This window comes from Desulfotomaculum defluvii, from assembly GCF_054657375.1.
Genome location: NZ_BAAHYV010000004.1, coordinates 57672 through 115342, shown reverse-complemented (window position 1 = coordinate 115342; position 57671 = coordinate 57672). Strand labels below are relative to the sequence as shown.

The window sequence follows — 57671 nt, the reverse complement described above, 5'->3', positions numbered from 1 at the left end:
CAAGGCCTTTCCCAAGCTATTTTAAAACTGATGGCTGAAGGCTGCTAGCTAACGGCCAACAGCTAATGTTTTACTTCTATACTAAGATATCATGCCCTAGTGATCTTAGGGTACCACGCAAATAATCCGTGTGAATGGCTCCAGGATCAAAATCGACGGTTACAGAACTTTCCTCAAGATTCACAATAACCTTATCGACCCCGTCAATTTGAGATAGGTAAGTCTCTATCTCTTGTTTATCGTGCTGGCCTCCCTGTAAGCCACCAATTTTAAAGGTTTTACTTATATTCTGATGGTCCTGTATATTTGCCTCAGTCAATGCTGTCACCTCCTGACTTATTCTTTATTTTCTGCCAAAAATCAGGTCATTATACAAATAATCAACCCCCGCAGTATTTAACCTGGCCGGGGGCGATAATATATTCTTTGCAATTTTTATGCCCCCGGGTAAGATTTTAATGAAAGATCAACCCTCACAATACCAGCACCAGTAGATTTACTACCCTTTCCTTGAAGTCCTTTAGCCCCAGTCAACAACCTTCGTATCACCATTTGATTATCTTCCTCAGGGTATTTTGCTTTTAACAACGCAGCAGCCCCGGTTATATGTGCTGTTGCCATGGAACTACCACTTAATCTCACATATGTGCCCCAACGATAAGTTGATAAAATATTGCTACCTGGGGCCAATAAATCCACCTCCGGTCCACTGCTACTGAAGTCAGCTATTTTCCCCTTTGCATCCATTGCAGCAACACTTATTGTTTCCTTAAACACCGCTGGGTAATCAACAGTACCGGGGCCTCCATCATTCCCCGCCGCAGCCACAATTAATAGACCTCGTCGGCGGGCTTCCCTAACTGCTTCCTCCAATGCTCGACTGTACTTATCAGTACCAAAACTCAGATTGGCAATTTTAATGTGGTTTTCGAGACACCAGTGTAGGGCATTAATAACATTCAGTATTGTGCCGTCACCCCACTGGTCCAATACTTTCACGGCATATATTTCAGCCTCCGGAGCCACACCTAAAATTCCTTTGCCAATGTTTGCTGCAGCTATAGTCCCCGCAACATGGGTACCGTGACCATTATCATCATAGACAGGTGAACCTGGAGAAATAAGATTGATACCTCCCCGAAAATTTTTTCTCAAGTTAGGGTGGTTTATATCAATTCCACTGTCAATAACCGCAATCTTAACCCCCTGCCCCCTGGTCTCCTGCCAACATACATCAGACCCAATATAATGAACGCCCCAGGGAATTACTTGCTCCGAATAAGTCTTAAAATTAATGGGTGCCCAAGGTACCAAACTTACTTTAAAATTTTCTTCAACCGCCACAACTCCACCGGTGGAAAGAATTTCCTGGTCAGTAATATCCGACGGTAAAGTACATATCAACCCGTTAACATTTGGCAGAGTGCGCACATCCTGTGCACCCATCCAATTTATCAAACCCATATGGGGTGGGGTCAATTTTCCCCGGTGGAGACGATCTCTGAACAAGATTATTCTTACTCGGTTTTTTTACCACCCATAACCTCATCCCCTCTTACCACCTACACCCCTTATTCGTCCTTCTTTTCTTCGGGTTTATTTTGTATATTGGATGGATTACTCTCTACCTGTTCGGTGCCTAGCAAACCTTGCAGCAGACCCCCCAATGGTGCTAAAACACTGACTAAATCCACCTGCTCTTTGGAAGACCTAGTACCACCTTGACGCTCAGGTGTCTTTACAGTGGTTACAATGGTGTCAAACATCACCCCAAGACTACCAGCAACAATATCCATAACCTTGCCTGTAACCTTAACACCTTTGATAATCTTTCTTACTGTATCCTCTACGGGAACTTCTTCTTTTTTGGAAACCGCTGGTTGATCTGATAAACGTTCCAAAACTTGGCTTAACTTAGCTAGCTGATCATTCAACTGTTGTTCAGCTTGTCGTTGTAGTTCCACCCTAGAGAGAATACTGACCAGTTTATCCATGTTTCCCAGCACACCGGAAACCTGGTCCAGTTCACTGCTCTTCTGGAAATGAATATTTTCCATTCTAGAGACCAGCTGCTCTAGGTTGCTAGCGAGCCGGTTGCTGGATCTTTCTCCCACCTTGATCAACTCCTTTTTTTACTCTCCTTACTGTACCTTTGTGTCGGGTGGAAAAGGGCTACACGAGGATGTAGCCCCTTCCCTCATAAAGGATACAAAACTTTTGTTTTGGTAGTTTAGCACCAGCAAAAGCAGCAGCAGAAGATAGCCAGAGCTAGGAATAGATACAGACCGAGCAGGTGGTAAGGTAAAATGCCGCAGAATACGAGTGCTATGCCAATAATGAATAGAGCTAGGAGCAGGCAGCAGCAAAGACCTAAATTTCCACCATAACCTCCACTTACCTTTTCCTTAATGCCTTCTAATACGTTGGACATCCAATATTCCTCCTTATGTTAAAATCTTTGAACGATATCCCGGGACCGTCCTTACATTAAATTATGAGAAAGAGAGACTTTGTGTTACAGAGTTTAGAGACAAATTTTGCATTGCAAAGTAAAAAAGGGTAGCCCTAGGGCCCCCTTTTTTGATAAAATAGTATTTTATTACTCGCCCATGACCCTCAGTCACAAACCACTGATAAAAATACAGTTGGCCATGGGTCTTTTCTAGGTTTTAAAGCTGAAGGCTGAAGTCTAATGGCTGACGGCTAAAATATTCCGGGCAAACTTGACAAATTTAAACCTGTTGACTTTGTTACTTCTTCCTTGGCCTTCTCCTTACTCTCAATTTGCGCTTGGTTATAGGCTTCTGTAATCATCTGTCCCAGAGCTTCAGATTCTAGGGAGAATATGCGATCGGGATCAAACCTTACAGCAAGAATACTTTGTTGCCCATTCATAATAACCTTAACTAAACCATCCCCAGCTGTTCCTTCCACTGTCATATCTTTAAGAAGCTGTTGTAAATTTTGAAGTTGGCCAACAATTTTGGTCATATTACCAAACACAGACTCACCTCCGTTACCCTTTAAACATATTAATAAAGTTTCCTACATTAATGCCGGTTAATTTGGCCACTTCTTCTTGTACCTTATTTCTACTCTCTTGTTGCGCCAACTTAATCCCTTCTACTACCAAATCTTCTAACTGGGCCACATCTCCTGTGAGGATATCAGGGGAAATTTTAACATTAATTAATTGTTGATTTCCATTCATAGTAACAGTAATATTGCCCTCTCCAGCAATAGCCTCAACTTGTATTTGTTTTAAACTTTCTTGCATATTCTGTACCTGGGAAAGCATACCACCTAGGTTTCCGAACAATTAAACACACCTCCCTAAAATGAAGATGATGGAGAACCAAACCGGGGATCCCATTTTAACATCCCCCTGGGGGTAGGCCCTGTCTCTTTCCTCTGCCCTTCATTAGTCTGTCTCGGTTTCTCCTCGGACCTTTCTGTTTTTTCCCCCTTAGCTGCTTGCTCAGCGGTTTTTTCGGCAGGTCTTCTGGGTCCTAACATATTAGCTAACATCGCCATTAAGGCTGCAGGGTTATTTCCCCCGCCGCCAGGTCCACCTAACATGCCCGCAAGGGTTGCCAACATTGCTGGGTCTAGCCCCTGCTTATTGTTAGACTCTCCACTTCCTTCTGTTTTGCCAGGCCCCCCTAACATGCTGGCCAAAGCAGCAATTAAACCCGGATCAATACCCCCAGAATTACCCTGGGGATTTACTGAATTACTCGCAGAACCGCCCAATACTCCGGCCATTTGGCTTGCTAGATCCCCAGTACCCCGAACTTTTTGTCCTTCGGGTAAAATCTTGTTCATACAATTAACAATACCTAGTAGATTCATCAATGCTAACATAATCATGGTACTGTTCTCATCTGCTCCCTGCTGTGCTTGAAAGTGAAGCAACTTAAACATGGAATCTTCTAACCCCAGGTGCAATGCATCCGTGGCTGATTTAAGAGGCTGATTACCCTGTTCTGGTACATTTGTTTCAATATTGCTATTCAACTCTTCCCCCCCTTTATAAAAATAATTGGCTAGTAAACAAACAAACTACCGTTATAATATATGTGCAAAAAATATATTAGTGACTTCTGGAATCACTCTTAGTTCCTGGTATAAACAGTAAAGCCACCCGATTTCTGGGCGGCTTTACTCATACTGTACTTAGGCACCTCGAACAATTAAAGTAGCATCATCAATTCTAACAAAGGATCCGGTGTCTCCACCTTCTCTAGTAAATACAATAGAAACATTACCCGACACTGCACCTTCTGGAGCAGCATTGGAGGTAACACACTTTCTAGTCCAGGTTCCGTTAATTTCTGTTTCTTGGAAAGTAGTTACTTGTGAAGAATTAATCTCCTGACCAGTCTCATTGTAGAAGGCAATTCTGGCATCAACTCTGTAGTTTTCGACTATACCAGTGGGCACCACATCCTGAATATAGAAGCAGAATTCATATCGCAACCCAGGACGAATAACTTCATTGGGAATGCTCTGTACCAAGGAAGCTGTTTCAGCAGTAGGATTGATGCAGTCGGACGTAGCTGGACCCCCTAAGCCAACAGAAAATGAACCGTTACCATTTCTGCCTGGTTCACCGGGTGCTACGTTGGAAGTTTGCCACACATCCAGTACACAACCAGAGAAGGCTTCAAAGCCAGTGTTTGACAGTACTTGTTGACCCACAATATCCTGATCAGGCAAACAGGTTTGAATAAATATTTGCTGATCTTCAGTAATTTTAAGCACAAAGCTTACTGTGGCAGTTTGATTAATACGGACTGGACGTGGCATATCAAAGGCAATGTCAACGTCTACGTCCTTAAATTCTATATCAGTATTGCCAGGATTCATAACCGGCAGCGGTGGATCCAATTTCACTGTTTTGGTAAAGGGGATATCTTCGCCTAGGTGACGTACGTCGTCATCCCTATTGACATAATAAATTTGCTTGTGGATAGTTCCGTGCACAGTGATGCTTCTAAGTTCCCTCGGACCGCATTCCTTTTCATAGGGATGCACACTGGTCTTGGGGCTACTGCAGAAATTATTAATAAAATTAGGAACTCTACCAGGGGCTATAACATTCTGACGAAAACCATTCAGGTTATTAGGACTAATGAACCCGCCGTAAACAGCATCTGCCTCCAAGTCTCTGACAACTACATCAATATGATCAATCTTTTTGGCTAATTCATCGAGACAAGTGGTATTGTCTACAATAATAGAATCTGTAACATCGGCTATAACAATCGGCAGCTTAACTAAAACACATCCGGTGAAACCGTTAGGCATTTTTTGACTACCTCCTTAAATTTAATAAGAGTTATATTTAACCCTTTGCTTCGCAAGGAATCCTAATAACATCCCCCACATTCAAAACGTTGGGGTTCGTGATTTGTGGGTTGGCGGCTAGAATTGCCTGTACGGTAGTTCCATAACGTTGCGCAAGTTTTGCTAAAGTATCTCCTCTGGCAATGGTATAGTTAAAGGTTGTTCCAGGAACACAGGGTGTACTCGGGGGCTCTGTGGTTGGGGGTTCTGTTGTGGGCGGCACAGTAGGTCTAGGGGTAAAACCAATAACTACGTCTTGCTCCACAGTTTCGGTTACCCTAGCACATACATTTAATACCGCTTCAATCAAGAGTTCACAATCTCTTTCTAGTTTTACATTAGCCCATTCAACCTCTACATCAATATCTGCCTCATTGCCTGGACGTGCCCCAGGTACGTCGATAAAGGTTTTAAAATCAACTTCCCTGTGAATTGTATGCAAAGATTTTCTTTCATTCATAGCAATGTATAGAATCTCAAATTCAATGGTGCCCTTAATGAGTACCTTATCCTGAATGATATCGACATCCCGGATCTCAACATCCCCTACGGTAATTTCCCTTACCTTATCAACATCGGGTTTTCCCGCAGGAATTTCCCTAGCATCCCTAATGATAACCTGTTTACACTCTTCAGCCACTAGACTTTCCATATCCAGTGTTACAGTATCAGTGTCTGCCCCCTCAATGGCAGTAACAACATCCACTTCTCTATCTTCTACTACACGCACTCTGACTTTGAGTACAATTAGAGGAGATAACTTGCAGTCAGTTACATCAGTAACATCTAGGCTGCAAGATTCTACCAGTGCGTCCACATAGGCTTCCATCCCCTGTTCCGCACCTTCTACTTCTACAAAATTACTAAATTTAAAGGTTTTTTCGAAGGAATGAACACCAAATTTATCATCCTTTGATTTATCGAATCCATGCCCATGCTTATCCTTTTGCCATTCCCCGTGGCCTGGTTTTCCCTTATGGTCATTTTTCTCAACTGCATAAAGGCATTCCATATCGACTTCGCCATCAAAAAGTATCTTATTCCTGATAACTCTAACCTTAGTTATTTCTACATCGCACATACACTTAAGAACGTCAGTAATAAGGAAATCTCTTTCATCAGGTATGTCAAATTCATCATCTATCAAAATTTGTTTGATATTGCTGCCCACTACCTGCTCCAAACTCATTCTTTCTGTTTCACAGGTAAAACCATTGGGACATTCGATAACTGCATCAACTTCACGATCCTCGGTAACCTTGGCAGTAATCTGAAGCACAGCCACAAGTTCATATTCGCATTCACGAGTTAGTTTTAGGCTAAAGTCCTCAACCACAAATTCAATTTCCGCATCCATACCCGGCCGAGCACCTTCCACCTCAACAAAATCAGTGAACTCAATCTCTTCATCGAATGAGTGAACAGACTGATCCTTTTCAAAGGCGGTGTATAAAACTCTGAAACGCAGTTTTCCTTCTACGATGACCTTATTGGGGATAACTTCAGCTTTTTTTAATCTTACTCTTGTGTCGATGGAAAGAGTCTCTTCAATATCCGGGTAACCATAGGGTAGTTTAACGGTAGCTCGGATAATATTTTGTTCAGTGTTTTCTCCAATGAGCTGCTTGACCCTGATCCTTTCTGTCTCAAACTGTTGATTTTGGTTTTCATCATTATTCTGTCGGAACTTTAGCTTGGGTCTTTTTCTCATGATCATCAATCTTAGCCTCCTTTCAAGGTATCTCCTTAATATATATATTGGATTGTCTGGAGAAATGTGCTGAAATTGTGGTCAATCCTTAAGAAAATGCAAAAAAACGGGAGGAAATTTTTCCTCCCGTTTCCCTTTTATGGAACAAGGCATTGTACAGGCTATTTTGTTGTCCAATTATCTAATTAGTTTTTATATAGACAATTACCGTCGAGCAAATTCCTGAACCCAGATATAACCATAGCCACTATAGCTTTGATATACGCCTACACCGATTTCATTGTATTTAGCATTTAATATATTGGCACGGTGACCTGAGCTATTCATCCAGTCCTGCATAACTTGCTCCGGGGTTTTTTGACCCATAGCAATATTCTCCCCAGCTGCTAGGTAGCTGATACCAAATTTGCGCATCATATCAAAGGGAGAGCCATAATTAGGAGAAGTGTGGGAAAAATACCTGCTCTGGTACATATCCTGTGCTTTTGCCTGAGCAACTTTAGTCAAGTCTTCTTTAGCTACCAGAGGCTGCAATCCATACTTAGCCCGTTCAGCATTTACTAGGTTCACTACTTGCTTTTGGAAATCATTCATAAAGGAAGTAGGTTCCTGGGGTACTGGCTGTGGCTCTGGTTGTGGCTCTGGCTCTGGCTGTGGAGCCGCCGGCTCAGGCTGAGGAGTTGGCTCCGGTTGGGGAACTGGTTGCTCTGGTTTCTCAATAGGTTCAGTTATGGGTTTATAACCTAACAATTGAACACAGATCTTACCACTGCTAGTATCCATAAAAGCTAACCCAATTCTGTTATATTTTGCATTTAAAATTGAGCGGCTGCCATAATATACTAACTGCTTTTGCACCATGGTTGCAACATCATTACTACGTACAATAGTTTGTCCAATGGTACTATAACCACCGCTTTTAGCAATATCTAGCAACATGGTTGAACTGGGACTCTGACCGGTTCTTTGGTAGTATTCAAGATTCTTGGCAGCTTGCAGTGAAAGCTGCTGGTCTACCATTAGTGCTGTAAGACCGGCTTTACTACGGGCTTCATTAATCAGCCTAACCATTTCTTGGCTGTCATCGGTGGCTGCCCTAGCTGACTGTGCCGTCATAAGAGACAGCATAAGGGTAAATAGGAACACGGTAACCAGGTACACAGAAAAATTCTTTAAGCGATACTGCATTTCTTTTCTCCTTTCCTTTTTGCCTCCGGAGTTAGCTGACGGGTTCGGGCAAGGAAAACCCTACCTAAAAGGATTCACCCCCATAAACGGTTCCTCCGTACCTCAAGGGATTCGGCATTTCTGTTACATGGCATCTGTGCCTGTCCTAAATAATACATAAAAATACCTGATTTTACAAAAGTCGTAATACCTGGTAATAAATTATTTAATTAGCTAGAAGATGTGTACAAACATTTTTTTGGTTGTAAACTCATTTTAAAACATATATACCATTTTTTTACACGAAACAAAAGCCCCACGTTCTTCGTCGCGGGGCTTTCCTTCCTAAAACTCAACATTTAGTTTATCTAACACCATCTGAATATGATTGAAGACAGTTACTCGGTCGGACCCTGCGAACAATAAACCAACTGCTCTGTTCCCTTCAGTAAGTACTAAGGAGCCGCTATCTCCGCCCTGAGATTTCATATCACAAATTACTTGGTTACTGAAATAAGCATTATTATTATCATCCATTTTAACTTGCATCGTGGTACCTATGGCAGTAACTACCCCAGAGGTGATTCCTGTTGTTCTGCCACTCTTAAATACCTTCATACCAGGTTTAGCCTCTGCAACACCTTGTATCTTTCCAAAGCCAATAATATCATCGTTAATCATATCTGGATTCAGGGGTCGGGCAACTGCACAATCCACATGGTTTGCAACCCCTTCTCTTTTAAAAAATTTCAAATCGTAATTGGGCCGGATGGCGTGAACAAACATGTTTGCAATACGGGATGCCCCATTGGCTATGGGGCAAGTAGCAGGTGCTTCTCCCTTTTGGATCGGAATATATCTTAATAGTGTTGCTATTCGGTCATTCTTTGTTCCACCGTCATATTCACCAGGTTGTAAAATTAGGTCTCCCGGAGCAGACCGACCATCTTTACCATCCGTAGCATTGGCTAAAATATGGTTGTTCGAAAGGATAAGTGGTTCACCAGTGGTGCGATCCCTTACCACTGCTCCAAAGGTGCCGGCCGTAACTCGATAGTGCCCCAGACTTAGACCAGGGCGGGCTGGTCTAACATGCTTTTTTCTATCATCTTCCAAAAAACGTATTTCTCCAACTTCAATAACATCTGTCTCTAAACCATTAATTTTATAGGGTACTAGTTCCTCACGACTTAAAGTTTCAGCACCTTCTTTTTTCGATACAAAGATAATAATTGCCTTTTGTTCCGTTCTTTCCAAACCCACATGTTTATAGCCCACACCAACACCAACAACATTTTTAATACCTAGTAAACGCCATTTGGCTTTTTCAACGGCTTTCAAAAAGTTTACCATAAAGGAAATCCCTCCCTAAAATGTCCTAGATCATCATATGCTAGACTTTAGGAAGGGGTACTATGGTTTTAATATTCCGTTCTAGGTACGCCTAATCGATGTTTTCCTCTAGTTTCTACACCACCTATACCATCAAAGCCAGTAATGGTACTTTTAATAATATCCCGAATGGCAATTGGATCATGAATTGATGTATATGCTATCTTTTCTACCACAAACACCGGATCAAAGGCATGAATCAATACCCGTTTTGGTGAACTTGCAAAATTGGCACCAGCACTTAAGACAGCTTCATAACAAGACTGGCAGGCACCGGCAAAAATCACTAAATCATCCCTACTTTTTTCAAAGGTGCGGGCAATTTTTACGGCCTCAATAAAGTATTTTGAGTTATGGTAATTATTTACGTCAGTCAGATCCTTGGCTCCTTTTTTTAAACCGTCATGCCCGGTCAGTACTAAAATATCAGGGTAATGTTTTTCTAGAAGAGCTAGCACTCTTTTGGGCTGTTCCTCTTCATCAATAGCATACCCGAAAGCTGGTATAGAAAGATTTCGATAGGTGGTCATGCATAATTCTAAATAATCTTTATCTCCGTCCAGATGGAGTACTGTACCGGGCACATCAAAACCCTCAATGTCATTATCGTCCCCTTTGTCCGATTGAGCAGCCCTATTCATACATAATCCATCGGTACATCTTTTAATTCGGTCTTTGCGTTCATCCATGCGTCTTTGCATAACCCGATTCATTACTTCTTCGTTCTTTTTTATAGTTTGGGTCCAATATTTTGCCACATCTTTTACATCCACTTTAATCAGGTCATCTACTAACGAACTAGCAAATAACCTTATATCCAGTCCCTTGAGGACTGCGTAATCTTTACCGTCTGGCCCCCGGTAAACGCTGTTAACCTTAAAAAAAACATCGTTGCCATAGGATCTACGAGCAACAATATCGCCCTCTTTAATTTTTGACACGGACTTACCCCCTTTCTAGTTATCATCTTATGTTGGGGGTAAGCGTGTTGTGATTATTTGCTAATAGCTAATGACTAACGGCTAAGATTACTTAGTATACTTATCAGCCACACTGGAGGCAGCAAAGGAATCCGGTTTTATTTTTGCCTTAAACCCACTACCAGTAACCATTCCCACCACTTCTCTAATTAAATCCTTTGTTTCACCTTGAGTTCCCACATCAATATGTATCTCAACCGATAAATTTTCAAGCCCACCTTCTAATAATAAATTTGTTATCTTTGCTCCCAATTCAAGACTCAGAGATGTTTCATAATAAATTTTTTGACGCAAACTGTTAATTCTCTTTTGCATCTTTTTATGGTAATAATATCTAGCACCCTTACCTTTACGATGAACAATAACCGCAGTGACAAAACAGGTTTCACTGCGAACCTGCGAATCTGTTCCCACTACGATCTTATAAGAAGAGCACGGGAGATTTTTAATATAATTTAAAATATCCCCCACCATCTCATTAAAGTTCATTTTACCTTTGGAAGGGCTAATAAAATCCATATATTCCTCCACTAGCTACCCGTCTATTTGTGATAACGGTAAAAAGTATTTGCTAGCATAGCAAAATCTTCGATGGACAGCGTCTCTCCTCTTCTAGTTGGCTCAACACCTATTTTTGACAGTATTTCTAGCCAGACTTCTTTTTCTGCTAACCCAGATCCAGTCAGTGAATTTAGCAAAGTCTTTCTTCTTTGCCCAAAGGCTGCTCGAACAACTTTAAAAAACATTTCCTCATTTTGCAAATTCACTGGAGGGTTTTTTCTTCTGGTTAATCGAATAACTGCAGATTCAACATCTGGTGCTGGATAAAATACTGTTTTAGGGACCCTAGTTACGATCTCCGGTATAGTATAATATTGAACAGCTACGCTAAGACTTCCATAATCCTTACCTCCAGGGGAAGCTTGCATACGGTCTGCCACTTCCTTCTGCATCATCACAACCATTCGATTAAAATTAAAACCGCTGGTTAACAAATGCATCAAAATAGGTGTAGTTATGTAATAGGGGAGGTTCGCTACCAAATTAAAACTATTGCCGTTAGTACCAAAGGCACCAGCAGTATGTTCTGCAGCAATCTGATCAAAATTTACTTTTAGAGCATCTGCATGAACAACTTTAGCATTATCAAATTCTGCCAAGGTCTCCTGCAGTATGGGCAATAAATTTTGGTCAATCTCCACAGCGATAACTTTACCGGCTGAGCAGGCCAGACGCCGGGTTAACACGCCAAGACCAGGCCCTATTTCAAACACCAGATCCTCCGGGGTCAAATCTGCAGCATTTACAATCTTATCAATAATATTAGCGTCCATTAGAAAGTTTTGACCCAAAGACTTCCTTATTTTAAATCTGTAGGAGTTAATAATGTCCTTAACCACTGAAGGCGATGTTAATTCTCGCAAGTTTCATTTCCTTCCTATCTATTTCAAAGTTTATAGTTATTATACCCCGTTATTAGATAATCACAAAAGGCATTAGCTGTTAGCTGTTAGCTGAAATGCACAAAAGCCCCCGGCCCATGACTGACCTATTAGCCACAAGCGAAAAAAGCTAATAGCAAATGGCTAACGGCTAAAAGAGGCCTCCCAACAAACGTGAGAGACCCTTTTCATCCTTACATTATCACTAGTTGTTGTTCTTACCATTACTCCAGGACATATACCCTTGTATGCCTTTTACCCCAAGCAAGGGCTTCAGTATCTGTTTCATAAAACAGATCAATGCGATTCCCTTTGATGTTCCCTCCAGTATCTAGGGCTGTGACTTTTCCATAGCCCTCCACATATAATCTTGTTCCAAGAGGAATAACTGCAGGGTCAACTGCCGCTACTCCGGAACAGGGTGGAATACCTGAAGCAGTATTATTTCCAGTGTAAGAATATCCTGTGGCCAACATGGTCAAAGCTCTACTAAAACGAAGGTTTTGCCCTCCACGGCTAACTGTACTTAAAGTGCCATATTGAACAATGCTATTTACAGGTTTTTCTAGTTCCTCTCTGACTTCACATGTACGACTTACTTCTACACCATTTTCATATCGAATAGACCAAACCTCTCTTTGCAAACCCTCTTTACCACCCTTTACTTCTTTAACAAATCCCCGGGCCATTTCAGGGTTGGCAATGCGTTCAGTCTTAAAAGGTATTGCATAATGCTGGTATTCTTTTTTAACTTCCACTCGGATAATCTCAATGTCCATGTTCTTTTCTAATGACGTTGTAAGAGCGGGCAGTACCTGATCTTCCGACTTGAGCTGGATATTTTGTTCTACCAACAATCCCTTTACATCTTTACTACTTGTAAAAACTACATCATGCTTGCCGTCAACCCGAAGGTTCACCGGGATCTCCCCAGTAACCATCTCACAAATAAAACTCTCTATTTGATCAATTATTTTAGGTATGGTTATCGTCTTTGACCACAGGGCAAACCCTAGAACCACTGAAGTCATAACCAATAAAGAAGAAATACCGATCAATGCAGCCATGGCAGCTTTTTTACTGGACTGTTTTGCTTCCAGCCTCGCTAGTGTAGGTCGTGGAGATTGAGTAGGCCATTCCACTGGGCACCAATTCATAGACTCCCCCCTTAGTGGTGCCAGCTCATAAGAAAATCTTCCTCTCAAGGCTGACCCCTAAGTCTTATTGGAATCTATTCTCCCAGTAGGTGAACTTACCTTCTCAAAAATTTATACATATTCCACTGTGTAGCAACAGATGATAGCATAGTTTTTATAAAGGTTTAGGCTTTATTTATGGTAATTATTCTAATATATGAACCTTTACAGTGCGTCTACCCCAATTTATTGCTTTATTGTAGTTATTGAAAAAAACGTCGATTCGATTACCCTTTATGTCGCCACCTGTGTCTGAAGCAATGGCATAGCCGTAGTTTTCGACATATAATTTTGTCCCAAGGGGAATCACCCTTGGATCAACTGCCACAACACCCTCAGAGGGATAAGTGCCAGTGGCAGTCCGGTTGCCAGTGTGGGTATAGGCTGTGGAAACTACTGTTATAATTTCTTTTTCCTTTTTAGGCATATTAGCATTTCGAATTGCTCCTCCCGCTGCTGGCCTAGAGGTTCCACGTGAAACCGTAACTTGGGGGCCATAGGCAATTATCTGTGGTTCTGGTTTTCTTACAACCTCGCTTCTTAGCTTCTCTCTCCTAACCTCTCTGCCATCCTGATAGGTTATTTGAATATATTGACGACTCAATCCACATCTACCTTGCTTTATTAATTTTTGTTCCCCTGTCTGAAGATTGTAGTCTGGCTTTTTTAAAATCCCATACTGAATATATTCTTGATTTGTTACTTCCTCTGTATCAACGCGGGTTACACGAATACACAAATCATCCCTAACTACGGTACGCAAGGGTGGATCAACAATGTCAGCTCTTCTTAAAGTTACCTGTGCTTTTTCCAATGCATCTGCCACAGTCCCCTGGAAATGGATAACCGGGATCTCCCGACGATCCACCACAACTAGCAGATAATTCGCACAGCAGAGGCAATACACAATAAATACTATACCTGTGAAGAGTACCCCTAAGAGGAGCCGACAGGCCTTATCTTGCCATAGCTTATACACCGTCCCGATAATGAAACCCCCTTTACACATTTCTAGTGCCTTTAAGAATAAATATATTCCTTCAGGTACGAAAATATGTCAGTTCAAGGGGGTTGTATGGTAATATATTCCAACTGTCAGTACCTAAACATTGGGTAGTTATGACTAAAGGCTTTTTTCAAGGGGACACGCCCATTTATACCATTCCACGAATATACTATACCAGCCGGTCATGCTTGCCTGCCGAGCTTGGCCCCGAGGAATAGAAGGAGGTTTTGTATATGCCTAACGGTACTGTATGCCAATTGGTAAATTTACCAGTGGTGATCGGCGATGTAGTGGCATCGGTAACGGTTGAAAACGTCACTTGCCTGGATGAGCAGGCAAAAAAAGTAGATCATATCGATGTAATGGTTCGGGACCTAGAGGCCGAACCAATATTCGGAAGAACGATTGCTCCTGATACAGCCGGCGGTACGGCAAATGCCTATCCTAATAACCATCCTAGCTTTTGTTATAGCCCTAAAACTACCCTGCATGTAGGAGAAGCAGTTTGTGGACCCAGAGAACTAAAAGGGGTTCGAATTCATGGTACTATACACAAACAAATTTACTACGTAGATAAGCATGACGATGTGCGCCATCTGGGCGAGGATATTGATTTTACAAAGGTTATAGATCTTAATCCCCCTTTAATTATTTTGCACCCTAATAATATAGACATTGACCTCCGCAATGTGGAGCTACAGGTGGACTTTGATCTACACAAATCAAATCGCATCCAACAAATTGCCACTGTTTCTTTTTTAATAAAGATCGTTGAAGATACCCAAATGTTCGTATCTATTTTCCCCAATGGTTGTGAACCCACTGCAACTCTGGGTATTCAAGATACCTTTGACGACTTTATAGGAAATCTCCCCACCAACTGGCAGGGAGAAAACGTCGGACCAAACCCCAGTGGCAGAACTGGGCAAGCGGTGGAATTGGGTGTTTGCCCCACCAGACCGGCCAGTCTTGCCAGGAATGTTCCAGATATTGTTGGCGGTCAAACCTATGCATTAACATTTTGGGCCAGATCCTTAGAAAAAATGGCCGATCCCTGTTGTTTTACCCTGTTAGCCCAGATCATCTTTCTAGATGCTTCAGGTAATCCTATTGATACGGTTAGGCAAACAATCCGATCCCAAGATCTTAGTGATACCTACAGACAATTCAGTATTTCTGGTACGGCACCAGAGGGTACCACTGCAGCTATGCTTGGCTTTGTATTCACACCGGAGTCCTATAATACCTGCTCTGTACTCATCGATGATTTAACCTTTGCCCCTGTTTAAAGATTAGCCCTGCTTTTTAAAAAGGCTGACGGCTGATGGCTAAGAACTTTCATGTACAGCCATTAGCCGTCAGCCATTGGTTTTATCGGTAAACCGAACAGCCGGATAGTATTCTCCGCCGCCCTTTGGGCCAGTTCTTGGGCATCCATATTTTTTAGCCTTGCCACATGATCCACTACATATTGAACATAGGCTGGCTCATTACGCTTACCCCTGTGGGGTACAGGTGTTAAATAAGGGCAATCAGTTTCCACCAGTAAGCGATCCAGGGGAACTATCTCAGCTATATCCTTTAGCTTACCAGCGTTGGCAAAGGTCACTGGACCTGCCAGGGAAATATATAAGCCTAGTTTCATGCATTCTTGGGCTATTTCCCAACTGGCGGAAAAACAATGCATAACTCCCCCCGCTGGGTAAGGTGCTTCTTCACGTAATATCTGCATAATATCCCCATGGGCATCACGATCGTGGATAATAAAGGGCTTATTTAATTCCTTTGCCAATTGTAATTGCTCCCGAAAAACTTTTTTTTGGATATCCCTAGGGGACAAGTCATAATAATAATCTAATCCTATTTCCCCTATGGCTACCACCTTTGGATGTTCCGCCATTTTCCTGAGCTGTTCCAAGTACTTTTCTGGAGCTTCCTTTGCATCATGGGGATGTATACCAACGGCTGCATAAATGAAGGGGTATGAATCAGCCAATTTAACTGATCTACCAGAAGATACAAGGTCATAGCCTACATTAATAACTGCCGTTAACTTTTCTTCACAACGAGCAATTACCTGGGTTTGATCTTCATTGAAACGTTCATTATCAAGATGAGCGTGGGAATCGATTAGCAAACTTAAAACCTCCTCTATTAGTTTTTAGTCTTTAGCTATTAGCCATTAGCTTTTAAATAAAAATAGATTATTGATCATTTATAGCTAGCAACCTGACGATTTTAGTAAAGTGCATACACTTTTACTCCTTCCGTCAGTTTTCGCTGCCACCTTCCTCAAGAAGGTTTTATTATCCCCCTCTCAGAGGGAGATGTCATGAAGTGACAGTGGGAGTTAGGCATTTTCATAGGGGTTTGTTACTGAGTGTCATGGGCGATAAGTTTTATTTTTGAGGCTAACAGCTAATGACTAATGGCAAAATACCATGGCCAGTGTTACCCTACGAAAGGTACCAACCAACCATGGTATATATTCCATCCTAGATTTATTCCAAGGTCTTCAAATCAATACGAGGAAACAGCACTTCACCACGTTTAACGGTTGTTCCGGCTGGTATTTTACCCCAGCGCAGGCTCTCCCAAGTATGAAGTTCAGAATTACCTTCGATGCCCAATTGAGGCCAGACGCGAGCTGGCAAGTTCGGCATAAAGGGCGTAATCATAACCGTGGCAAAACGCATGATTTCCGCCACATTATACAAAACGGTATTCAATCTTTCGGTCTGACCGTTTTTAGCCAACGTCCAAGGAGCAGTCTCTTCTAAGTACTTATTAGCTCTACCAACCATCTGCCAAATGGCCGCTATAGCATTAGAAATCTCGCTCTTCTCCATATATTCTTCTACAAGTTTGGGTGTAGCTGTGGCTAAATCGATTAGTTCAGCATCAGGCCCCTCTGGGGCTCCGGGCATTTGTAATACACCCTGTTGGTATTTTTCCATCATGGTAGCAGAACGGGATAATAGGTTGCCGTAATCATTGGCTAGATCTGTATTGATACGTTTTACCATAGCTTCCTCAGAATATAAGCCATCAGAACCAAAGGGAAGTTCCCTCAGTAGGAAATAACGCACTGCATCTACACCATACTTATCAATTAACACATGGGGATCTACTACATTCCCCTTAGATTTAGACATTTTGCCGCTATCCAATAGCAACCATCCATGCCCAATTACTTTCTTTGGCAAGGGTAAATCTAAGGCCATTAGCATAATTGGCCAAATAATAGTATGAAAGCGAACAATGTCCTTACCCACCAAATGAATATCCGCAGGCCAATATTTTTGGTAAAGGCTGTCATTATCTGTATCATAGCCCAAAGCCGAAATATAATTTGTCAGGGCATCTACCCAAACATAGACAACATGTTTTGGATCAAAGGGAACTTGAATACCCCAGTCAAATGTGGTTCTTGATACACAAAGGTCTTCTAAGCCTTGTTTTACAAAACTTACCATTTCGTTACGACGGGAAACAGGTTGAATAAAATCTGGGTTTTCTTCAATGAACTTTAACCAACGATCGGCATATTTGGACTGACGGAAAAAGTAACTTTCTTCCCGGACCTTCTCTACTTCCCTCTGACAGTCAGGACATTTTCCCTCTGCCAACTGAAATTCCGTAAAGAAAGTTTCACAGGGTGTACAGTACCAGCCCTCATATTCGGATTTATAGATATCTCCTTGATCATAAAGTTGTTGAAAAAACTTTTCTACCACTTTGCGGTGACGCTCATCAGTAGTTCGAATAAAGTCGCTATAACTTACATCCAACCTTTGCCAGAGCCTTTTAAATCCTGCCACAATATGATCTACATACTCTTTAGGCGTTTGACCTTTGGCCTTGGCAGCCCGTTCAATTTTTTGTCCATGTTCATCCGAACCAGTTAAAAACCATACATCATAACCAGTTAGCCTCTTGTAACGGGCAATGGCATCTGCAGCAACAGTGGTGTAGGCATGACCGATATGTAAGTTGTCGCTGGGATAATATATTGGTGTAGTAATGTAAAAATTGGCCAATTTAATAACATCCCTTCTCATTTTATTATTTAGTCCCATGGCTCATGGCACACAGCATATAAAATAAAAACCTCGCTCCCTTGCAGGGGCGAGGTTATTACCCGCGGTACCACCCTAGTTTACTGCCACCTTGAGTGACAGCCTTAGTAAGTGCATATGCACTAATTAGCATTAACGGCGCTTCCCCGACCAGCCCTAACAGGAAAATCCATTCGAACCAGCAGCTCCAAGGCCATGTTCAATCGTTCTTACCCTGCGGGCTTTCACCTTTCCCCACTCTCTTTAAGGGTAGCCTCGATTTACTCATCCCTATCATCGCTTTTACTAAAACGATTTTATAAAACATAATTTTACATGTCAAGTTTTCCCTAAAACTTTAATTTTTATACCATAAAATTACAAAAATAAAAGTAAAATATTGACTATTCCGGTTACTACTGGTATGATTAGTTGTAGTAAATTCTGGTATCGTGTCGATTGCATAATAGGGAGGGAGAGCGGAATGAAATCCACAGGTATTGTTCGTAAAGTGGACGAGCTGGGAAGGGTAGTTATCCCCATCGAATTGCGCCGTACACTGGGCATAGACGAAAAAGATGCCCTAGAAATTTACGCAGACAACGAGAAAATTATTTTGCGCAAATACGAGCCGGCTTGTGTATTCTGTGGTAATGCTTCAGATGTTACCCATTACAAAGGTAAAATGGTATGTCATGAATGCATTATTGCTATGGGGGAAAGTGTTAATAAGGAAGTTGTATAGTGCAAAATCGAGAGGCCAGTAGCCTCTCGATTTTATTTGATTATTAATCTATACAATCCAGTCTACTATCTACATCATCTAGTCGATTACTATTTGATCTAACCGACTATCGATATTGTCAATTTTATTAAGAATTAATTTTAAAATTTCTTCCATTAAGCCCACCGGAATTGCCAGAATATTTTTCCCTAGCCGTTAACTTTAGTTATTGATAGTTAAAAAAGCTAACGTCTAAGGACTAATGGCTAATAGCTAGACCCCAAAGGAATAACCTAAAGCCCCCCATGTGCCACTGCATATACTTCTCTCTTTGGTAGACCCCTTAATTGAGCTACCTGTTTAATTGCTTCCTTCTTAGAATACCCCTGCTGTATCAGCGCTTCTAGGTGTTCAGCAATGGAGGTATCAGACCATTGATCCTCCACCTCTTGACTCAGGTCTTCCTTCGTTAGTCCCTCCACAATCAAACAAATCTCCCCGCGGGGGTGGTTATTATCATAGTGTACCAGCAATTCAGAAAGTACGCCTCGTCTAAATTCCTCGTGTACCTTTGTTAGTTCCCTAGCCACAACACCATGTCGATCTCCAAATTCCTGCAGCATATCTTTAAGAGTATCTTTTAAACGATGAGGTGATTCATAAAAAATCATGGTTCTTTGTTCAGATTTTAATACTTGGAGTTGCTTACGCCTTGTTTTTCGCTGGTTGGAGAGAAACCCTTCAAAAACAAACTTATGCGTAGGAAGCCCTGAAGCTACCAGTGCTGCTATTCCTGCGGAGGGCCCTGGCAATGGTACCACTGCAATTTCATTTTTTAGAGCTAATTTTACCAATTCTGCTCCAGGGTCAGAAATCCCAGGCATTCCGGCATCTGAAACCAGTGCAACATTTTCACCCTTCTTTAATCGGTTTATTAAATGTTCTTCCTTGCCTTCGCTACTATGGGAGTGGTAACTAATCAACGGCGTGTGTATATCAAAGTGACTTAAAAGCTTTCGTGTATGGCGGGTATCTTCAGCTGCGATACAATCCACCTCTTTAAGAGCTCGTAGTACTCTTAGGGTAATATCTTCTAAATTACCAATGGGCGTAGCACAAAGAAATAGAGTGCCGATCGTTTTATGTTCCATCCTGTGCTTCTCCTCGGTTCATTAAGGCATAACAAAAGATACACTCACCCTCACGGCCTTTACCAAAATACATATTGCAGATGTGGAAACCTTTATCATATAAATCCCAAAGGTTTCTCGCCCCAGGTTTTTTCTGGGTATTTACTACTTGTCCGTCTTCTAGATAAAGACCTGCTAGTTCCCGTCTTAAACGGGCATTTTCATCCTCAAGCTCCTTTATATCTTGTTTTAAGCGATCCACTTCATCACATATTTGACGCAGTGCCTGTTCTAATCGATTAATCCTGCCGGGCAGGGCAGCCACAGTTGCATTCACCTCGGCCTTTTTTTATTTTCAATTCATTTAATGGATATTCCCGAACAACCTTGCTCTCCTGCAATTCTACGCTCACAGTCTTTCTAAAAATATTTACCGCTATAATTTTTCCTTCACCCTCTGCTACCACCACTTGGGTACCTATCTCAGGGTAATCGGCCTTGGCCTCTTCATAGACATCATTTTCGTATTTTAAGCAACACATTAGACGACCACAAATACCAGAGATCTTGGTGGGATTTAAAGATAGGTTCTGCTCCTTAGCCATCCGTATGGATACTGGGGCGAAATCTGCCAGCCAAGAAGCACAGCAGAGTTCACGACCACAGCACCCTAAGCCGCCTACCATTTTAGCTTCATCACGTACACCGATTTGGCGTAGTTCTATTCGAGTACGAAAGACAGCCGCTAAGTCCTTTACTAATTCGCGGAAATCAATTCTGCCATCTGCCGTAAAATAAAAGATAATTTTATTACCATCAAAGGTCTGCTCTACACTAATTAATTTCATCGGCAGTTGATGTAAGGCTATCTTTTCCAGAGCCACTTCGTAAGCCTTTTGCTCTTTTTCCCTGTTTGCAGTTACCTGTAGATCATCCTCTAGTGTAGCTTTGCGAAGAACTTGTTTTAATGGTGCAACAACCTCTTCATCTGCAACATCCTTTGGGTCAACCACAACTTCCCCATATTCGATGCCCCTTGTGGTCTCCACTACAACGTGCTCTCCCTTGTTTATGCTAATATCTACCGGATCAAAATAATATACTTTTCCAGCTTTTTTAAAGCGTACCCCAACCACTCTAACCGGCATAGTCTTTTCCTCCATCGGAGTGTATTTTCATCATCATTACCTCTAGTGTCATGCGTGTATTAGCATTGGCTAGAATTTTATCCTTAGCCAATTTCACTTCCTCAATTATTTCCACCAGTTTTGCCGGAACATACCAATTTGCTTGTGCCGTAAGGTGGTCAATTTTATCTTGATTATTAAGCATACTTATCTTACCTGTATAATGATAAACTAATAAATCTCGAAACCACAAGAGCATTATTTCTAGACACTCTACAGCTTCATATCGATCAGCAGATAATTCTTCAGCAGCTTGCAAAGCCTGGTATTCACTCATTTGCGGCAGTCTCTGTAGCCACACCAGGGCTTTGGCCCGCAGGGGCCATTGATCCTCTCCCCTTGCTAACTTCAAGGCACGGCCTAAGCTCCCAGCTGCCAGTGGGGCTATTAACTGGGCCCGCTCCACTGTCATATTACAGAGAGTGATCAAACCTTTACTAATTTCTTGATTACTCAAGGGACGAAACTGAAGTTGTTGACAACGAGAAACAATGGTTGGCAGCAAACTATAGGGTTGGTCACTAAGAAGAATAAAGACTGTTTGACTCCCTGGTTCCTCCAGAGTCTTTAAAAAACAGTTGGCTGCCTCCTGAGTCATTACCTCTACTCTTTCTAGTATAAAAACATGTCGTTGACTTTGAAAGGGCTTATATTGAACCTGCCGCTGCAATTCTCTAATTTGCTCAATTTTTATTGTTGCCCCGGAGGGTGTTAATAAATGCAAGTCAGGGTGATTTCCCCCAGCAATTTGACGGCAAGAGCGGCAATTACCACAGACAACCCCTGCACCGGGAGTATCACATAGCAACAACTGGGCAAAACCTTGGGCAACAGTATGTTTGCCAATCCCGGGGGGACCCATAAATAAATAGGCATGAGCTACCCGTTGTCTTTGAACCGAGTTTTTTAACATCTGAATAATCTGTTGATGACCTATAATATTGCTTAGCCTATACACCAATTATCCCACCTATACGGGCACAAATAACTTGGTGCAGTTGTTCTGTGTTCTGACGTGCATCCAATACCAAATAGAGTTCTGGTTTTCGCTGGGCTAATTCCAGGTAGCCCCTCCGTACTTTATGATAAAAGGTTAAGGATTGGCTCTCAAGCCTGTCGGCAATCTTTTCTTTACGCGACCTTGCTAACCCCTCTTCAGGAGATAAATCCAGCAATACCGTTAAATTTGGTGCCAATCCACCACTGGCCAACTCATTAATCTTACTTAAAAAAGGTAAATCCATACCCCTGCCGTAACCTTGATAAGCCAGTGTAGAATCAATATATCGATCACATAAAACTACGGTTCCCTGCTCCAGCCGGGGTCGAATCACCTGAGCAACCAATTGGGCTCTGGCCGCAGCATATAACAAAGCTTCTGTTCGGTCCATGATCTCTGTATAACTTGGGTCAAGCAACAGTTCTCGGATTTTTTCTCCCACAGGAGTACCTCCGGGTTCTCGGGTGGCCAGGGTTTTTATTCCTTTCTGAATAAGGTATTTATCTAAAAGGTTCAGCTGAGTGCTTTTACCTGAACCATCCACGCCTTCAAATACAATAAAAATATGAGCCACCTCCTTGCTACATTGTAACCAAAATCTATCCATACTAGATTAGATTACAACCTTTAAACTCTTCAATGTCGAATCCGCAGGCCCTTGAATTTTTAAATTTTGATCCCTAACTTCAAATAGATACTCTAAAACTTGTGCGGTAATTTTTTCACCGGGACATATTACCGGGATGCCCGGTGGATAAACCGCCACTGTCTCTCCACTGATCCGGCCTAGGCAATCCTTCAAGAGAATTCTTTGATTTGAACTTTGCCAAGCTACTCTAGGACTTAAGATCACCTCTGGAGGTGGCATTGCTATTGTTTTGGGGATTACCAAGGGTTCTCCGGACTCTAACTGTACAATTTGACCTATAGCTTCCACTAATCGGGAACAATCTTCGAAGTGGGAACCCAGTGAAAGGATTGCCACTACACTGGCATAATCTGCCATCTCCGTAATAACTCCATATTTTTTCTGGAGAAGCTCCGCAGTCTGATAGCCAGTAAGCCCCCTTTCCAACAAGGAAATAGTTAAACGAGTAGCATCTAAATACCTTGCACCAGGTAACCCTAGATGTTCAACACTTAATAATCGAACCCCTGGAATACATAGAAGTTTTTCTCTACACCAATGGGTTAGTGCCAGAGTAAAATCAAGTAATTCTTTTCCTTGCCTGGCCATTTGTAACCTAGCCAAATCTAAAGATGCCATTAATATATAGGAAGGACTGGTACTTTGCACCATACGCAAAGCTTCAGTCACCAGACCTGGTGCTATTCGTTCCTCCTTCAGGTGAAGCATTGATGATTGGGTTAATGAACCACCTGTTTTATGAGTACTCTGAACCACTGCGTCGGCTCCACTAGTTAGAGCATCTGGGGGAAGTTGAGGATGAAATCTCAAGTGGGATCCGTGGGCCTCATCTACCAGCAATGGCACCCCAAACCGGTGACAAATGTTAGCAACATCAGTGACATCACCAAGCACCCCATAATAAGTTGGGCTGACTGCCATTACTGCCTTGACCTCTTTATGTTTTTCCAGCAAATCTTGGATCTGAGCTGGATCAGGACCAACCAAGCAGCCAAAATAAGGCAGTGTGGCAGGTTGATAATAAATTGGTGTTGCCCCAGATATAACTAAGCCTGATAATACAGAACGGTGCGCATTTCTGGGAACAATTATTTTATCCCCTTGGCGACAGAGGGACATAATAAGTGCAACTATACCACAACTTGTCCCATTGATTAAAAAATAGCTCCTATCTGCACCATATAAATCTGCTGCCAATGCCTGTGCCTCGGCAATCGCTTCCTGAGGGTTGTGTAGATCATCGAGTCCCGGAATTTCTGTCAAATCCATTAGAAAAATATTTTGGCCAGCCACTTTTTTAAATTCATCTGGTATAGCCTGTCCTCTTTTATGACCAGGTATATGAAATTGCACAGACATGGAGTTGATCTGGTTTTCTATTGCTTCCCAAAGGGGTGCACTATTTTGATCCATAAACCACATACCTTATAAAAATGTCTTAACAATTTATTTTATCACATACATATTTTAACTTCTATTTTAGATTCTATTTTAATTACCATTTGTTTAAGCTTATAGCTCTGTCGAGGGTGGGAAAAATAAAGATAATACTTTTTCCAGGTAAGTATAATAACTTGGCACAAGCCATGGAAAGGAGCACAATCATGCGGCAACAAATATCCCCGCAAATTGATGAAAAGGCTCTGTCTAAGAAATATCGTACCAGTGTCACTAAACTAATTCGCCTTTGGAAAGAAGGCCAAAGCGATGTAGAAATTGCCACAAATACGGGAATTGATCTCTTTACCCTACGTGAGATAAAAAATGATATCGAATTATCCTACAGAAAGTACCGCTTAGAAAAAAAGAAAGAGGCCCTTGCCAAAAGTCAGGCCTCCTTAAAACACCAAATTTTCTTAAGACCCCTTTTATAGGCATCGTAATCAGGATCATCCCAGCAAAGGTTAGTAATCTCCTGTTCACAATTAGCACAGATGCACCTTCCTAAAATTACAAGGCCAAAGTTGTTTTCAGAAATATCTGTTTGGCACAATATACATTTCAGTGTATCTTTCATCACTAGCCTCCTGCCCAGTCTTCTAATACTAGTTTCACCAAATTTCTTTAAATGAAGACTAATTCTGCTAATCTATCTTATGCTCCTGCAGTTATATAGTGTGCTTTGATTATTTTATGCCGACCAAACGTCGGCATTTTTAATTCTTATTTTTTATTGATAAGCCTATAAAAAGTATAGCCGGCAATATAATACCTAAAATTAACGCCATGATAGGGTAACTTATCACTAGGAATTTCTTAACTGTGAAAAGATCCGGAAAGGCAAAATGAGCAAGTAGAAAGATAACCATTCCAGTTGGTACTACTAGCCACCTGTAACTAGCCAAGTTAAGTAATCTAGCAGCTGTAACTGTGGCGATATAATAAAAAATGGAGATTCGACCGAAGCTCCCAAAAATCCACAAAATTACGGCCAATGACTGATAACTTACTAAGTAACTGCCAAATTTCATTTCAGCATATGTTGGATAATCAAATCTAGTTACCCCTCCTTCACCAAACATTGCCACCGGACCCGTTAATGGCCCAATAAATAAAACTCCGATAACCAATACAATCACTAAATTGTACTTCCAAATTGAAGTTGGTTTTCTTATTGAACTATGTAGGCTCCCTAGCACAACAAGTTCCCCCAACAAACCAATTAACGGTATACTGCCGAGCATAGATGGTAATATACCCTGCTCCAATAAGGGTAATAATTCATTATATTCTTTGTCCGGGGCTGCCAAGACGGCAGCTAAAATCCCTATAAATATCAAAATTGGCATTAAAATCGCATAGGTTCGGACAATACTTTCTAAACCAGACCTAACTGCAAACAAACAGAGAATCAAGAAACTAACCCCAATTAGACCCTTGGGTGTTTGATTCAGAAAAGCTGTCTTCATAAACTCCATTAAACCTCTTATTCCCAGTGCAGGTGGTAAGAGAAAATAGACAGTGTAAATAAGACCAATAAAATTACCCACTGGTTTACCAAAAAGACTAATAGCGATCTGGTCTAAGGAATGTTGCGGTTTAATCCTAGCCAGCCCGGACAGAAGCAATACCAAAACAATTCCCATCACTAGAGATATTAGTAGAGAAATCAAAACATCCCTTCCTGCAGCATCTAAAACCAGTGGCACAATATACAGGTGTCCCATTACAGTGATGGTACCAATTATTAAAAGGCATAACTGCCAGTTAGAAATTTGCATTTGCTTCAAATTATTTCCCCACCCTATGGGTTTATTAGTAACCTTTACCATTATAGCCTTCAAGTAAACCTTTCTATTTTTTAACAAGGGGTAATATTTTTTACATTTTTTTCTGATATTAGTAAAATACTACTTTTACCACGGATTACTAGGAGTGCAAGATAAATGAGTTTATTAAAAAAACTTAAGTTTTTATTTTCTTCTAAGAATGGTAATGAAAATCGTCCAAGGAAGAACTCCAGAATAGATTTTAATGATGTCTATACCAAAGAGGAGTTAGTGGGCTTACCTGTCACAGCCTCTCTCCAGCAAAATTTGAGTTCTATCACAAAAATACTAGGGCATAATGTGGATTTTGTTAAAAGAAATTTTACCTTAGGCCTAGAACAGTCCTTGCCAGGGGTCTTAATTTATATGGATGGACTAATTAACCCCAGTTCATTGGACAATGATATTTTGCGACCGCTGTTGGAACCGCATCCAAAGGGATTAACAGGTTCGGCCATGTTAAAACTTCTTGATAACGGAGGCCTCATCTCCCGGGCTGAAATGTATACAGCCAATAATTTTGATACTGTCACATCTCAGATTTTAATTGGCGATGTTGCACTATTTATAGAGGGTTATCCCAAGGCCTTGATCCTAAGTTGCAAGGGTTATAAATTACGTGCCATACCTGAACCAGTTGTGGAAAATTCTGTACGGGGCCCCCGGGATGCTTTCATTGAAAATATCTCCGTGAATATTAGCCTACTAAGAAAAAGATTAGTTACACCTAACCTAGTGGTAGAAAATACAAAGTTGGGTAAAATAAGTCAAACAAATGTCGCTGTAGTTTATATCAAGGGGATTGTATCTGAGGATCTAGTAGAAGAAGTAAACAAAAGATTAAGCGATATAGAAATTGACATTATCCTGGAGAGCGGCTACATTGAACAATTGATTCAGGATCATCCCTACTCACCCTTTCCACAGATGCTGGTCACTGAGAGACCAGATAAGGTAGTGGGATGTTTGGCAGAGGGGCGTATAGCTATTTTGACTGATAATACACCTTTCGCCTTAATTGTGCCCGGCCAATTTATGAGTTTGCTGCAAGCCTCGGAGGATTATTATTACCAGTTCTATTTTCCTACCCTTCTCCGCTGGTTGAGATACGCTGCCTTCCTGGTTGCACTGGTATTACCCTCTTTATACGTGGCCATTACCAATTACCACCAAGAAATGATTCCTACTACATTATTAATCAGTATCGCAGCTGCGCGGCAAGGAGTTCCTTTTCCCGCCTTTATAGAAGCGATTCTTATGGAAGTGGCCTTTGAAGTCCTGCGTGAAGCAGGAATTCGCCTCCCCGCCCCGGTGGGGCAGGCAGTCAGCATAGCGGGAGCCCTGATTATTGGACAAGCAGCTGTTCAAGCCAATATTGTCTCCCCGTTGATGGTTATAGTGGTTGCCTTTACTGGTATTGCCACCTTTTCCGTACCTCAGTACAACCTAGGCATTTCCGTACGCATACTGCGGTTCCCTTTAATGCTTTCGGCAGCCTTTCTAGGGCTATTTGGAGTTATGGTGGGCCTTTTAGCTATCTTACTACATTTATGCTCCCTAAGGAGTTTTGGCGTACCCTATCTAAGCCCATTGGCACCCTTTAATCTGCAAGCCTTAAAGGATACACTGATATTGGCACCCCATTGGAGCAGAAGGATGCGCCCAGCGGAATTGGTGCAGCAGCATAGACGGTCATTGGGGAACAAACAAAAACCGAAACCACCGGACCAACAACACTAGTGAGGTGGGATTTTGCAGAAGAAATTGGTTTTAATATTAGTTCTCTTAATTATGATTAGCAACACTGGTTGCTGGGATTTGCGGGAAGCAGAAGAAACCGGTATTGTGGTGGGTGGAGGCTTTGACCGCGGAAAAGATGGTAGTTTTATTGTTATTGCCCAAACCGTCAACCCCCAGCCCCCTGGAGCTGGTGGTGGTGGTAGCGGCGGTGGTGGTATGGCTCAAGAGACCTTTCATAATTGGTACGGTATTGGTGAAACAGTTTTTGATGCAACTCGTAATCTGACAATGAAATCTCCTAACGCTTTATTCTGGTCTCATAATAAGATTTATATTTTCTCTGAAAAATTGGCCCGGGAGGGTCTCAGTGAATATATGGATTTTATCGAAAGGGATCCAGAGTTTAAGCAAAGCGCCTGGGTATTGATTGCCCGGGATAATCTACTGGACGTACTGCAAGCCAGTGGTAATTTGCGACAGCCTCCGGCCCAAATACTTGCTGATATTATTGAGATAAGAGATCGTAACTCCAAATATGCCATTTCCAACCTGAGTGATTTTATAAAGCAACTGGGTAGCCCCGAAACCCAAGCCTATACCGCAGGGGTCACTTTTTACCAGGGACTGATGGAAGAAAAGAACAAGGTAAGTTTACCAAGTGAAGAGGCCCCACGGGCTAAGGAACTACGAATTATGGATACTGCTATATTTAATGGTGACAAGCTGGTGGGATGGTTCAATAACATTGAGAGTAGAGGTCTTTTATGGATTCAGGGTGAGGTTAATCAAGGTCTTCTTGTATTGAAAATGGAAAACCAAAGAATTACCTTTGAGATATTTCAAAGCAGCAGCAAGTTGGAACCCACTGTACAGGATGGCCAGTTAATCATGAAAATAAATGTTAAGGTAAGTGGCAACATAGGTGAGCTGACTCCTGGCAGTAAGCTTGAAGAAAAATTCATTAAAACAATTGAATCACAAATAGCAATAACTGTAAAAAAACAAATTCTTGCAGCAGTAACTAAGGCACAGGAACTGAACAGCGATGTGCTAGGCTTTGGCCCTGCTGTACATCGGGCTTTTCCAAAGGTCTGGGATAATGAGCTATCTAAGCAATGGCCAGAAATCTTTAAGGATCTGGATGTGGAAATAGCTGTGGAAGCAAATGTACGGGGCACAGGGTTAACATCAAACCCAGTCGCAATTCATAAACAATAGGAGTTGCTGAAAATTGTTTATTACCCTATTTTTGATAACAATAGCCTTTTTGACGATTATCTTTCTGGAAGTTCCACGGCTAATACTGCAAAAAAAATGGCGGGATTTAGCAGCTTTTTCTACTTTGCTACTTCCTGCTATACTTTACAGCTACGGTATCACCCTAGATTTAAATTTACCCAACCCCACAGATTTAATAGCATTCATCTTTGAACCACTGGCAAAAAGTCTTACATCATTACTGGGCACCCCACAGTAGACTAAACAAGTAGGAGGATCCACTTGGAAAAGGAGTACATTTCTGTAAAACAATGTCTATTTTTACTAATGGGCTCCATGATGGGTATTTCCCTAATGCTTGCTCCATCGGTTAGCGTTTTGCTGGCAAAACAAGATGCTTGGTTAGTTCCTTGGCTGAGCGCAGTTCCCGGTCTTGTTCTAATCGGCCTGTTGATTTCCTTAAACAAAATGTACCCAGGTCAATCTTTGGTACAATATAGTCATTCCATTCTAGGATTATTCGGTAAGTTCCTGGTGCTTATCCCAATCTGGTTTTTTTTATATTTGGGTGCTCAAAATTTACGGGAGATAACAAATTTTATAGCTTCAATTATACTGTTTGAAACACCACGTTTAGTTCTTTATTTTTTTACCATCCTTATATCTGTTTATGCCCTTAAATTGGGCCTAGAAACTGTGGCTCGAGCCTTTAGTTTTTTAGTTTTTATTGCCTTTATTCTTTTATTATTTATTCAGGTATATTCTATGCTTAATGCTAACTATGAAAATTTACTACCCATCTTAGGTGCCGGTGTCTTACCGGTTATCCGAGCCAGCTTAAATTTTACAGCTGCACCAGTAGGGGATGTTATTATTCTTTTTAGCATGGTAATTTACCACGTTAAGTATCCCCGTGACTTAGGTGCCAAACTTTCTATTGGATTTATCTTTTTAATGTTCATCATGTTTTTAGTCATAGGACGGGTAATCGTTACCCTTGGACCGGACCGTGCTACTCGCAATATTTATAGTATTGCAGCCACTATTAATGCTACAACTGGTGGTGGTTTAGTTCTGCCATTTATGACCTTAAATTGGTTCTTATTTTCACTTTGCCAATTTATTCTATGCTATTACGCCTTCGTTACCAGCGTTGCCCATTGGGCCAAATTAGCTGATTACAAGCCATTGCTCTTGCCTGCGGCTCCATTATTTATCGTACTGGGGATCTATAGCTTTGATAATTCTGTAGAAGCATTTGCTTTTTATCAAGTAATATGGCCAGTGTATGCGATTTTCTCCTCATTTTTCCTCCCCTTACTGCTTTGGCTGGTAGCAATTACTAAAAATAAAGTAAAATTAAACAGCCAGCAAAACAAAAAACCTAGTGTTACCATACCTGGAGATGAAAATGGATAAGGAATATATTTCTTCCCAACAATACCTGCTGTTACTAGCTGGTTATGGAGTTGGGACATCAATGTTACTAGTACCTACTATTTTGGTTCAGTACGCTAAACAAGGTGCCTTCTTAAGTACTGCATTCGCATTTATACCAAGTATAGCAATAGCAATTTTTCTGTCTTCCCTAAACAAAATGTATCCAGGTCAATCATTAGTTCAATACAGCGCTGCCATTTTAGGGGTACCAGGAAAAATTTTAGCACTGTTATTCATATGGTTCGCTTTTCACCTAAGTGCTCTAGTATTACGGAATATCGGAAATTTCGTAAATCTAACTATGCTTGCGGAAACTCCTACCCCTATCGTTTATCTCATAGTTGTTGCAATAACTGCCTTTGCACTCTTGGCTGGATTGGAGACCGCTGGTAGAGCAATGTCTCTATTGATGTTTTTAGCTATTTTAATAAGCGCCATATTACTGATTTTTACCCTACCCAACGCAGATTTTAGCAATATGCTCCCTCCTCTGGGGAACGGTTGGTTTTCTATCCTTAAGGGCAGTATTTACTTGTCTTCTTTTCCTGTTGGCGAGTTCTTACTCTTTGGGATGATAATTTTCAAAATTAAAGACTCGCAGCATACTACTATGTCATTTATTCATGGTCAACTTCTTGCGGCTTTAATAGGTACCTCTATTTTCTTACAGGTAATAACCATATTAGGCCCAGAAAGAGCCTCACGTTCTGTTATGGCCATTGTATCAACCCTTAACTCTATCCAAGGTAGTAATCTATTACTAATTCCCTTTGCCCTGACCTGGTTTATCTTTGCAATCATAAAATTTTACATCTGCTATTATGCCTTTATTGTTGGCTTCGCCCACTGGGCAGAAATGGATGATTATAGACCTCTAGTATTGCCTGGGGGTGCTTTGATAATATGTATTGCCATAATTCTCTTTAAAGGAATTGGAGAACACCAAAATTTTAATATGGTATACTGGCCAGCTTACTCTCTTCCATTTGAGTACGGAATTCCGTTGCTACTATGGTTAGCCGCAGGCTTAAAGATACTTGTCCAAGGTCGTAGACCCTGAGTATCAGCTAATTGTAGGGCTGACTAATATCAAAATATAGACGACGGCTGAAGGCTGATAAAAAAGAAGCACTCCGACTGAAGGAGTGCTTCTTTTTAAACTATAGCTTGAAGCCTGCTTATTGCTACGCTTCTTTTTTCTTCTTATCCACACGGATAGCTGTATCGGGGCAAACCATCTGGCAAATACCACAGGCAATGCACTCGTCATTGGCCTCCACCGAAGGGGTGCCATATACACCCAGGACCTTGGACCAAGCAATGCACTTCTTGGGACATTTCTGAATGCACAGACCACAGCCCTTGCACAGACCGGGGAAAAGAGTCCAGTCAGCTTTGGTAAGTTCCAGGGTACGACCTTTAAATTCCATGATTTCCCCCCCTATTTCATCAGTTCTATGCCGCGATCGATGGCTGTGAAGTTCAACTCACGCAGCTTAGGATTTTGTTCGAATTTGTAACCCAGTTTCTTCTCAATGGCAGCCTTGGCAGCCTCCACAGGAATAACTCCAGTAGCACCGATAACAGCACCCATGATCAGAATGTTAAACACCCTAGGATGTAGTTCGTTTTTAGAGATCTCCAAAGCAGGAATAGCTAATACTCTCTTAGCTTCACCTTCCTTTGGTAAATCTTCTTCTACACCTTCAATACTGCTATCATAAACATAGACGGTATTGGCATCAACATATTGTTTACACCGCCGCACAGCACGGTCACTTAAGGCAACCAAAATGTCTGCCTTGTCAAACTTTGGAGCACCAATGGCATTATCATCAATTTGAAGATATGCAATGGATACACCACCACGCTGCTCAACACCGAAATTTGGAATGTAGAGTGCCTCACGACCCTCTGCATTGGCAGCAGCAGCAATAATTTCTGCCACAGATTGTACACCCTGGCCACCTTCACCGGCCAAGCAGATTTTAACAGCTTTAGCCATTCTGCTGAGCCTCCTTTTTAGCTTCAAAGGGGTTTTTCTTCTCCCCTACTTTGTAGTACTGAGGCATTTCTTTTTCAATAAAGGCCCAAGTCTTCTCAGCATTGGTCCGCCAGTTGGTGGGACAGCCGGCCAGTGCTTCTACAAAGGAGAAACCGTTGCCTTCCATTTGGTTTTGCAGTGCTTTCTTGATGTAGTTCTTTAACTGTTTTAAATTAGCAGTGGTACCGCGGGCAACATATGCACCGTCGCCAGTAATAGCAGAAATCATCTCAGGTCCTTGGGTGGGCATGCCAGTTGCTTCTGGATCACGTCCATAGGGAGCAGTTTCAACCTTTTGACCAGGCATGGTGCAGGGAGACATCTGACCACCGGTCATAGCATACACAGTGTTATTTGCTAGAAGTACAGTTACTTTTTCATTCCGGGCAGCAGCATTGACAATACCGCCCACACCGATGGCATAACCGCCACCGTCACCCATATAAGCAACACAGATGAGGTCAGGGTTAGCACGTTTGATACCAGTCATTACCGGAGTGGTACGACCATGGTGAGTTTGAACACTGTCACAGTTGAAGAAATCCCAGGACAACAAAGAACATCCAATGTCACAACCAAAAACTACTCTATCTTGAATACCCAGTTCATCGATGGCTTCGCCTAGGCACTTCAGTACCAAACCGTGGCCGCAACCGGGACAAAATTTGTGGGGCTTACTTTCTACACGCCAGCTTTTAGGCATGGCAGGTTGTGGAGACACAGACATGTTGGAACCTCCCTCCTTAGTTTCGAAAATCTTATAGCACCTCTTTAACTCTTTCCACGATTTGTTCTGTGGTGATACCTACACCAGGACGGAACATAGGTACAATTTCGGCAGTTGAACCGTAAATGGCGTCTTTAACCAATTTAGCCAGTTGACCCTGAGCCGATTCTGCAATCAGCAATTTCTTGGTTTTACTAGCCACGGCTCTGAGCTGCTCCGCAGGGAAGGGGCGGAGGGTAATGGGACGGAAGAATCCTACCTTGTAGCCCGCTTCTCTTAATTCATTTACAGCATCACGTACACCACGGAATACAACACCGTGAGCAACAATAACTAGATCAGCATCTTCTACATTGTCTTGGCTATATTCAACAACTTCGGGAGCCATTTTTTCAAAGTCAGCAAAGTGCTGTTGCAAAACTTCAAAGAGTTCTTCTTCGGTGTTATAGGTATTACGGTAATGACCAGGATCACGATCTACACCAGGGGTTCCTTGTTTACCCACATATTTCTCAGATGGTATTCTTTCAATATCTCTTTCTTCAGGATCGTACAGAGTTACGGATTCACGAAGTTTGGCTTGATAACCATCTCCAAGAACAAAGGTTGGGAAGCGATATTTCCAAGCAGTGTTAAAGGCCTTAATTGTATAGTCAAACAGTTCTTGGTGATTACTGGGTGAATATACAATACGCATTCCTTCACCGTTACCACCCTGGGTGGTCAAGGTAACTTCCTGCTGGGAGTAGATTACGGTAGCTGTGGATGGGCCCCCACGCTGCTGGACAATGGTTACGGTTGGGAGTCTCATCATTTCAGCCATAGACATAGGTTCTTGCATTAGGGTATTACCAGGCCCAGCAGTAGCAGTAAAGGCTTTAAGGCCCGCCAACACACCACCCACTGTGGTAAAACCAGCAGACAATTCGTCTTCGGTCTGCAGGAATTTGCGGCCATACTTGGGGATTTGACGGGTCCAATAGTGCATGATTTCGTTCTGTGGGGTAATGGGATAGCCATACATAATATCAGCGCCTGCTGCTAAGCAAGCCCAGGCAACTACCTCGTTACCAGTCATGAACGCCCGTTTTTCTCCGGTAATGGGTTTTTCGGACATGAGAGATACCACACCTCCTGATTTAATTAAATCACTTTGTTTACTAGAAACATTAGTATGATGGTCTGGTTGTCCTACCAGAAAGTGCGAGGCATATATCGTACTAACGACCGTACAGAATTACCCATACAGTCTACAGTGCCGATTTTTTTCGCAACTTCCTGCTCCGCAGTGGTAGCCACCACGGGGATTCCCAGAATTTTAGAAACTTCTCCAATCACCTGGGCTCCTTCTTGCACAACCTCTGGAGTTGTTTCATCACCCAGGTGCGTGTTATTGATGAGACCATGAACAGGACCCAGCTCGTTTATGTAATTGACTATATCCTGAACAGTTGAGGTCATAGGTCTTTTAGTGTTTAATACTACATACACTTGTAATTCTGGGGTTTCATCCACACCTTCCAACAGGTTTAGTGTTTTTGCTCCTTCAACACCATACCCGATGTCAAGAATAACATCCCCTTCACGATATAATGCCCATCTACTTTCGGGTTTAATAATATTTCCTGCCTCACCTAGGCCAACAGTATCTTTTGTTTCCCAGGCAATTACATTTAAGCCGGTTTCTTCTAACTCTTTTTTGATAGGTCGCAGTGTATAGCATGGTTCCACAATATCTAGATCAACTAAATTGACTTTTCGACCGTTCCTGGCAATTTCCAGAGCACGGTTCACAGCAACTTCGCTTTTGCCACTGGCGTACTCGCCAACGTATGCTTCTACTATTCTCGCTGAGATGGCAAATCCACCTCCTTCTTGATAATGGGTTTATTTTACCCATTTCAGAAAATTCCTAAAAGGTCTAAAAATAACAATAACCGGGATGTTTTCTCCCGATTTCCTAATTTCAGTATAATAGTATGAATTTAATAAGTCAATGATTTGTTCTACAATTTAACCTAGCCATTAGCTATTAGCTGTTAGACATTAGCAAATAAAAAACCATGCACATTTATTACCAAAGGTTTCTAACGGCTAAAAGCTAATGGCTAATTATAATACCACATAATTAGCCAACACCAAGAGAACAATCCCCGGCATTTGTAAAATACCCGCTGTCAGAAGTGTAAAGGGATTTATGGCAATATGAATCCCCAAACCACTGCAAACAAAGTTTACCAAAAAAATTAATGCTCCTCCAATAATCAGTGACAAACTCAATCTGCCGACTAAAACAAGTGGCCGAGCAAAGATTGTCCCAAATAAGTACAAGCCAAATAACCCTATCAGGCTAAGAAGTACAGTTTTCCATTCCAAAGATACTCCTCCTTTTTATTGCCCATGGGCCAGTAGCTAATGACTCCCAAGGATAACATGCCCCAAAAAAGCCCATGGCTCACGGCTAATGGCTCATGGCTTAACCTAATAGAAATACCCATAAGCCATAAGAAAACCCCCTAGCTATATATAGGGGGTTAAGACAAAATTTATGACCATGTTTTCCATGGTTTAAAAAATTTTTATCCGAATTCGCCACGGCCCTCCAAAGCCTTTATTAAAGTCATTGCATCAGCATATTCGAGATCAGAGCCCACAGGAATACCGTGGGCAATCCTTGTAACTTTAACTCCTAGGGGTTTTAGAATCCTTGCCAGATATAGGGCTGTGGTTTCCCCTTCTATATCAGAGTTAGCAGCTAAAATAACCTCCTCGATTTCAGTGCTTTTAATGCGTTTTAATAGTTCCTTAATGGTTAAATCCTCTGGGCTTATACCCTCCATTGGCGATATGGCTCCATGCAGGACATGATAATGTCCCTTATAACCCCGGGCCTTTTCCATAGCTATGACATCTCTTGGTTCTTCCACTACACACAAAATTTTACTGTTCCTACTGGTATCCCGGCAAATAGAACAAGGATCTTCATCTGTAAGATTACAACATATCGTGCAACGTTTTATTGAATGCCTCACTTCAACCAGTGCCTTTGCTAGTCCCTGTGCAAGCTCCGGCGGTGCATTTAACACATAAAAGGCCAATCTCTGGGCAGTTTTGGGTCCTATACCCGGAAGCTTGGTAAATTCATCTACCAACCTGGCCACTGGCCCGGAGTAATACAACATGGGAGCTCCTCCTCAACAAAACTCTAGAACAACCCCGGTATATTTAAACCACCGGTTAACTTACCCATTTCCTTAGCCACCATTTCTTGGGATTGACGGAGAGCATCATTAACTGCTGTTATTAATAAGTCTTGGAGCATTTCTACATCATCTGGATCAACTGCCTCAGGCTTTAGGGCAATACTAATAATCTCCTGTTTACCATTGACTACAACCTTAACAGCACCACCGCCAGCACTGGTTTCCACTGTGCGATTCCCCAGTTCCTCCTGCATTTTTGCCATATCCTGCTGCATTTTCTGTACCTGCTTCATCATTTTGTTCATATTTCCACCCATCATAATTTTGGTTCCTCCTTTATGTTGTTACCCTAATGGTCTAACTAGGGTCATTTTCTAAATATACTATTTCTTTGCCAAAAATACGTATAGCTTCAGTATAGACCGGATCCTCCTCAGGTTTCAACTCCGGCTTAGTTAGGGACTTTTTTCCCTGCACACAGCGTACCTCCCATTGCCCCCCGAAGTGCTTAGTCAGCAACCATTCCATATACTTTCTATACTCAGGTTTATCGGCAGTTCGCATGTCAAATTCATCTAAAAAATACATGATTAAGGTATTGCCCTGAATTTCCATGCTGGGTTGGCTGCTGTTTAACAGGGACCAAAGAGGCATTTTTTTCCCTTCTTTAATACCCTTGAGCAAGGCAGGCCAAGCCTTTTGTATTTTCTCTACACTAGCAGTTACTGCTCCGGCATCTTTAGTTATTACCGGTTCTTCTTTACTAGCTGTAGCTACTGGTTCTACTTTTTGATCTTGTTCAGTCTTTACCTGCTTTATTGGCTTATCTATTGGGAGAGGTAATTCTCTCCCTTTTATAAATTTTATAGATTCAGAATCATCCTGGGGTACGCCAGTTACGAGGCTATTCTCCAGCCGGCGTTCCAATTCAGTAATTCTGCGAGTCAATCCTTCAACTGAGGCAACGATTTCTGGTCGGGAAGCCTTGACTAAGGCCAATTCTAAAATTAAGCCTGGTTGTGAGCTCCATTTCATCTCTTGCTCTGCCTGAACCAAGGTACTTAAAATACTAAAAAGTGTCTCATTACCAATATCATTATACTTACCTTCAATTCCTTCTACCAATAGTCCCCTTAAATAGGACGTTATCTCACGGGTAAAAAGCCTAAGGTCCTTACCTTGATCTGATATTTCGGCTACTAATTTTAGCGCCTCGCTGGTATTGCCTTGTGCCACCAAGTGTGTCATTTTAATTAGCACATCCTGTTGTACCGTACCCAGTATGCTATGAATATCTTCGGTGGTAACAGTTTTTTCGGCAAAGGCGGCACCTTGATCTAGTATGCTCAAAGCATCCCGCAATCCCCCTTCAGCCGCCTTGGCAATTAACTGTAATGCTTCTTCTTCTGCATCAATATGGGACCCTCGAGCAACTTCTTGTAATCTCTCAACCATTTCTTCAGGTTTAATCCGTCGAAAATCAAATCTTTGGCAGCGGGAAAGAATCGTTACTGGTACCTTGTGTGCCTCGGTAGTTGCCAGTACAAATACAACGTGGGATGGCGGTTCCTCCAATGTTTTTAACAAGGCATTAAAAGCTTGATCTGTAAGCATATGAACTTCATCTATGATATATACTTTTTTACCCCCAGCCGAAGGAGCAAATTTAACCTTTTCCCGCAGATCTCGAATTTCATCGATACCCCTATTAGAGGCAGCATCAATCTCAATCACATCAACGGAATTACCCTCATTAACAGATCTACAATTGTCACATTCATTACAGGGTTCTCCACTGATGGGGTTAAGGCAATTTAAAGCTTTAGCCAAGACCTTTGCGGTTGTAGTTTTACCCGTTCCTCTAGGACCGCAGAAAAGGTAGGCATGGGCTACTTTATCCTGCAGCAGGGCATTTTGTAAAGTTCGAGTAATATGTCCCTGCCCAACAATATCTTTAAAATATTGCGGTCGCCAGGTTCGGTACAATGCTTTATATGCCAAACTAACACACCTCATTGATATTCTTCCATATTGTTTCGCCCTTTAATACCTATTTCCTTTTTAAGCTGTTATTTCCAAAAAATAAAATCCAAAAAATACCAAAATTTATTATTAGGTAGAAATGACTACTTAACAGCACACCCTCAAGCAGTGCTTGAGGGTGTGTATATTTATCTTACTGTACCAACGAAACAACTACCACCAATAAACTCCCTAACTATGGAATTCAAGGGAATATCGTCTACCCCTAGGGAAGCAAAATAGCCGATAAAATCAAGTAATCTTTGGGCCTCTGCATACTCTGGGTATTCCTGTTTTATTTCTTTTAGATGTGGTTCTACCACATTCTTTAAAACAGCCAATTCATAGGGTAGTGCGGAATTAAACATTACGTCTGCACTTTCTTGAAAGGGAAAAATATTTTTTTCTTCTCCCCGGCGTACAGATGGCCACATCTTTATCGTCTCTCTAGCAGAGCGGCCCCTACAGCGTTGATCCCTGGCAATGCGCCTTAATAGTCTAACGTCAGTGGTAGGAATACGGTTTTGATTATCTAGATTGATCTGGGTTAAGGCACTGACATAAATCTTAAATTTCTTTCCCTTTGGGATAGAGCTGGTTAACATATCATTCAAACCATGGATCCCTTCAACCACCAGTAAGTCCGAAGAATTTAACTTTAATCGTTCACCATGATACTCTCTTTTCCCAGCTTTAAAATTAAAATACGGTAATTTTATTTCTTCCCCTTGAATGAGCTTTATTAAATGATCATTGAACAAAGCAATATCAATGGCATAGATACTTTCAAAATCATAATTTCCGTTCTCATCCAGAGGGGTCATTTCTCTATCAACAAAATAATCATCCAAAGAAATAGCCACTGGTTGGATACCATTAACCTGTAACTGGGTAGATAATCTTTGGGCAAAGGAAGTTTTGCCCGAAGATGACGGACCTGCAATCAAAACAATTCGAATCCGATCAATGTTATCACTTATTTGATCAGCAATCTCTGCAATTTTTTTCTCATGAAAAGCTTCGGACACCCTAATTAAATTACTGATATTACCATTTGTGACTACTTCGTTTAGGGAAACAACATTGTTAACTTTAAGAATTTTTGCCCATTTTTTAGCCTCAAAATGTATATTGGCTAATTTACCTTGCTCAACATAGGGTGGTATTTCTATTGGGCTATCTGCATTAGGAAGTTCAAGAATAAACCCTGGTAAATAAAAACGAAGTCTAAAGTTCTTCAGTAACCCCGTGGATGGCACCATTGGACCATGGCTCAGGTCATAATAACCACCACAGGAGTATAGTTCAATTTCTTCTTTTAAAACGTAGTTCAGAAGCTGAATCTTTTCACTTTGGCCTGCTTCTGTTAAAAGACGCTCCGCTTCATCTTTTTTGAGATTCATTAAGATAATAGGTTCATCTGCATCAATTATATAGTGCATTTGTCTTTCTATTCTTGAAATATCTTTATCCTTTAGAGGCCTATCATAATTAATTTCTCCATAGAGTCCATTGCCAAGAGTGTGTTGAATTACCGCACTGCTCCCAGGTAGGACTTCAGATATGGCTCTCATTAATAAAGCTGTGACACTACGCCGGTAAACCCGCACTCCCTCCGGCATTGTTAAATCCACAAATCTCACATCACAATTCTCCATTATGGGTGTCCTTAAATCCTTTAATTCATTGTCAATAAAGGCCGCCACAACCGGAATAGCTTTTTCTTGTTGTCCCATCTTTAATAGTTCACTTACCGGTGTACCCTGGGAAATTTCAAAGGGCCCTTCTCCTTCTAGTAAAACCTTAACTACATCTTCCGCCATTTGTACACCTCCCAATTGTTCGTTAGTTAAATTAAAAACTATTATATATAGATTAATTAAATAAATCCACTCTTTATGTAATATTCTTGCGCCGAGGGCATTTTAGAGAGTTATTCCCATAATAACGTATAATTGTAATTATTAGAAAACTAGGACCTACACCCTACCCTAAGTGGCACTTAATACCCTGGCGTAGATCCTAGTTTTCTATGCTAAAACAAAAACTGCCTGTATAACAGGCAGTTTATATTGCTTCAAATTAAGCGACCGTGCACCTACTGTTGAGTGATAACTTCCGAGCGAATCACCGCAGGTTGCTCAGACCAGGTTGCCTTACGGCACCCGTAGGGGTTCCCTTAGTGCTGCTTCCGTCAGGACCTGACACGGTTCGAGAGCCTACGCTGCGTAAGACCCGATCGTCAACGCCCCTTACGATGACCAGACCTCACAAATCATACCCTCGAGTAGGAATTCAACCCAGCTACAGCGGATTGCTGGTGCAGGGCACCGCTACCTCCCCATCTAGCACGGTCATAGATTTACAATTTTTAATGGCGGAGAGGGCGGGATTCGAACCCGCGAATGAGTTACCCCATTACATGATTTCCAGTCATGCGCCTTCGACCAAACTCGGCCACCTCTCCATTGTTCTTATTCAATTATTGTTAGCCACCACATATTAGATTATATTAACTTCTGATGCGTAAGTCAAGAGTCAATTGAGACAAATATATATTTTGTTTGTCCCCCTAATTTTTGCTGCTTGTTTAGTATATATAACTAGCAGGAATATAGCAACCGGTAAGATATATTGTTATTAACAATATATGCAAAATAAAAAAACCCACCAATTGGTGGGAAAATTTATTCAATAGCCAGATTTATAATAGAATAATTACTTTGTTGTTCTAGATTTTGAATCAACTTGATCTGTTGGCTAATGGCAGTGGTTAAAATAGCTAGCTGTTCTTCGGTTTCAGGGTCAGCCTGTTCTGCAACTTTCTGCTGAAGGTTTGCTTGTTCAGCTTTAAGTTGCTCTAACGCACTAACAGCTTGCTGATGCTGATTGCTCAAATCTCTCTCGGAAGGCATATCAGTTATTACTTGACCCAAAGCCTTTAATTGAGTTTCTAATTGTCTAGCATCTTGGGCAGGTACTTTAATTGCCAACTTGCCATTACTTTCATTATAAGGTACCATAATGGAGCCGTTATTGGTTTGTGTAATAGAATGGATTGATTTAAGTGCTGTACTACTGTCTTGAACTTCCAGTTTTAGTGTTACAGACCTTGCAGTCATTCCTGCACTAGGTTGTGGCTGATAATTTTCGGACACAAATTTTCTGTCTTTTTCACTGGCTACTTTGACAGTGCTTGTTGCTACATCCTGTTTTGGCGGTACCTTTACTTCCTGGGTACTGGTATTTGTACCGGTAGCCTCAACCTTACCCGGAGAATTAGTTTTCTCAACCTCCTTAGTAGCTATATTACTGGTAGGTTTAGGTGGTTGATTACCCAGGGGTTGCTGCACATCCTGTGTATTTTGACTTTGTCCAACGATTTCCTGAGCACCACTAGGTACTGGCATAAATTGGTTGCCTTCATTTTCCCATAATGACGTAAGTCCTAGGGTCATAGCCATGACTGCTGCCACAGCAACTGTTCTATACCATGATTTACGGGTCACCCCGTTTACATGATCAAACCAACGTTTGTGTCTTGTGGCTGGCTCAGCCGAAGGCAGTTTATCAATCTTTTCCATTAACCCGGCTCGGAAACCAGCCGGAGGAGCTACTTCAGGAAGTTCCTGTAACAAATTCATACATGCCTTTAAATCAGCCAACTCCCGACTACAGGCGGGACAACTAACTAAGTGCTTTTGCACCAAGGCATGTTCGGCAGGATCAAGGACTCCGTCCAGGTACGGCGATAGTAATTCTGATATAACCTGGCAATTCACGGATTATCCCCCCCTTCTATTTTGGTAGACGAACCTATTGCCAAAAATGTTCCAATTGCTAGATATTTTTTCCTAGAATGGTATCGCCTTTATCTAATAAGGGGTTATATTTAAAATTAACGCATACACCTATTTTTATTTTAAATCAACGTAGGTTAAAGGGATAGTTGTAAAATTGTAGTCTAATGTAAAACAATGGTTTTAGAAGTTACCTAAAAATTGCACCTTCGCTGAGCTATTGATAAACAGCAGAAGGTTTATTAATATAAATAAAAAAACTGCCCTAGGCAGTTTTTTTATTACACTATAGTTTCACAACATTTTCAGCTTGAGGTCCTCTATTTCCCTGAACCACATTAAACTGAACGCGCTGTCCCTCTTCTAATGTTTTAAATCCTTCTCCGGTGATGGCTGAAAAATGAACAAATACATCTCCACCATCCTCTGTTTCAATGAAACCATAGCCTTTTTCTGCATTAAACCATTTAACTGTGCCAGTTTGCAACGATGTTACCTCCAAAATAAATAATCTTAATTCCTTTATAGTATTAACAATTGTTATCTATTTTATCCATAATTATTATTTAAAAAATATTACTGTCTAGCCTTAAGCTAAATTAAATTATTCTTCCCAAGATTTCCAAACCTCTTGATTATAACCAACTGTGGCTTTTTTCCCATTACGTACTATGGGGGTTTTATACAAACCTGGGTTATTTAATAACATCTCTTGCCTAACATGGGAGCTAATAATGCGATCCATATTTAACTTTTTATAATCCTTAGATTGACTGTTGATTAATTCATTTAACCCAATAGCAGTCACGACACTTTGCAATTCACCCTTGCTTAAACCCTTTAGGGCTAGATCAACAAACTGATATTTAATTCTTCTCTCCTTGAAATATCGCTCGGCCTTTTTTGTATCAAAGCATTTCTTATAACCATATATTTGTATATTCATGTTTATTTTCTCCTACAATGGGGGCAAGGGACCTACCTCTTTAACTAACCCCTGTTGAAATCTATGGCATACTTGCACGGCTACGTTGCTTACTATTTCCCTTAAAACTCCTGCCCTTTGAAGCAGTATTTTGAGGCTTTTGTTTTCCAAAGCCTTTATTGCCAACTTTTACCCCTTTAGGAGATGCCCCTGTTTTTTTACCTGACAGGTCATTATTATCTCTTCTACTCTTTCTTTGGCCAGTGCTAGCAATTGAGTTTCTGTTACTTTTTAGGCCACTACCCTTACCTAAAACATCTGGGTTCTTTCTTCCCTTAGTTGGTTCCTTTTCCCCAACTCTTTTTCCTTTGCCTTCACTCTTTTTATTAGAGGCATCCGAAATTTTATCACCATTTTGATCCCTTTTTTCAATCGATATTCCAATACCCTTTTCAATCATCTGCAAATACATACGCTCCCGGGGAGAAACTAAGGTTACAGCAAGACCAGTCCAACCTGCACGCCCAGTCCTACCTATGCGGTGGATATAACTCTCCACATCATGGGGGATATTGTAATTGAACACATGGCTAACCCCTTCAATATCCAATCCCCGTGCTGCCACATCTGTCGCCACCAATAGCTGTAATTCCGCTTCCCGGAATCGCTTCATAACTTGTTCCCTTTTTGATTGGGATAAGTCACCATGTAGTTCATCAGAATTAAAACCTTGCCCAATCAGGTACTCATTAAGGGCACTGGCTATTCGCTTGGTACGACAAAATATAATGGCTAAATATGGTCGATACATCCTAATTAAATTACAGAGGGTCTCTTGTTTTGTACGATCAGTTGTCTCCACGACAAGCTGTTTAATTTCATCCAAAGTAATATTCTTACTCCGCACATGAATATCAACTGGTTTATGCATGTAGTGTAGGGCTAGTTCTCTTATCTTTTGAGGCATGGTTGCAGAAAAAAGCATCGTCTGCCTTTTCTCGCTGGTCTGTAATATTATTTTCTCAACATCCTCTAAAAAGCCCATATGTAGCATCTGATCTGCTTCATCTAGTACTAACTTAGACACCCCTGTAAGCCTTACCGTACCACGACGTAGGTGGTCCAGTAGACGTCCGGGTGTGGCAATAACTAAATGAATATTGCCCTGCAACTTCCTAACTTGCTGCTCCACATCTTGGCCGCCATAGGCTGCCAGTACATTTATATCCATATCCTTTACAAGCTTTTTTACTTCGGTGGTTATTTGCAGTGCTAATTCCCGGGTAGGAGTAATAATTAGGGCTTGTATGTAAGGTTTTTTTACCTCAATTTTTACTAAAATGGGCAAAACGAAGGCCAAGGTTTTGCCTGTACCTGTCTGGGCTTGGGCAATTACGTCTTTGCCAGCCAGCAGTAACGGTATAGTTTGCTCTTGAATTGGGGTAGGCGTAGTTATCCCGTTGGCTCTCAATTTTGCATTAAGCTCGCCCTTAATACCTAGGGTTAAAAAATTGGCAACCATCTTATCTCATCCTTTAAACGTAATGCCTTATTTTATCAAAGTAAATGCATTGCAGAAAGTAAATTTATTAAAATTACTAGGATTATCAATTTTATACTTTCGGAAAGTGATAAAAAATACTGCCCAAAGGCAGCATTTTTTAAGTACTATAATTTTACTACGTTCTCAGCCTGAGGCCCACGATTTCCTTGTATTACATTGAACTGAACCCGCTGACCCTCATCTAAACTCTTATATCCGTCACCAGCTATGGCTGAAAAGTGAACAAATACATCATTTCCCTCTTCTGATTCGATAAAACCAAAACCTTTTTCTGCATTAAACCATTTAACCGTTCCTGTTTGCAAATATAAAACCTCCAAAAAGTTATTGGCTGAATTACTAGCCATTTGAAGTATGTATAATTTGTCCCTATTTTATACCTTTATTGTTTTATTGCTTATAACTATTCTATTATAATAGAGACATTTATCTTTTCGGCAGCCGTGGAAGGACTATTTTGGTAGTAAAATGTAACTAGGTGTTATAAAACCATTTGTCAGGCCATTATATAAATACAACCGAATGTAAACAAGCAAGAAGTTTTTTCTATGATTTGATACAATGTAGAATATAACTAAGAAACCTGTTTTGGGTAGGATGGTGAACTATTTTTGGACAATGTTATTATTCTTGGTGCTGGTGCCTCTGCTGCAGAAGGTGCGCCAGTTCAATCAAAACTATTTAAAGAGTATTTCTTGCTCAAAAGAAAAAAAGGAGAACCTATCGACAAACACCTAGTATCATATTTTTATAACTTTTGGCATATCAATCTTAACACTGTTGATCTAGAGGAGGTCATATTTCCTTCTTTTGAAGAAGCATTAGGAATGCTTGAGCTAGCTAAACAACGCCAAGAATATTTTCTTAACCTATATAATACAACTAACTATCATCATATGGATCAGATTATAGAAGAGTTAATATTCTTGATCGCAGAAATATTACAAAAAACCCTCGGGCAATTCAGTAAACTTCATACTTTGCTGGTAGAAAAAATGGTAAACAACGACAAAATAAGAAACACTTCTTTTATTTCATTAAATTATGATATTCTCATTGATAACTCCTTGACTCGAATCCCCGACGTCATAGACCTAGATTATGGTATAGATTTTATTAATTTTGATGAACCAGAGAACTGGCATCGGCCTAACCCAGGTAATTCCATAAAGTTATTTAAAATACATGGTTCCTTAAACTGGTTGTACTGCCCAATCTGTAAAAAAATACGCATTACTCCTTTAGAAAAAAGTGTAACGCGGCTAATTAGTAAAAATCTAAAAAATCGGTTATTATGCCCTAGTTGCAAAGCACTATATGTCCCTATACTTGTACCACCAACCTTTTTTAAAATCATGTCCAATCCTTATTTGGTTCAAATCTGGGACAAGGCTGAGAATGCCCTTAGAGAATGTAAAAATATTATCTTCTGTGGCTATTCCATACCTGAAGCAGACATTCATATCAAGTATTTGTTAAAGCGGGGGACTTTAAATCGATCAACACCCCACCCTAATATTGTGGTAATAAACAATTATGATGGTAAACCCATGCGAACAAAAGAAGATGAAAAGATCCGTTTTATTCGGCTTTTTGGAAAAGAGCGTGTTCATTATTCTACTATAACAACCTTTAAATCCTTCTGTAGGCGCCCGGGGTTATACTTGGTTTAGTTGGTTGACTATACTTTAAAGTGTTTGGACAAACTTTCAAGTTCCTCAGCCATCCTGTTAAGGTCTTGGCTCGTGGAGGAAACTTCCTCTATGGTTGCCGCTTGTTCCTCAGTGTTTGAGGCAACGCTTTGCACACTGGCGGACATCTGTTCTGCGGCAGATGCTACAGACTGTATTTCTTCTGAAAGGTTATGGACTGCCGCAATAATTTTTTCAAAGGTTACACCAACATCTAATACCACAGTGGAGCCTTCCTTTACCTGAGCTACGCTATCTGTCATACTTTGTACTGCTTTATCAGTTTCCTGTTGTATTGATTTTATAAGCTGATAAATATCCTTCGCAGCGTTTGCTGACTGTTCGGCAAGTTTTCTTACTTCTTCGGCCACCACAGCAAAGCCACGTCCCTGTTCTCCTGCCCTAGCAGCCTCTATGGCAGCGTTCAAAGCTAGTAAGTTTGTTTGGTCAGCAATCTGAGTAATCAATTCAACAATTTGCGATATTTTAGCCGCAGATTTATTAAGCATATTAATGTCTTCCCCGCTACTGATAGTAGCTCTTTCGATTAACTCCATCTGTCTACTGATTCGTCTTAATCCCTCAGTTCCTGCCTGAGCATAATTGGTAGCATGATCTGAATTTTCTGCTATGTTCTGTGTATTTATAGTAACTTGTTCCACTGTACTGGCTACCTGAGTAATTGTTGATGAAGTTTCCTGGGCACTGGCAGCGACATTTTGGGAGCTTGCTGAAAGTTGCATTGATGAAGAGGCCACTAGTTGTGATTTTTCCTGCACCTCATTAACTAACCCCCTTAAATTTTGCTACATTTTATTAAAGGATATTGCTAACTGACCGACCTCATCCTTTGTTTTAATATCAATCTGTTCACCGGTTAAGTCGCCCTCTGCAATTTTAATTGACTCTTTAGCAACCCTTTGCAGCGGCATGGTTATGGAACGGGTCATGAAAAAGGCCAACATAAAACCAACAAACAAAGCCAAAATTACGGATATCAAGGATAACCTTTTCATGGAGGTAATATCTGAGTTAGCCTTTTGAACGATTCCTAAAAGGTTGTTGTTTCGATCTTCAGCATAAGAGGCACTAGTTTCGTTAAAACTACTGGCCAATGGCACTCCTTGATTTAAAATTATCTCGTTGGCTTCTTTTTCTTTACCTTCTTTAATAAGTGGGATAATTTGGTCCAAAACCAGGGTATTATAATTTTCCTGGTACTCCAATAGCACTCTGAATTTTTCTTTATTTTTAACCTGCCCAGTATCGATCATATTTTGTATTATGGTTTTATTTTCCTCACCCAGTTTTCTAAACTGTTCGATATATCTATCCTGCTTGTAATAGAAAAAACCTCGTATGGCAGATGTCTGAGAAACAACATTATATTTAATACTATTTAACTGATTGTCTCTTCCAACCTCATGAGGGATTGAATTGACTTCCTCCTGCATTCTTCCGATATCGAATAAAATAATACCAGCAGCAAGTGTAAATATGGACATAATAAAAATAAAACCGCCAAAAATTTTTACTCGTAACGACATTTTTTACCTCCTTTTATAAAAGCATTATCTCTATATTAAGTACTATCCTTTGCTTAACCATCACCTCTTAACTTTTAATAGCTTATAAATTAATTCCTAGCAAAAATCCTTATATCTGCTAGTTTATATAAGGAACAGGCTTGCCAAGATGATACCCTTGGCCATAACCGATTCCCAAATCAGCCAATATTTTTAAAATACTTTTGTTTTCTACAGACTCTGCAATAGTTTCTTTGCCAAGGCTATTTGCAACACTACTCATGGCCTGTACCAGTGAACGGTTGACAAGGTTTTTTTCTATATTACGGACAAAGGAGCCATCAATTTTCAGGTAATCCACAGGAAGAAACAGTAAATAAGAAAAGGATGAAAATCCACTGCCAAAATCATCTAGGGCAAAGGAACAGCCCGCGTCCTTTAGTTTATTTATCCAGCATTCCGCTTGGACCAAATCCTTTACAGCCGCCGTTTCTGTAATCTCGAAGCCAATCCTATCAGGATCAATACCGCTTTCTAAAATGCTGTTAGTTATATCTGACAATAGATCCTGATCCCCTAAACTCTGCCCAGAGATATTAATAAAAATTTTTATATCAGGCTTCTCCTGCAAAAACTGAAGAGCTGCTCGAAACACCCACCGATCAATTTGTGGCATTAAACCAAATTGCTCGGCCACCGGGATAAATTTATGTGGTAGTATCAAATCCCCGTTATTATCTTTTAAACGGACTAAAGATTCGTAATGATTTACACTTCCGTCAGCTAATTTAATAATTGGTTGAAAAAAGAGAATAAAACGATTCTCCCGTAGACCACTCTTAATTAAAGAAATTACTTGATTTTTTTCAGTATAAGTTGTGATTATACTTTCATCTGGTTCGATAAAGATAACCTTGTTACGCCCCGTATCTTTAGCAGTATTAAGGGCAATGTCTGCAAGGGATAGAACCTTCTGATAATTTAGGCTACCATCAATTACAACTGCACCAATGCTTACGGTAAGGTTTATAGGCATTTGCTTATTAAGGTAAAACTCTTCATTGTCAATTACGCCGCGTATTTTCTCTGCAATATCTTTAGCTTCCTCAATACTAGTTCCTTCAAGCAGCAAAGCAAACTCATCTCCGTTTAACCTAGCTAGAAGATCTTCTTCTCGCATATATCTTTTTATCAAACTAACCAAAGAAACCAATACTCGGTCTCCGAAAGCATAGTAAAAGGTTTCATTAATAAGCTTGAAATTATCTACATCTATCATTAGCAAAGCGCTTTTATTTCCCCTCTTTGCCTTGGCTACCGTTCTTTTTAATGCTTTTTCCATAAAGTTTCGATTAGATATACCAGTTAAAGAATCATTGGTAGAAAGAAATTGTAATTGTTCTTCGATAAGTATACGATCGGTAATATCCCTAGCAATAATTATGTAGGTGTTTACTTTCCCCGTTTCATCAATGATAGGATTAATAACTGATTCTAACCATAGATAATGTTCATTGGCGTGTTGATAACGATAGATTCCCCTTATAGCACGCCTTTCAATGTTTCCTTGGTAGACAACTTTTACTTTGTCAACATCATCCCTGTGAACAAAACGAAATAAAGATTTACCCATTAAATCTTCTGGGCCATAGCCAAGAATGTCTTGCACAGCAGGGTTTACATACAGAATAATACTCTCTGAGTTAATTTTAAAAATTATATCCAGCATATTGTCTGCTATTTGCCGTAGGTTTGTTTCGCTTTCTCTTAAGGAGTTCTCAGCCTGTTTATGTTTATCTAATAGTTTGCTTGTATGCATGGCTATTTCAAAATATTTAGTCACTATGCCTAGAAACATTAAGTCTTCATTGGACCATGTTCTCCGAAAAGATACCTGATATAGGGCTAAAAGATAAAACCCATCCTTATTCTTAGATAATGGATACCAAAGTAAACTTTTAACTTTCAGCCAATTATGAAGAATCTTGGCCCATCTCTCATTTTGGAAGACAGGATTTACTTCCTGATGGCTTTCAAACCAAAGATTCTTCAACATTTTGTCCCTAATTAGTCTAGCCATAGGACGTTCAAAATCTATAAAGACTATTCTTGCACTATCCACTCCAAGTGTATCCCTGATAATATTTGTCATGTTCTCAAAAAGTTTTTTCTGGCCATCGCAATTCATAATAGTATCAGCTAACCGGTTAATGGCATACAGAAAAGAAAATTGTTGTTCTACAACCCGATTACTAAAATTTTCCTCATTCAATACAAATCACCCCCGAATAAGCATATATGTAGCAATAAACTAATTAAGCCAAGCTTACCATTCAGACAATTAGTTGCTATTAGATATCCCTATATAATAAAGAATAAATGTTAAGAAAATATTGAAAATATATTTTATTTTTGGCCAGTTGTATTAATTATTTCCAATACAAAACAAGCAAAAAACCTGCCAATATCGACAGGTTTAACTTTGTGTTCTATTTTTACGCCAATTAACGGGACTTTTCTAGCAGAAATCATTATATTTTATTTGTTTTTTCTATTATTTTTGCACGTATTCGTTATCGCAAGTGTACCATAACGTTAAAAAACGGCTCACTTACCTTCAAGTCGGTACTGTAAGGAACGTCTGGTTATACCTAAAAATTGGGCTGTTTTAGTTTTATTCCCTCCATTTATTTTGAGTGCCTGATCAATTATTCTATTTATGAAAAGGCTAAGATCCAACCCCTCCGCAGGCAAGGAAAAGCATTCTGGGTCAATAAATGGCCTTAAGTTTTCTGTTGCCAACTCGTTCCTCTGTATACATCGAAGGATTTCTAGATGTTCAGGCCTTAACACATTATCATCATGTAAAAAGGTAACACTATCCATAACGTTTTTTAACTCCCTTACATTCCCTGGCCAGTTGTATGAAATCAGTATTTTTGCCGCTTGATTAGTAATTTTCATAAATTGCTTTCCTCTTTTACGAGCAAAACTCCTTAAAAACGTTTGGGCAAAGGGTACTATTTCTTCCTTACGTTCCCTTAAGGGAGGAAGAACAAATCGACCAACACTTAAACGATAATAAAGATCTTGCCGAAAGGTTCCCTCTTTTACCTTTTTTTCAATATCCGCATTGGTGGCACAAATAATTCTTACATCACTTTTAATTTTTTTTAGGCCACCCATGCGGTAAAATTCCTTTTCCTGAATCACCCTTAATAATTTAGCCTGTAGATCCACAGTCATTTCACCAATTTCATCCAAAAATAGAGTCCCTCCGGACGCAAGGTCAAACTTTCCCTTTTTCCCTCCCGGCAATCCACCTGTAAAGGCACCACCCTCATAACCAAATAATTCACTTTCAAAGGTGCTAGAAGATAGAGTGGCACAATTTATATCGATGAAAGGTTCCGCTTTATCAAATTTACCATAATGAATGATTTTAGCAATTAATTCCTTGCCTGTTCCGGTTTCTCCCTGGATTAAAATTGGTATCAGACGATCTGAATGATATTTTATAGCCCGCTCGTAAATCGCTTTCATAGTATCTGAGTAAACGTTAAATGTTTCCAGTCCTACTGCCCTGGCAAAGACCATTTTAAGGCGGGATAATTCTGAGAGGGTTTCCTCAGTTGCTGCCCTGACATTTTCCTCAAATTTTTCGGAAAGGGCTCTATTTTGTTTAATTAGTGCCCGACGTTCAGCCACCCTTTCCACAATAATAGCCAATTCATTTACGTTGATAGGTTTAATTAGGTAATCGTATGCCCCTAATCGCAACGCTTTAATTACTGAATCCATGTTACCTTGCCCAGTAAATAGAACAACATCCACATCCCTGGCTTCGGGCATGGAAGAAATTTCTTGCAACAACTCCATGCCTGTCATCTTAGGCATATTTATATCTGAGAGTACCATATGAAATTCCTCTGGCCCAAACAAATTTAATGCCTCCTGCCCATTTGCGCAATCTACTACGTGATGACCTAGCTTAGATAAAAATTTTTTTAGATTGCTACGGCTAGTATAGTCATCTTCAACCAGTAGAATATTCACACCCATACCCCCATAATGTCTTAATATTGCCACGGAAAATTAATCCGTGGAAAATATAGTTTTCTCTGTAGCTCATAATACTTATTATTTACTAAAATTGAGACACATTAATGACAGATTGATAAACTACAACCATACCATCCCCATTCCTTGAATGTAAGAAAATGTACTGTCGTATATTTTAATTATGCACATGGTTTTTCCTTATTTCCAGAGTAATACTTTAATTAGTTAAAAAATTAATAACTATTCCATTTGTGCTATTTAAGGTGCTTCGCATTAACCATTATAATAAATTTTTATTTTAATTTTTATATTTCTTTAGCTATTTCTTTATACACGACTAATTTTTTATATTTATCTATTTTGTACTTCTTTTGAATACTGACAAAATAGTTTGTCATAGCAATGAGTAAATTGTAAAATACTTCTTTTTCAATCATTGCACTTCTGGCATAATACCAGTAATTATGGTTGCTAAATGGATAGGGAATGAACAGCCCTAGCTATACTTTAAACTTTACCTATTTTATAATTCTTCGTACAATTGAGGTTCCCCATCTATACCAAAATGGCTCCATTCTCTTTCGTACATCATCTAATCCTTCTCTGATCTTTATCTTTTGAGGGCAATGTAACTCGCACTTTCCACACTTGGTGCAAAAACTGGCCCCGCTTTGTTTTTCAGTCATTGCACCGGAACTTGTAGCATACATCATGACTCCAGTATCTCTACCCATAGAATAAGATGCGTTATATGCAGCAAAGCAACCTGGGATATTAACATTTTGTGGGCAAGGCATGCAATAGCTACATCCGGTACAGGGTATTTTATTGGATGAAATAAAAATATCTTTTACCTTTTGCAAAGTATTATTTTCTTCATCTGTAAGCATAAATTGGAATGAAGTGCTGGCTATTTCAATATTCTCCATTACTTGCGTATTTTCGTTCATGCCAGATAATACAACTGTTACTTCAGGCTGATTCCATAGCCAGCGAAGAGCCCATGCTGCAGGAGATAAATTGGGGTTCGTTTTCCTTAAAAGATCTACCGCCTTTTTCGGTAGTCCATTTACCAGTTTACCGCCTAACAACGGTTCCATGATTATAACAGGGATTCTTTTTTCAAAAGCTTTCTTTAGACCTGTTACACCTGCTTGAAAATTCTCATCAGAATAATTGTATTGAATCTGGCAAAAGTCCCAATCGTAAGCCTCGATTATTTTAAGAAATTCATCCCTGACACCGTGGAATGAAAAGCCAAGCTGTTTTATTTCTCCTTCAGCCTTTTTTACCTTTATCCAATCTTCAATCCCCAGACTACATAGTTTTTCCCATTCCGAGAGACTTGATAGCATGTGCATTAGATAGTAATCTATAGTATTAGTTTGTAATCTCTCTTTTTGCTTGTTAAAAAACTTATCAAAGTCCTGTGGTCTACGGGTGGAAAATATGGGAAGTTTGGTAGCTATGTAGACTTTGCCGTGTATTTGATTTTTTCTCAGAACGCGCCCCAGTGCCTCTTCACTTCCGCTATAAATATACGCTGTATCAAAATAATTAACGCCCTTTTCAATGGCTTGAAGAATAATACTCTCTGTTTTTTGCATATCTATAGAGCCTCTGCTCCTAGGAAGCCTCATACAACCAAAACCGAGAATAGATAGCTCATTACCCGATTTGGGATCAATACGATATTTCATAAAATAACACCCCATAATTAGTTTAAAATTTATTTAAAAAACTAATGACTTTCGATTCAAAATGTCCTCTAATGTAATTAATATAGGGGAATCTAGTCACTTCACAGAAACCGTGTATGATCCCATGTTTTAAGAAAACATTTACCAAAACACTATATTAATCTAGCCCTAGGTTATAAATATTCGTTCATTTTATTTATATACAATATCCTAAAACTATCCTTTCATACGGAAATCTGCACATAAAAATAGCCCTAACTTTTCTGCTCACACGATAGTATAAATACTAGCTAAAAACTATATGAACACTATATAATAAATAAAAAAACCCAGTCATCCAATTAAATCTTGGAATCTCTGGGGTTTCTTTTTGAACGTTTTTTATGCTTTAAAACCTCTGAAGGTGGCTGGTAGAAATTAACCGAATTACCAAATGAAAGAATACCAAAATGTGGCCAGTACAAGAGGACTAAAGGATTTTGGCTATAAATGATGCAATATTTTTAGCAAGTTTAAGGTTCCGTGATACCTAAGTATGTTGCCACAATAGCGAGAGCAGCAGCACCTTTAATAATTGTCATATTAACTCCTACTTCTCTCTTCAATGTGTATTTACCAAACTTATTATCCTTAACTGTCTTCGTCCCTTTTGTATTCTAAAATATCCCCAGGTTGGCATTCTAAAGCCTTACAAATCGCTTCTAAAGTTGATAATCGAATCGCCTTTGCCTTTCCATTTTTCAATATAGAAAGATTAGCCATCGTTATTCCAACCCTCTCCGAAAGTTCTGTCACGCTCATTTTCCTTTTAGCCAACATCACATCAATATTGATTATAATCGCCATATTATTTCTCCTCAAACCGTTAGATCATTTTCTGATTTTATATCTATGGCATTTTTTAATAGCTTTTGAAGGACAGCAGCAAAGACTGCAACCACCATTGAAGCAAAGACAGGGACCATTCCAACTATAATGAGGCCTGGGGCATCGTCTTTCTCTGCTACTAGATAAACGAATGGCATTATTACCACATACAAGGTACTGATCGAAATTGCACAGTATTTTATATTCTTTAAAGCCTTTACAGGTAAATCCGAGAATGCTTTGTTCATGTCAATATAGTTTAGAAGTTTAAAAGCTTGATAAAGAGCAAAGTAAAAAGGTATCGCCGCTAAATACATACCTATTACAATGGGATATAGTATAAGTGCATAATCTGGATTTATTGGATTATCAGCTAACCAAGGTAACCCAAATATGCACAAAGCAAGAACTGGAAGGCCCATAAGAATAACAGCTAACTTTAAAAAAAGTGTCTCTCGTTTCATAAAAAGCACCTCACTTATTATTGTTGAGTTGATTTTAACACTTAATATATTGTTTTACAATAAATTATTATTGAATTATATTATATTTTTATTGCTGCTAAATATATCTGATATGTAACAAAGATAAAAAGGATTCTCATTACAAAGAGCTGCTCAATAACTTTAAACTATTCAATTGAGCCTTTGGAGGATTAAAGGCAAGACAAAATAACCAGCTCGCAAAATTGAGCTGGTTTTTCTATGGTTATCCCCCCGATATTGCTATTTACGGACTAAAAATTGTGCTCGTCTAGTCATTTCCTTTATTGAGTTTTTCGCAAATATCCAGAGCGCGTTGACTGTACTGTTTTGCCTCTTCGTAGTGCCCCATTGACTGACAGAGCAGCACAAGGCTGTCAAGTAAAGAGACAGTTTTTGTGTGTTTGTGTCCTAGAACTTTTTCAGAGAGAGTCAAGTGACATCGTAACAACGACTTGGCTAGGTCTAATGTCATCCCTTTTCCTTCGTAGAGCAAGGGAATGTTATCGAGTAAGGTGCCCACTATGTTGTAGTTTTCTAAATCGATTACTTTCTCCCAGATGGTTAAAGCTTTTTTCAGAAGAAATTCAGCCTCAGCGTGCCAACCCATGATTTCATAGAGTATTCCTAGGTTAGCAAAAGAGGTTGCCGTGTTTTGATGTTCATAGCCAAGCTTTTTTTCCACAATAGCCAGGGTACGTTGGTACAGTGGCTTGGCTTCTTCATATTTCTCCTGTTCAAAATATATGTTAGCTAATCTATTGAGGGACTCAGCTTCTTTTAGATCCTCGGGGTCGAGTTCCTCCCATATCTCTATGTCCCGAATAAGAAGGTCTTCCGCATCTGTGTATCGCCTCATGTCCTTGTAAAGCAACGCCAACCTTTCGATGGCAATAGACGTCTCTGGGTGTTTTGAACCTAAGACCTTTTCTAAGATAGCCAAGGAACGCTGGTAAAATGGTTCAGCCTGGTCATATTGTGCCTGACTTTGATGGAGTAATGCTAAATCATTAAGAACAGGAATCACTCCTAGGTTTTCTGGACCTACTTCGGGTAGTATTTTTTCTGAGATAGCTAGGGCACGATAAAGGAGATGCTTGGCCTTGTCGTATTCACCTTGCTTAAGATATAGTTTAGCTAAAATTAGAAGGGAATCGGCCACGCTAATCTCTTCCGGTCCGATGGTCTTTTCCTTTAGAGCTAGGGCACGCTCGTACAGTGGCTTCGCTTGACCGTATTTTCCCTGTTCACTATAGATGGTGGCAAGGTTCGTGAGGACTTTGGAGAAGTCTTGCTGTGTTAGAGCCTTCTCTAAGACATCTATTGCACCGACTAGAAGGGCTTCCGCTTTATCGTAGTGGCCCATTTCTTTATAGAGCCACGACAAGTTGTTTATTATAGAAACCGTTTTTATGTCCTCCAGGCCGTAAATCTTTTCAAATATAGCTGATGCACGCTGGAACAGCGGTTCAGCCTTGTCATATTTTCCCTGAGCCTGGTATAGTATAGCCAACTGGTTATAGGAGGCAGCCAGGTTTGGATGTTCTGGCGAAAGAACCTTCTCCCAAATTGCCACAGCACGCTTCAAAAGGTGTTCTGATTCGATTAGGTTGTCTAAATCCTTTAAAATTGACCCCAGGTGGTAAAAGGTTAGAGCTATGTCGTAGTCCTCTGATTGAATAAAATGTTCTGCATGTTTGCTGGCTACGAGGACATGTGGTAGAAGTCGAATAGACTTAATCCATGTTCGCGAATCACTATCATCATATTTAGAAAGTTCATTGCTAAAGCAAATGGCAGTTCGTACCCAAAATTGTTTTTCCTCCTCAGACATTTCGTTTCGCTGCACAGCTTGCACAAAGCGGTGTATCGACAGCCCCTTTATATCTAAGTTGAGCAAGGAGTAACGCCTCAAAACAGCTACTGCTCGATCAAACTCAATAGGGGTAGGAGTTACGAGTCGTTCTGGAAGCCATTCACTTCCGTATGTAAGTATTTCCTTTGGAATGTGGTCCGGTGCAAAAAATGCAAATAAGCGCAACAGGTCCGCTCCTAAAGGCGAGGTAGTTTGCACCTGTTCAAAAGCTAGTTTCCATGTGGTAGTTATGGTATCCTTGTATCCCACAGGAGGTTGGCTCCCCTTCATCAATTCGAGATTGTAATTGCGGAATAGGTCAAGATATTCTGACATAGTTCTTCCGGTGGTTTCAATGTAAGCCGCTGCATGCTCTAGTGCCAACGGTAGGTCTCCAAGTTCTTCAGCTAATTCGTCAGCTATTCTTCTATCCGTTTGTTTAATCCGTCGACAGAGAAACTCGACCGATTCTTCTCGTTCCCATTCACGGAGGGATATGGTAGAGGCTACTTCCAACCAATTTGGATTTCGTGAAGTAATTAGAA

The 57671-nt window shown here is 40.4% G+C and carries 58 protein-coding genes, 1 tRNA gene, 1 other RNA gene, 1 riboswitch and 1 other annotated feature (1 of these 62 only partly in view); of the genes, 9 read left to right on the top strand and 51 right to left on the bottom strand.

Translation table 11 applies throughout. The features are described 5' to 3' along the window. Positions 1 to 76 precede the first annotated feature (76 nt). The 16 genes from ACYQ03_RS02290 to ACYQ03_RS02215 all read right to left on the bottom strand — a co-directional run bounded on the left by ACYQ03_RS02290 (position 77) and on the right by ACYQ03_RS02215 (position 14216). Positions 77 to 328 carry a heavy-metal-associated domain-containing protein gene (locus ACYQ03_RS02290; protein WP_459907312.1) on the bottom strand — a complete coding sequence of 84 codons (252 nt, stop codon included), beginning with the start codon at positions 326 to 328 and terminating at the stop codon, positions 77 to 79. A gap of 107 nt (positions 329 to 435) precedes the next feature. Further along, positions 436 to 1431 (bottom strand): S8 family peptidase, encoded by a 996-nt coding sequence (locus ACYQ03_RS02285; protein WP_459907310.1) that lies wholly within the window; start codon positions 1429 to 1431, stop codon positions 436 to 438. A 140-nt stretch (positions 1432 to 1571) separates the two neighbouring features. Next, positions 1572 to 2057: a hypothetical protein gene (locus tag ACYQ03_RS02280; protein ID WP_459907308.1), complete on the bottom strand. Its 486-nt coding sequence runs from the start codon at positions 2055 to 2057 to the stop codon at positions 1572 to 1574. A 173-nt stretch (positions 2058 to 2230) separates the two neighbouring features. After that, positions 2231 to 2431 (bottom strand): hypothetical protein, encoded by a 201-nt coding sequence (locus tag ACYQ03_RS02275; protein ID WP_333529983.1) that lies wholly within the window; start codon positions 2429 to 2431, stop codon positions 2231 to 2233. A 272-nt stretch (positions 2432 to 2703) separates the two neighbouring features. Then, positions 2704 to 3003, bottom strand: coding sequence for a YbaB/EbfC family nucleoid-associated protein (locus ACYQ03_RS02270; RefSeq protein WP_459907306.1), 300 nt, complete (start codon positions 3001 to 3003; stop codon positions 2704 to 2706). Positions 3004 to 3016: 13 nt separating this feature from the next. Beyond that, on the bottom strand, positions 3017 to 3319 hold the full coding sequence (locus ACYQ03_RS02265; RefSeq protein ID WP_459907305.1) for a YbaB/EbfC family nucleoid-associated protein: 303 nt from the start codon (positions 3317 to 3319) through the stop codon (positions 3017 to 3019). A 14-nt stretch (positions 3320 to 3333) separates the two neighbouring features. Continuing rightward, a complete protein-coding gene (locus ACYQ03_RS02260) occupies positions 3334 to 4017 on the bottom strand; it encodes a hypothetical protein (protein ID WP_459907303.1) in 684 nt (227 codons plus the stop codon). 159 nt (positions 4018 to 4176) lie between these two features. Beyond that, complete coding sequence (locus ACYQ03_RS02255) at positions 4177 to 5310, bottom strand: DUF3794 domain-containing protein (protein ID WP_459907301.1); 1134 nt, start codon at positions 5308 to 5310, stop codon at positions 4177 to 4179. A gap of 37 nt (positions 5311 to 5347) precedes the next feature. Then, positions 5348 to 7066, bottom strand: coding sequence for a DUF3794 and LysM peptidoglycan-binding domain-containing protein (locus tag ACYQ03_RS02250; RefSeq protein WP_459907438.1), 1719 nt, complete (start codon positions 7064 to 7066; stop codon positions 5348 to 5350). 198 nt (positions 7067 to 7264) lie between these two features. Continuing rightward, positions 7265 to 8248, bottom strand: coding sequence for a CAP domain-containing protein (locus ACYQ03_RS02245; RefSeq protein WP_459907300.1), 984 nt, complete (start codon positions 8246 to 8248; stop codon positions 7265 to 7267). A gap of 5 nt (positions 8249 to 8253) precedes the next feature. Next, positions 8254 to 8375: riboswitch (cyclic di-AMP (ydaO/yuaA leader) on the bottom strand. A 197-nt stretch (positions 8376 to 8572) separates the two neighbouring features. Then, positions 8573 to 9580, bottom strand: a complete 1008-nt coding sequence (locus ACYQ03_RS02240) for a chymotrypsin family serine protease (RefSeq protein WP_459907299.1) — start codon at positions 9578 to 9580, stop codon at positions 8573 to 8575. Between the two features lie 68 nt (positions 9581 to 9648). Continuing rightward, on the bottom strand, positions 9649 to 10560 hold the full coding sequence (gene yabG / locus ACYQ03_RS02235) for a sporulation peptidase YabG (RefSeq protein WP_459907297.1): 912 nt from the start codon (positions 10558 to 10560) through the stop codon (positions 9649 to 9651). Between the two features lie 87 nt (positions 10561 to 10647). Then, complete coding sequence (locus ACYQ03_RS02230; RefSeq protein WP_459907296.1) at positions 10648 to 11118, bottom strand: ribonuclease H-like YkuK family protein; 471 nt, start codon at positions 11116 to 11118, stop codon at positions 10648 to 10650. A gap of 23 nt (positions 11119 to 11141) precedes the next feature. Further along, positions 11142 to 12023, bottom strand: coding sequence for a 16S rRNA (adenine(1518)-N(6)/adenine(1519)-N(6))-dimethyltransferase RsmA (gene rsmA, locus ACYQ03_RS02225; protein WP_459907294.1), 882 nt, complete (start codon positions 12021 to 12023; stop codon positions 11142 to 11144). Positions 12024 to 12265: 242 nt separating this feature from the next. Then, the gene (locus ACYQ03_RS02220) at positions 12266 to 13198 is read right to left on the bottom strand and encodes a resuscitation-promoting factor (RefSeq protein ID WP_459907293.1); all 933 of its coding nucleotides are present in this window, start codon (positions 13196 to 13198) and stop codon (positions 12266 to 12268) included. A gap of 184 nt (positions 13199 to 13382) precedes the next feature. Continuing rightward, on the bottom strand, positions 13383 to 14216 hold the full coding sequence (locus tag ACYQ03_RS02215) for a 3D domain-containing protein (protein ID WP_459907291.1): 834 nt from the start codon (positions 14214 to 14216) through the stop codon (positions 13383 to 13385). A 260-nt stretch (positions 14217 to 14476) separates the two neighbouring features. Here ACYQ03_RS02215 and ACYQ03_RS02210 point away from each other — a divergent pair, with 260 nt between their 5' ends. Beyond that, on the top strand, positions 14477 to 15532 hold the full coding sequence (locus ACYQ03_RS02210) for a hypothetical protein (protein ID WP_459907289.1): 1056 nt from the start codon (positions 14477 to 14479) through the stop codon (positions 15530 to 15532). A gap of 62 nt (positions 15533 to 15594) precedes the next feature. Here ACYQ03_RS02210 and ACYQ03_RS02205 read toward each other — a convergent pair whose 3' ends face one another. Then, positions 15595 to 16380, bottom strand: a complete 786-nt coding sequence (locus tag ACYQ03_RS02205; protein WP_459907288.1) for a TatD family hydrolase — start codon at positions 16378 to 16380, stop codon at positions 15595 to 15597. Positions 16381 to 16744: 364 nt separating this feature from the next. Beyond that, positions 16745 to 18304 carry a methionine--tRNA ligase gene (gene metG / locus ACYQ03_RS02200; RefSeq protein ID WP_459907286.1) on the bottom strand — a complete coding sequence of 520 codons (1560 nt, stop codon included), beginning with the start codon at positions 18302 to 18304 and terminating at the stop codon, positions 16745 to 16747. A 60-nt stretch (positions 18305 to 18364) separates the two neighbouring features. Then, positions 18365 to 18608: a binding site (T-box leader), on the bottom strand. Positions 18609 to 18785: 177 nt separating this feature from the next. Between metG and ACYQ03_RS02195 the strand changes: the two genes are divergently transcribed. Beyond that, complete coding sequence (locus ACYQ03_RS02195) at positions 18786 to 19046, top strand: AbrB/MazE/SpoVT family DNA-binding domain-containing protein (RefSeq protein ID WP_459907285.1); 261 nt, start codon at positions 18786 to 18788, stop codon at positions 19044 to 19046. Between the two features lie 272 nt (positions 19047 to 19318). On the opposite strand, the gene rsmI is transcribed toward ACYQ03_RS02195, so the two are convergent. The 6 genes from rsmI to ACYQ03_RS02165 are packed head-to-tail and all read right to left on the bottom strand — an operon-like array spanning position 19319 to position 24404. Beyond that, a complete protein-coding gene (gene rsmI, locus ACYQ03_RS02190; RefSeq protein ID WP_459907284.1) occupies positions 19319 to 20176 on the bottom strand; it encodes a 16S rRNA (cytidine(1402)-2'-O)-methyltransferase in 858 nt (285 codons plus the stop codon). Then, positions 20166 to 20480: an initiation-control protein YabA gene (locus ACYQ03_RS02185; RefSeq protein ID WP_459907283.1), complete on the bottom strand. Its 315-nt coding sequence runs from the start codon at positions 20478 to 20480 to the stop codon at positions 20166 to 20168. The genes rsmI and ACYQ03_RS02185 overlap by 11 nt, the downstream gene beginning before the upstream one ends. Further along, positions 20455 to 21303, bottom strand: coding sequence for a PSP1 domain-containing protein (locus tag ACYQ03_RS02180; protein ID WP_459907281.1), 849 nt, complete (start codon positions 21301 to 21303; stop codon positions 20455 to 20457). Before ACYQ03_RS02180 ends, ACYQ03_RS02185 begins: the two co-directional genes overlap by 26 nt. Beyond that, positions 21293 to 22300, bottom strand: coding sequence for a DNA polymerase III subunit delta' (gene holB / locus ACYQ03_RS02175; protein ID WP_459907279.1), 1008 nt, complete (start codon positions 22298 to 22300; stop codon positions 21293 to 21295). Before holB ends, ACYQ03_RS02180 begins: the two co-directional genes overlap by 11 nt. Next, positions 22293 to 22949, bottom strand: coding sequence for a dTMP kinase (gene tmk / locus ACYQ03_RS02170; RefSeq protein WP_459907278.1), 657 nt, complete (start codon positions 22947 to 22949; stop codon positions 22293 to 22295). Before tmk ends, holB begins: the two co-directional genes overlap by 8 nt. A 6-nt stretch (positions 22950 to 22955) precedes the next feature. After that, positions 22956 to 24404, bottom strand: a complete 1449-nt coding sequence (locus ACYQ03_RS02165; RefSeq protein ID WP_459907277.1) for an aminotransferase class I/II-fold pyridoxal phosphate-dependent enzyme — start codon at positions 24402 to 24404, stop codon at positions 22956 to 22958. Positions 24405 to 24595: 191 nt separating this feature from the next. On the opposite strand from ACYQ03_RS02165, the gene ACYQ03_RS02160 reads away from it, so the two are divergent. Continuing rightward, positions 24596 to 24865, top strand: coding sequence for a hypothetical protein (locus ACYQ03_RS02160; RefSeq protein ID WP_459907276.1), 270 nt, complete (start codon positions 24596 to 24598; stop codon positions 24863 to 24865). Here ACYQ03_RS02160 and ACYQ03_RS02155 read toward each other — a convergent pair. Both ACYQ03_RS02155 and ACYQ03_RS02150 read right to left on the bottom strand, forming a co-directional pair. Next, positions 24820 to 25008 (bottom strand): sigma factor G inhibitor Gin, encoded by a 189-nt coding sequence (locus ACYQ03_RS02155; RefSeq protein ID WP_459907274.1) that lies wholly within the window; start codon positions 25006 to 25008, stop codon positions 24820 to 24822. The genes ACYQ03_RS02160 and ACYQ03_RS02155 overlap by 46 nt on opposite strands. Positions 25009 to 25147: 139 nt before the next feature. Beyond that, on the bottom strand, positions 25148 to 26212 hold the full coding sequence (locus ACYQ03_RS02150; RefSeq protein ID WP_459907437.1) for a GerAB/ArcD/ProY family transporter: 1065 nt from the start codon (positions 26210 to 26212) through the stop codon (positions 25148 to 25150). A gap of 165 nt (positions 26213 to 26377) precedes the next feature. Here ACYQ03_RS02150 and ACYQ03_RS02145 point away from each other — a divergent pair, with 165 nt between their 5' ends. From ACYQ03_RS02145 to ACYQ03_RS02125, 5 genes are read left to right on the top strand one after another with little or no spacing between them, the layout of a single operon-like run. Next, positions 26378 to 28000 (top strand): spore germination protein, encoded by a 1623-nt coding sequence (locus ACYQ03_RS02145; protein WP_459907273.1) that lies wholly within the window; start codon positions 26378 to 26380, stop codon positions 27998 to 28000. Positions 28001 to 28012: 12 nt separating this feature from the next. Then, complete coding sequence (locus tag ACYQ03_RS02140; RefSeq protein WP_459907272.1) at positions 28013 to 29218, top strand: Ger(x)C family spore germination protein; 1206 nt, start codon at positions 28013 to 28015, stop codon at positions 29216 to 29218. Between the two features lie 13 nt (positions 29219 to 29231). Continuing rightward, the gene (locus ACYQ03_RS02135) at positions 29232 to 29477 is read left to right on the top strand and encodes a hypothetical protein (RefSeq protein ID WP_459907271.1); all 246 of its coding nucleotides are present in this window, start codon (positions 29232 to 29234) and stop codon (positions 29475 to 29477) included. 23 nt (positions 29478 to 29500) lie between these two features. Then, positions 29501 to 30637 carry a GerAB/ArcD/ProY family transporter gene (locus ACYQ03_RS02130; protein WP_459907269.1) on the top strand — a complete coding sequence of 379 codons (1137 nt, stop codon included), beginning with the start codon at positions 29501 to 29503 and terminating at the stop codon, positions 30635 to 30637. Next, positions 30630 to 31718 (top strand): GerAB/ArcD/ProY family transporter, encoded by a 1089-nt coding sequence (locus tag ACYQ03_RS02125; RefSeq protein ID WP_459907267.1) that lies wholly within the window; start codon positions 30630 to 30632, stop codon positions 31716 to 31718. Before ACYQ03_RS02130 ends, ACYQ03_RS02125 begins: the two co-directional genes overlap by 8 nt. A 124-nt stretch (positions 31719 to 31842) precedes the next feature. Here ACYQ03_RS02125 and ACYQ03_RS02120 read toward each other — a convergent pair whose 3' ends face one another. The 17 genes from ACYQ03_RS02120 to ACYQ03_RS02040 form a co-directional block, all read right to left on the bottom strand. Beyond that, complete coding sequence (locus ACYQ03_RS02120) at positions 31843 to 32088, bottom strand: 4Fe-4S dicluster domain-containing protein (RefSeq protein WP_459907265.1); 246 nt, start codon at positions 32086 to 32088, stop codon at positions 31843 to 31845. An 11-nt stretch (positions 32089 to 32099) separates the two neighbouring features. Continuing rightward, complete coding sequence (locus tag ACYQ03_RS02115) at positions 32100 to 32663, bottom strand: 2-oxoacid:ferredoxin oxidoreductase subunit gamma family protein (protein WP_459907264.1); 564 nt, start codon at positions 32661 to 32663, stop codon at positions 32100 to 32102. Continuing rightward, complete coding sequence (locus tag ACYQ03_RS02110) at positions 32656 to 33429, bottom strand: thiamine pyrophosphate-dependent enzyme (protein WP_459907262.1); 774 nt, start codon at positions 33427 to 33429, stop codon at positions 32656 to 32658. Before ACYQ03_RS02110 ends, ACYQ03_RS02115 begins: the two co-directional genes overlap by 8 nt. A 31-nt stretch (positions 33430 to 33460) precedes the next feature. Beyond that, positions 33461 to 34546 (bottom strand): transketolase C-terminal domain-containing protein, encoded by a 1086-nt coding sequence (locus ACYQ03_RS02105; RefSeq protein WP_459907261.1) that lies wholly within the window; start codon positions 34544 to 34546, stop codon positions 33461 to 33463. Between the two features lie 74 nt (positions 34547 to 34620). Then, a complete protein-coding gene (locus tag ACYQ03_RS02100) occupies positions 34621 to 35286 on the bottom strand; it encodes a hypothetical protein (RefSeq protein WP_459907436.1) in 666 nt (221 codons plus the stop codon). Positions 35287 to 35541: 255 nt separating this feature from the next. Further along, positions 35542 to 35805 (bottom strand): pro-sigmaK processing inhibitor BofA family protein, encoded by a 264-nt coding sequence (locus ACYQ03_RS02095; protein WP_459907259.1) that lies wholly within the window; start codon positions 35803 to 35805, stop codon positions 35542 to 35544. A gap of 203 nt (positions 35806 to 36008) precedes the next feature. After that, positions 36009 to 36611: a recombination mediator RecR gene (gene recR, locus ACYQ03_RS02090; RefSeq protein ID WP_459907257.1), complete on the bottom strand. Its 603-nt coding sequence runs from the start codon at positions 36609 to 36611 to the stop codon at positions 36009 to 36011. Between the two features lie 23 nt (positions 36612 to 36634). Next, positions 36635 to 36952 carry a YbaB/EbfC family nucleoid-associated protein gene (locus tag ACYQ03_RS02085; protein ID WP_459907255.1) on the bottom strand — a complete coding sequence of 106 codons (318 nt, stop codon included), beginning with the start codon at positions 36950 to 36952 and terminating at the stop codon, positions 36635 to 36637. 37 nt (positions 36953 to 36989) lie between these two features. Then, a complete protein-coding gene (dnaX, locus tag ACYQ03_RS02080) occupies positions 36990 to 38633 on the bottom strand; it encodes a DNA polymerase III subunit gamma/tau (RefSeq protein WP_459907254.1) in 1644 nt (547 codons plus the stop codon). 170 nt (positions 38634 to 38803) lie between these two features. Beyond that, positions 38804 to 40477, bottom strand: a complete 1674-nt coding sequence (locus ACYQ03_RS02075; RefSeq protein WP_459907252.1) for a uridine kinase family protein — start codon at positions 40475 to 40477, stop codon at positions 38804 to 38806. Between the two features lie 267 nt (positions 40478 to 40744). Further along, positions 40745 to 41008, bottom strand: an RNA gene (ffs, locus tag ACYQ03_RS02070) — signal recognition particle sRNA large type. A gap of 21 nt (positions 41009 to 41029) precedes the next feature. Then, positions 41030 to 41121 (bottom strand) — tRNA-Ser (locus tag ACYQ03_RS02065). Positions 41122 to 41341: 220 nt separating this feature from the next. Beyond that, a complete protein-coding gene (locus ACYQ03_RS02060; protein WP_459907250.1) occupies positions 41342 to 42436 on the bottom strand; it encodes an anti-sigma factor family protein in 1095 nt (364 codons plus the stop codon). A 304-nt stretch (positions 42437 to 42740) separates the two neighbouring features. After that, the gene (locus ACYQ03_RS02055) at positions 42741 to 42941 is read right to left on the bottom strand and encodes a cold-shock protein (protein WP_459907248.1); all 201 of its coding nucleotides are present in this window, start codon (positions 42939 to 42941) and stop codon (positions 42741 to 42743) included. Between the two features lie 117 nt (positions 42942 to 43058). Then, entirely contained in the window at positions 43059 to 43400 is a 342-nt protein-coding gene (locus tag ACYQ03_RS02050; RefSeq protein ID WP_459907246.1) for an arsenate reductase family protein, read from the bottom strand. Between the two features lie 61 nt (positions 43401 to 43461). Then, positions 43462 to 44901, bottom strand: a complete 1440-nt coding sequence (locus tag ACYQ03_RS02045) for a DEAD/DEAH box helicase (RefSeq protein ID WP_459907245.1) — start codon at positions 44899 to 44901, stop codon at positions 43462 to 43464. A gap of 146 nt (positions 44902 to 45047) precedes the next feature. After that, positions 45048 to 45248 (bottom strand): cold-shock protein, encoded by a 201-nt coding sequence (locus ACYQ03_RS02040; protein ID WP_459907243.1) that lies wholly within the window; start codon positions 45246 to 45248, stop codon positions 45048 to 45050. Positions 45249 to 45554: 306 nt separating this feature from the next. Between ACYQ03_RS02040 and ACYQ03_RS02035 the strand changes: the two genes are divergently transcribed. Beyond that, the gene (locus ACYQ03_RS02035) at positions 45555 to 46616 is read left to right on the top strand and encodes an SIR2 family protein (protein ID WP_459907242.1); all 1062 of its coding nucleotides are present in this window, start codon (positions 45555 to 45557) and stop codon (positions 46614 to 46616) included. Positions 46617 to 46624: 8 nt separating this feature from the next. Here ACYQ03_RS02035 and ACYQ03_RS02030 read toward each other — a convergent pair whose 3' ends face one another. The 8 genes from ACYQ03_RS02030 to fxsT all read right to left on the bottom strand — a co-directional run. Continuing rightward, positions 46625 to 47413 (bottom strand): methyl-accepting chemotaxis protein, encoded by a 789-nt coding sequence (locus ACYQ03_RS02030; RefSeq protein ID WP_459907241.1) that lies wholly within the window; start codon positions 47411 to 47413, stop codon positions 46625 to 46627. Between the two features lie 27 nt (positions 47414 to 47440). Continuing rightward, entirely contained in the window at positions 47441 to 48181 is a 741-nt protein-coding gene (locus ACYQ03_RS02025; protein WP_459907240.1) for a HAMP domain-containing protein, read from the bottom strand. A gap of 118 nt (positions 48182 to 48299) precedes the next feature. Then, positions 48300 to 50432 carry a putative bifunctional diguanylate cyclase/phosphodiesterase gene (locus ACYQ03_RS02020; protein ID WP_459907239.1) on the bottom strand — a complete coding sequence of 711 codons (2133 nt, stop codon included), beginning with the start codon at positions 50430 to 50432 and terminating at the stop codon, positions 48300 to 48302. 335 nt (positions 50433 to 50767) lie between these two features. Beyond that, positions 50768 to 52216: a sigma-54-dependent transcriptional regulator gene (locus ACYQ03_RS02015; RefSeq protein ID WP_459907238.1), complete on the bottom strand. Its 1449-nt coding sequence runs from the start codon at positions 52214 to 52216 to the stop codon at positions 50768 to 50770. A gap of 524 nt (positions 52217 to 52740) precedes the next feature. Beyond that, positions 52741 to 53922, bottom strand: coding sequence for an aldo/keto reductase (locus ACYQ03_RS02010; protein ID WP_459907236.1), 1182 nt, complete (start codon positions 53920 to 53922; stop codon positions 52741 to 52743). A gap of 630 nt (positions 53923 to 54552) precedes the next feature. Then, complete coding sequence (locus ACYQ03_RS02005; protein WP_459907235.1) at positions 54553 to 54768, bottom strand: helix-turn-helix domain-containing protein; 216 nt, start codon at positions 54766 to 54768, stop codon at positions 54553 to 54555. Positions 54769 to 54779: 11 nt separating this feature from the next. Continuing rightward, positions 54780 to 55253, bottom strand: a complete 474-nt coding sequence (locus tag ACYQ03_RS02000; RefSeq protein ID WP_459907233.1) for a DUF2975 domain-containing protein — start codon at positions 55251 to 55253, stop codon at positions 54780 to 54782. Between the two features lie 289 nt (positions 55254 to 55542). Next, positions 55543 to 57671: the 3' portion of an FxSxx-COOH system tetratricopeptide repeat protein gene (gene fxsT, locus ACYQ03_RS01995; protein ID WP_459907231.1), read on the bottom strand. The gene runs 433 nt beyond the window's last position; only the last 2129 of its 2562 coding nucleotides appear in the window; its start codon lies off the right edge, out of view — the gene reads right to left on this strand; its stop codon occupies positions 55543 to 55545.

Coding starts and splice junctions, on each gene's coding strand:
- ACYQ03_RS02280 (WP_459907308.1), bottom strand. CDS start 2,057: ATGGAAAATATTCATTTCCAGAAGAGCAGTGAACTGGACCAGGTTTCC.
- ACYQ03_RS02275 (WP_333529983.1), bottom strand. CDS start 2,431: ATGTCCAACGTATTAGAAGGCATTAAGGAAAAGGTAAGTGGAGGTTAT.
- ACYQ03_RS02255 (WP_459907301.1), bottom strand. CDS start 5,310: ATGCCTAACGGTTTCACCGGATGTGTTTTAGTTAAGCTGCCGATTGTT.
- ACYQ03_RS02250 (WP_459907438.1), bottom strand. CDS start 7,066: ATGATCATGAGAAAAAGACCCAAGCTAAAGTTCCGACAGAATAATGAT.
- ACYQ03_RS02245 (WP_459907300.1), bottom strand. CDS start 8,248: ATGCAGTATCGCTTAAAGAATTTTTCTGTGTACCTGGTTACCGTGTTC.
- ACYQ03_RS02240 (WP_459907299.1), bottom strand. CDS start 9,580: ATGGTAAACTTTTTGAAAGCCGTTGAAAAAGCCAAATGGCGTTTACTA.
- ACYQ03_RS02230 (WP_459907296.1), bottom strand. CDS start 11,118: ATGGATTTTATTAGCCCTTCCAAAGGTAAAATGAACTTTAATGAGATG.
- ACYQ03_RS02220 (WP_459907293.1), bottom strand. CDS start 13,198: ATGAATTGGTGCCCAGTGGAATGGCCTACTCAATCTCCACGACCTACA.
- ACYQ03_RS02210 (WP_459907289.1), top strand. CDS start 14,477: ATGCCTAACGGTACTGTATGCCAATTGGTAAATTTACCAGTGGTGATC.
- metG (WP_459907286.1), bottom strand. CDS start 18,304: ATGAGAAGGGATGTTATTAAATTGGCCAATTTTTACATTACTACACCA.
- ACYQ03_RS02195 (WP_459907285.1), top strand. CDS start 18,786: ATGAAATCCACAGGTATTGTTCGTAAAGTGGACGAGCTGGGAAGGGTA.
- rsmI (WP_459907284.1), bottom strand. CDS start 20,176: ATGGAACATAAAACGATCGGCACTCTATTTCTTTGTGCTACGCCCATT.
- ACYQ03_RS02180 (WP_459907281.1), bottom strand. CDS start 21,303: ATGCCGGTTAGAGTGGTTGGGGTACGCTTTAAAAAAGCTGGAAAAGTA.
- tmk (WP_459907278.1), bottom strand. CDS start 22,949: ATGGATAGATTTTGGTTACAATGTAGCAAGGAGGTGGCTCATATTTTT.
- ACYQ03_RS02165 (WP_459907277.1), bottom strand. CDS start 24,404: ATGGATCAAAATAGTGCACCCCTTTGGGAAGCAATAGAAAACCAGATC.
- ACYQ03_RS02160 (WP_459907276.1), top strand. CDS start 24,596: ATGCGGCAACAAATATCCCCGCAAATTGATGAAAAGGCTCTGTCTAAG.
- ACYQ03_RS02155 (WP_459907274.1), bottom strand. CDS start 25,008: ATGAAAGATACACTGAAATGTATATTGTGCCAAACAGATATTTCTGAA.
- ACYQ03_RS02150 (WP_459907437.1), bottom strand. CDS start 26,212: ATGCAAATTTCTAACTGGCAGTTATGCCTTTTAATAATTGGTACCATC.
- ACYQ03_RS02145 (WP_459907273.1), top strand. CDS start 26,378: ATGAGTTTATTAAAAAAACTTAAGTTTTTATTTTCTTCTAAGAATGGT.
- ACYQ03_RS02125 (WP_459907267.1), top strand. CDS start 30,630: ATGGATAAGGAATATATTTCTTCCCAACAATACCTGCTGTTACTAGCT.
- ACYQ03_RS02120 (WP_459907265.1), bottom strand. CDS start 32,088: ATGGAATTTAAAGGTCGTACCCTGGAACTTACCAAAGCTGACTGGACT.
- ACYQ03_RS02115 (WP_459907264.1), bottom strand. CDS start 32,663: ATGGCTAAAGCTGTTAAAATCTGCTTGGCCGGTGAAGGTGGCCAGGGT.
- ACYQ03_RS02110 (WP_459907262.1), bottom strand. CDS start 33,429: ATGTCTGTGTCTCCACAACCTGCCATGCCTAAAAGCTGGCGTGTAGAA.
- ACYQ03_RS02105 (WP_459907261.1), bottom strand. CDS start 34,546: ATGTCCGAAAAACCCATTACCGGAGAAAAACGGGCGTTCATGACTGGT.
- recR (WP_459907257.1), bottom strand. CDS start 36,611: ATGTTGTATTACTCCGGGCCAGTGGCCAGGTTGGTAGATGAATTTACC.
- ACYQ03_RS02085 (WP_459907255.1), bottom strand. CDS start 36,952: ATGATGGGTGGAAATATGAACAAAATGATGAAGCAGGTACAGAAAATG.
- ACYQ03_RS02075 (WP_459907252.1), bottom strand. CDS start 40,477: ATGGCGGAAGATGTAGTTAAGGTTTTACTAGAAGGAGAAGGGCCCTTT.
- ACYQ03_RS02050 (WP_459907246.1), bottom strand. CDS start 43,400: ATGAATATACAAATATATGGTTATAAGAAATGCTTTGATACAAAAAAG.
- ACYQ03_RS02045 (WP_459907245.1), bottom strand. CDS start 44,901: ATGGTTGCCAATTTTTTAACCCTAGGTATTAAGGGCGAGCTTAATGCA.
- ACYQ03_RS02025 (WP_459907240.1), bottom strand. CDS start 48,181: ATGTCGTTACGAGTAAAAATTTTTGGCGGTTTTATTTTTATTATGTCC.
- ACYQ03_RS02010 (WP_459907236.1), bottom strand. CDS start 53,922: ATGAAATATCGTATTGATCCCAAATCGGGTAATGAGCTATCTATTCTC.
- ACYQ03_RS02005 (WP_459907235.1), bottom strand. CDS start 54,768: ATGGCGATTATAATCAATATTGATGTGATGTTGGCTAAAAGGAAAATG.
- ACYQ03_RS02000 (WP_459907233.1), bottom strand. CDS start 55,253: ATGAAACGAGAGACACTTTTTTTAAAGTTAGCTGTTATTCTTATGGGC.